General features: G+C 57.0%; 52 protein-coding genes (1 of these 52 running past the window's edge). 40 read left to right on the forward strand and 12 right to left on the reverse strand.

The window, feature by feature from the left end; genetic code table 11:
* Positions 1 to 518: 518 nt before the first annotated feature.
* Entirely contained in the window at positions 519 to 1781 is a 1263-nt protein-coding gene (locus BW958_RS12805; RefSeq protein WP_076576147.1) for a valine--pyruvate transaminase, read from the forward strand.
* A gap of 48 nt (positions 1782 to 1829) precedes the next feature.
* Here BW958_RS12805 and BW958_RS12810 read toward each other — a convergent pair whose 3' ends face one another.
* Positions 1830 to 2273 carry an Hsp20 family protein gene (locus BW958_RS12810; protein WP_076576148.1) on the reverse strand — a complete coding sequence of 148 codons (444 nt, stop codon included), beginning with the start codon at positions 2271 to 2273 and terminating at the stop codon, positions 1830 to 1832.
* An 80-nt stretch (positions 2274 to 2353) separates the two neighbouring features.
* Positions 2354 to 2767, reverse strand: coding sequence for an Hsp20 family protein (locus tag BW958_RS12815; protein ID WP_076576149.1), 414 nt, complete (start codon positions 2765 to 2767; stop codon positions 2354 to 2356).
* Between the two features lie 241 nt (positions 2768 to 3008).
* Between BW958_RS12815 and BW958_RS12820 the strand changes: the two genes are divergently transcribed.
* Both BW958_RS12820 and BW958_RS12825 read left to right on the forward strand, forming a co-directional pair.
* On the forward strand, positions 3009 to 3779 hold the full coding sequence (locus BW958_RS12820) for an MBL fold metallo-hydrolase (protein ID WP_076576150.1): 771 nt from the start codon (positions 3009 to 3011) through the stop codon (positions 3777 to 3779).
* A 65-nt stretch (positions 3780 to 3844) separates the two neighbouring features.
* On the forward strand, positions 3845 to 4813 hold the full coding sequence (locus BW958_RS12825; RefSeq protein WP_076576151.1) for a GlxA family transcriptional regulator: 969 nt from the start codon (positions 3845 to 3847) through the stop codon (positions 4811 to 4813).
* A 111-nt stretch (positions 4814 to 4924) separates the two neighbouring features.
* Here the strand turns inward: BW958_RS12825 and gyrB are convergent, their stop codons facing one another.
* From gyrB to dnaA, 4 genes are read right to left on the reverse strand one after another with little or no spacing between them, the layout of a single operon-like run.
* Positions 4925 to 7336, reverse strand: coding sequence for a DNA topoisomerase (ATP-hydrolyzing) subunit B (gene gyrB / locus BW958_RS12830; protein WP_076576152.1), 2412 nt, complete (start codon positions 7334 to 7336; stop codon positions 4925 to 4927).
* Positions 7333 to 8433 carry a DNA replication/repair protein RecF gene (recF, locus tag BW958_RS12835; RefSeq protein ID WP_076576153.1) on the reverse strand — a complete coding sequence of 367 codons (1101 nt, stop codon included), beginning with the start codon at positions 8431 to 8433 and terminating at the stop codon, positions 7333 to 7335. Before recF ends, gyrB begins: the two co-directional genes overlap by 4 nt.
* Before the next feature lie 2 nt (positions 8434 to 8435).
* Entirely contained in the window at positions 8436 to 9539 is a 1104-nt protein-coding gene (gene dnaN / locus BW958_RS12840) for a DNA polymerase III subunit beta (RefSeq protein ID WP_076576154.1), read from the reverse strand.
* 15 nt (positions 9540 to 9554) lie between these two features.
* Positions 9555 to 10922 (reverse strand): chromosomal replication initiator protein DnaA, encoded by a 1368-nt coding sequence (gene dnaA, locus BW958_RS12845; protein WP_076576155.1) that lies wholly within the window; start codon positions 10920 to 10922, stop codon positions 9555 to 9557.
* A gap of 295 nt (positions 10923 to 11217) precedes the next feature.
* On the opposite strand from dnaA, the gene BW958_RS12850 reads away from it, so the two are divergent.
* The 10 genes from BW958_RS12850 to BW958_RS12895 all read left to right on the forward strand — a co-directional run bounded on the left by BW958_RS12850 (position 11218) and on the right by BW958_RS12895 (position 19318).
* The gene (locus tag BW958_RS12850; protein ID WP_076576156.1) at positions 11218 to 11973 is read left to right on the forward strand and encodes an amino acid ABC transporter substrate-binding protein; all 756 of its coding nucleotides are present in this window, start codon (positions 11218 to 11220) and stop codon (positions 11971 to 11973) included.
* 3 nt (positions 11974 to 11976) lie between these two features.
* Positions 11977 to 12645 carry an amino acid ABC transporter permease gene (locus BW958_RS12855; RefSeq protein WP_143233084.1) on the forward strand — a complete coding sequence of 223 codons (669 nt, stop codon included), beginning with the start codon at positions 11977 to 11979 and terminating at the stop codon, positions 12643 to 12645.
* Between the two features lie 10 nt (positions 12646 to 12655).
* The gene (locus tag BW958_RS12860) at positions 12656 to 13390 is read left to right on the forward strand and encodes an amino acid ABC transporter ATP-binding protein (protein WP_076576157.1); all 735 of its coding nucleotides are present in this window, start codon (positions 12656 to 12658) and stop codon (positions 13388 to 13390) included.
* Between the two features lie 250 nt (positions 13391 to 13640).
* Positions 13641 to 13775, forward strand: coding sequence for a 50S ribosomal protein L34 (rpmH, locus tag BW958_RS12865; RefSeq protein WP_005351555.1), 135 nt, complete (start codon positions 13641 to 13643; stop codon positions 13773 to 13775).
* Positions 13775 to 14131, forward strand: a complete 357-nt coding sequence (rnpA, locus tag BW958_RS12870) for a ribonuclease P protein component (RefSeq protein WP_076576158.1) — start codon at positions 13775 to 13777, stop codon at positions 14129 to 14131. The genes rpmH and rnpA overlap by 1 nt, the downstream gene beginning before the upstream one ends.
* Complete coding sequence (gene yidD, locus BW958_RS12875; RefSeq protein ID WP_076576159.1) at positions 14098 to 14346, forward strand: membrane protein insertion efficiency factor YidD; 249 nt, start codon at positions 14098 to 14100, stop codon at positions 14344 to 14346. Before rnpA ends, yidD begins: the two co-directional genes overlap by 34 nt.
* A gap of 5 nt (positions 14347 to 14351) precedes the next feature.
* Positions 14352 to 15986 (forward strand): membrane protein insertase YidC, encoded by a 1635-nt coding sequence (yidC, locus tag BW958_RS12880; protein ID WP_076576160.1) that lies wholly within the window; start codon positions 14352 to 14354, stop codon positions 15984 to 15986.
* Positions 15987 to 16065: 79 nt separating this feature from the next.
* Positions 16066 to 17427, forward strand: coding sequence for a tRNA uridine-5-carboxymethylaminomethyl(34) synthesis GTPase MnmE (gene mnmE / locus BW958_RS12885; protein ID WP_076576161.1), 1362 nt, complete (start codon positions 16066 to 16068; stop codon positions 17425 to 17427).
* 317 nt (positions 17428 to 17744) lie between these two features.
* The gene (locus BW958_RS12890) at positions 17745 to 17999 is read left to right on the forward strand and encodes a helix-turn-helix domain-containing protein (RefSeq protein WP_076576162.1); all 255 of its coding nucleotides are present in this window, start codon (positions 17745 to 17747) and stop codon (positions 17997 to 17999) included.
* Positions 17999 to 19318 (forward strand): type II toxin-antitoxin system HipA family toxin, encoded by a 1320-nt coding sequence (locus tag BW958_RS12895; protein ID WP_076576163.1) that lies wholly within the window; start codon positions 17999 to 18001, stop codon positions 19316 to 19318. The genes BW958_RS12890 and BW958_RS12895 overlap by 1 nt, the downstream gene beginning before the upstream one ends.
* An 18-nt stretch (positions 19319 to 19336) precedes the next feature.
* On the opposite strand, the gene BW958_RS20350 is transcribed toward BW958_RS12895, so the two are convergent.
* The gene (locus tag BW958_RS20350) at positions 19337 to 19594 is read right to left on the reverse strand and encodes a hypothetical protein (protein WP_143233085.1); all 258 of its coding nucleotides are present in this window, start codon (positions 19592 to 19594) and stop codon (positions 19337 to 19339) included.
* Between the two features lie 191 nt (positions 19595 to 19785).
* On the opposite strand from BW958_RS20350, the gene BW958_RS12900 reads away from it, so the two are divergent.
* Together BW958_RS12900 and BW958_RS12905 are read left to right on the forward strand one after the other, a co-directional pair.
* Positions 19786 to 21042, forward strand: coding sequence for an L-lactate MFS transporter (locus BW958_RS12900; RefSeq protein ID WP_076576164.1), 1257 nt, complete (start codon positions 19786 to 19788; stop codon positions 21040 to 21042).
* Positions 21043 to 21059: 17 nt separating this feature from the next.
* Entirely contained in the window at positions 21060 to 23009 is a 1950-nt protein-coding gene (locus BW958_RS12905) for an oxidoreductase (RefSeq protein ID WP_076576165.1), read from the forward strand.
* Between the two features lie 52 nt (positions 23010 to 23061).
* Here the strand turns inward: BW958_RS12905 and BW958_RS12910 are convergent, their stop codons facing one another.
* Complete coding sequence (locus BW958_RS12910; RefSeq protein ID WP_076576166.1) at positions 23062 to 24810, reverse strand: sensor domain-containing diguanylate cyclase; 1749 nt, start codon at positions 24808 to 24810, stop codon at positions 23062 to 23064.
* Between the two features lie 247 nt (positions 24811 to 25057).
* Between BW958_RS12910 and BW958_RS12915 the strand changes: the two genes are divergently transcribed.
* Positions 25058 to 27418, forward strand: a complete 2361-nt coding sequence (locus BW958_RS12915; RefSeq protein ID WP_076576167.1) for a beta-glucosidase family protein — start codon at positions 25058 to 25060, stop codon at positions 27416 to 27418.
* Between the two features lie 29 nt (positions 27419 to 27447).
* Here BW958_RS12915 and BW958_RS12920 read toward each other — a convergent pair whose 3' ends face one another.
* Complete coding sequence (locus tag BW958_RS12920; RefSeq protein WP_083687335.1) at positions 27448 to 28449, reverse strand: helix-turn-helix transcriptional regulator; 1002 nt, start codon at positions 28447 to 28449, stop codon at positions 27448 to 27450.
* A 240-nt stretch (positions 28450 to 28689) separates the two neighbouring features.
* Here BW958_RS12920 and mioC point away from each other — a divergent pair, with 240 nt between their 5' ends.
* The 20 genes from mioC (at position 28690) to BW958_RS13020 (ending at position 47385) form a co-directional block, all read left to right on the forward strand.
* Positions 28690 to 29139, forward strand: a complete 450-nt coding sequence (gene mioC, locus BW958_RS12925) for an FMN-binding protein MioC (protein ID WP_076576168.1) — start codon at positions 28690 to 28692, stop codon at positions 29137 to 29139.
* Positions 29140 to 29624: 485 nt separating this feature from the next.
* Positions 29625 to 31514, forward strand: a complete 1890-nt coding sequence (gene mnmG / locus BW958_RS12930) for a tRNA uridine-5-carboxymethylaminomethyl(34) synthesis enzyme MnmG (RefSeq protein WP_076576169.1) — start codon at positions 29625 to 29627, stop codon at positions 31512 to 31514.
* 8 nt (positions 31515 to 31522) lie between these two features.
* Positions 31523 to 32140 carry a 16S rRNA (guanine(527)-N(7))-methyltransferase RsmG gene (rsmG, locus tag BW958_RS12935; protein ID WP_076576170.1) on the forward strand — a complete coding sequence of 206 codons (618 nt, stop codon included), beginning with the start codon at positions 31523 to 31525 and terminating at the stop codon, positions 32138 to 32140.
* A 37-nt stretch (positions 32141 to 32177) separates the two neighbouring features.
* On the forward strand, positions 32178 to 32981 hold the full coding sequence (locus BW958_RS12940; protein WP_076576171.1) for a ParA family protein: 804 nt from the start codon (positions 32178 to 32180) through the stop codon (positions 32979 to 32981).
* Positions 32978 to 33889: a ParB/RepB/Spo0J family partition protein gene (locus BW958_RS12945; RefSeq protein ID WP_076576172.1), complete on the forward strand. Its 912-nt coding sequence runs from the start codon at positions 32978 to 32980 to the stop codon at positions 33887 to 33889. The genes BW958_RS12940 and BW958_RS12945 overlap by 4 nt, the downstream gene beginning before the upstream one ends.
* A 208-nt stretch (positions 33890 to 34097) precedes the next feature.
* Positions 34098 to 34490: an ATP synthase subunit I gene (locus BW958_RS12950; protein WP_076576173.1), complete on the forward strand. Its 393-nt coding sequence runs from the start codon at positions 34098 to 34100 to the stop codon at positions 34488 to 34490.
* 8 nt (positions 34491 to 34498) lie between these two features.
* Complete coding sequence (gene atpB, locus BW958_RS12955; protein WP_076576174.1) at positions 34499 to 35287, forward strand: F0F1 ATP synthase subunit A; 789 nt, start codon at positions 34499 to 34501, stop codon at positions 35285 to 35287.
* 60 nt (positions 35288 to 35347) lie between these two features.
* Positions 35348 to 35590, forward strand: coding sequence for a F0F1 ATP synthase subunit C (gene atpE / locus BW958_RS12960; RefSeq protein ID WP_076576175.1), 243 nt, complete (start codon positions 35348 to 35350; stop codon positions 35588 to 35590).
* Positions 35591 to 35644: 54 nt separating this feature from the next.
* Positions 35645 to 36115 carry a F0F1 ATP synthase subunit B gene (gene atpF, locus BW958_RS12965; protein WP_076576176.1) on the forward strand — a complete coding sequence of 157 codons (471 nt, stop codon included), beginning with the start codon at positions 35645 to 35647 and terminating at the stop codon, positions 36113 to 36115.
* Between the two features lie 13 nt (positions 36116 to 36128).
* The gene (gene atpH / locus BW958_RS12970; protein WP_076576177.1) at positions 36129 to 36662 is read left to right on the forward strand and encodes a F0F1 ATP synthase subunit delta; all 534 of its coding nucleotides are present in this window, start codon (positions 36129 to 36131) and stop codon (positions 36660 to 36662) included.
* Positions 36663 to 36677: 15 nt separating this feature from the next.
* Positions 36678 to 38219 carry a F0F1 ATP synthase subunit alpha gene (gene atpA / locus BW958_RS12975; RefSeq protein WP_076576178.1) on the forward strand — a complete coding sequence of 514 codons (1542 nt, stop codon included), beginning with the start codon at positions 36678 to 36680 and terminating at the stop codon, positions 38217 to 38219.
* 43 nt (positions 38220 to 38262) lie between these two features.
* On the forward strand, positions 38263 to 39129 hold the full coding sequence (gene atpG / locus BW958_RS12980; RefSeq protein ID WP_076576179.1) for a F0F1 ATP synthase subunit gamma: 867 nt from the start codon (positions 38263 to 38265) through the stop codon (positions 39127 to 39129).
* A 34-nt stretch (positions 39130 to 39163) separates the two neighbouring features.
* A complete protein-coding gene (gene atpD / locus BW958_RS12985; RefSeq protein ID WP_076576180.1) occupies positions 39164 to 40552 on the forward strand; it encodes a F0F1 ATP synthase subunit beta in 1389 nt (462 codons plus the stop codon).
* 18 nt (positions 40553 to 40570) lie between these two features.
* Positions 40571 to 40996: a F0F1 ATP synthase subunit epsilon gene (locus tag BW958_RS12990; RefSeq protein ID WP_076576181.1), complete on the forward strand. Its 426-nt coding sequence runs from the start codon at positions 40571 to 40573 to the stop codon at positions 40994 to 40996.
* A gap of 94 nt (positions 40997 to 41090) precedes the next feature.
* Positions 41091 to 42449: a bifunctional UDP-N-acetylglucosamine diphosphorylase/glucosamine-1-phosphate N-acetyltransferase GlmU gene (gene glmU, locus BW958_RS12995; RefSeq protein ID WP_076576182.1), complete on the forward strand. Its 1359-nt coding sequence runs from the start codon at positions 41091 to 41093 to the stop codon at positions 42447 to 42449.
* A gap of 98 nt (positions 42450 to 42547) precedes the next feature.
* Complete coding sequence (locus BW958_RS13000) at positions 42548 to 43450, forward strand: LysR family transcriptional regulator (protein ID WP_076576183.1); 903 nt, start codon at positions 42548 to 42550, stop codon at positions 43448 to 43450.
* A gap of 90 nt (positions 43451 to 43540) precedes the next feature.
* The gene (fepB, locus tag BW958_RS13005) at positions 43541 to 44536 is read left to right on the forward strand and encodes a Fe2+-enterobactin ABC transporter substrate-binding protein (RefSeq protein WP_076576184.1); all 996 of its coding nucleotides are present in this window, start codon (positions 43541 to 43543) and stop codon (positions 44534 to 44536) included.
* Between the two features lies 1 nt (position 44537).
* Entirely contained in the window at positions 44538 to 45542 is a 1005-nt protein-coding gene (locus BW958_RS13010; RefSeq protein ID WP_218641770.1) for an iron chelate uptake ABC transporter family permease subunit, read from the forward strand.
* Positions 45539 to 46558, forward strand: a complete 1020-nt coding sequence (locus BW958_RS13015) for a FecCD family ABC transporter permease (protein ID WP_076576185.1) — start codon at positions 45539 to 45541, stop codon at positions 46556 to 46558. The genes BW958_RS13010 and BW958_RS13015 overlap by 4 nt, the downstream gene beginning before the upstream one ends.
* Positions 46555 to 47385, forward strand: a complete 831-nt coding sequence (locus BW958_RS13020) for an ABC transporter ATP-binding protein (RefSeq protein WP_076576186.1) — start codon at positions 46555 to 46557, stop codon at positions 47383 to 47385. Before BW958_RS13015 ends, BW958_RS13020 begins: the two co-directional genes overlap by 4 nt.
* On the opposite strand, the gene fes is transcribed toward BW958_RS13020, so the two are convergent.
* On the reverse strand, positions 47378 to 48643 hold the full coding sequence (fes, locus tag BW958_RS13025) for an enterochelin esterase (protein WP_076576187.1): 1266 nt from the start codon (positions 48641 to 48643) through the stop codon (positions 47378 to 47380). The genes BW958_RS13020 and fes overlap by 8 nt on opposite strands.
* A gap of 129 nt (positions 48644 to 48772) precedes the next feature.
* Here fes and BW958_RS13030 point away from each other — a divergent pair, with 129 nt between their 5' ends.
* Together BW958_RS13030 and BW958_RS13035 are read left to right on the forward strand one after the other, a co-directional pair.
* On the forward strand, positions 48773 to 50968 hold the full coding sequence (locus BW958_RS13030; protein WP_179078856.1) for a TonB-dependent siderophore receptor: 2196 nt from the start codon (positions 48773 to 48775) through the stop codon (positions 50966 to 50968).
* Between the two features lie 125 nt (positions 50969 to 51093).
* The gene (locus BW958_RS13035; RefSeq protein ID WP_218641771.1) at positions 51094 to 51459 is read left to right on the forward strand and encodes a DnaJ family domain-containing protein; all 366 of its coding nucleotides are present in this window, start codon (positions 51094 to 51096) and stop codon (positions 51457 to 51459) included.
* 19 nt (positions 51460 to 51478) lie between these two features.
* Here the strand turns inward: BW958_RS13035 and BW958_RS13040 are convergent, their stop codons facing one another.
* Entirely contained in the window at positions 51479 to 52561 is a 1083-nt protein-coding gene (locus BW958_RS13040; protein ID WP_076576188.1) for an ATP-binding protein, read from the reverse strand.
* A complete protein-coding gene (locus tag BW958_RS13045; RefSeq protein WP_076576189.1) occupies positions 52558 to 53286 on the reverse strand; it encodes a response regulator in 729 nt (242 codons plus the stop codon). The genes BW958_RS13040 and BW958_RS13045 overlap by 4 nt, the downstream gene beginning before the upstream one ends.
* Positions 53287 to 53450: 164 nt before the next feature.
* On the opposite strand from BW958_RS13045, the gene BW958_RS13050 reads away from it, so the two are divergent.
* The gene (locus BW958_RS13050; protein ID WP_076576190.1) at positions 53451 to 54602 is read left to right on the forward strand and encodes an efflux RND transporter periplasmic adaptor subunit; all 1152 of its coding nucleotides are present in this window, start codon (positions 53451 to 53453) and stop codon (positions 54600 to 54602) included.
* Positions 54603 to 54618: 16 nt separating this feature from the next.
* Positions 54619 to 57671, forward strand: the 5' portion of a protein-coding gene (locus BW958_RS13055; protein WP_076576191.1) for a multidrug efflux RND transporter permease subunit. Its footprint extends 73 nt past the window's final position; 3053 of the gene's 3126 nt are visible here — the first part of the coding sequence; it begins with the start codon at positions 54619 to 54621; its stop codon lies off the right edge, out of view.

Here is a 57671-nt window from a genome sequence, read left to right on the forward strand (position 1 = left end):
CAGACATTGAAAATCAAAAATTGTTTTTGATGCTTCAATCCTGCGAGTGCCCACACAGATTGCTTGATTCAATTTGTTAAAGAACGTTGCCTTGTTGGCTGAGGCTGCGCATCTTACGCTCCTCGCTTGGAAAGTCAAGCGCCGTAGCGGCTTTTCTTTCCCCGGAAAGTGACAGCGACTGTCGTCTTCCCGTGACCATCCGGCGCCATCCGCCGTGCTGGTGAGGGCGCATTATAAGGATCGGAGCCGGCGTGGCAAGTAGAAAACCACTAAAAAATACCGGTTTGATAGCATTTGGCCAAACCACCAACAATGACACAGCTTTTGCACAGAGTTACCCACAGAGAGAACAACAAAGTCATTCTGGACCGACTCAAATTTCCTCTGCTTTCCAATAGTGTTTGCTCGATTGCTTCACGTGGAACACACCCTTTTCTCATCGACACCCGCCCGATTCCTGCGATATGTTGAAGCTCACACACCACAATCATGACAACGATCACACAGGACAGAGCACAATGCAGTTTTCCACCTTCGGCGATAAATTTACTAAGCACGCCGGAATTACCCAGCTGATGGACGATCTTAACCAGGGCCTGACCAATCCAAACACCATTATGCTAGGTGGTGGCAATCCGGCGCCGATTCCCGCCATGCTCGAATGCTTCCAGCAACATGCCCAACGCTTGCTGGAAAGTGGTGAGCTAGTCAAAGCGATGGCCAACTATGATGGCCCACAGGGTAAGGATCATTTCACCAAAGCGCTGGCTGCGTTGCTACAGCGTGAACTGGGTTGGAATATAACCTCGCGCAATATCGCCCTGACCAATGGCAGTCAAAACGCCTTCTTCTATCTCTTTAATCTGCTGGCCGGTGAATTTGAAGATGGCCGTAAGAAAAAAGTGCTGTTTCCTCTGGCGCCGGAATATATTGGTTATGCCGATTCCGCACTGTCTGAAGATCACTTTGTTGCCTATAAGCCGACCATTGAAAAGCTGCCCGACGGCCAATTCAAATATCATGTCGATTTCGACAGTTTGGAGGTGGGTGAAGACATCGGCGTCATTTGTGTTTCTCGTCCGACCAACCCGACCGGTAATGTGCTGACTGATGATGAGATAGAGCAGCTCGATAAGATTGCCCGCGAGAAGGGCATCCCCTTGCTTATCGATAATGCCTATGGCGTCCCCTTCCCCGGCATTATTTTTAGCGATGTGAAGCCGTTCTGGAATGACAATACCATTCTTTGTATGAGCCTCTCTAAGCTGGGTCTACCTGGCACTCGTTGCGGTATCGTGATTGCCGCCGAGCCGATCATCCAGGCGATAACCAACCTTAGCGGTATTATCAGTCTGGCACCTGGTAGCCTTGGCCCCGCGATGACAATCCCAATGATTGAGAGTGGCGAGATAATTGAGCTCAGTGAAACGGTGATTAAGCCCTTCTATAAAGAGAAGGCTGAGCTGGCGGTAAAACTGCTGCGTGAAGCGATTCCCGACCCGCGCTTTCACATTCACAAACCGGAAGGTGCCTTGTTCCTTTGGCTCTGGTTTGAAGATCTGCCAATTCACTGTGCAGACCTTTACCAACGTCTTAAAGAGAAGAATCTGCTGATTGTGCCGGGCCACTATTTCTTCCCGGGCATTGATGATCCCAACTGGCGTCATAGCCAAGAGTGCATCCGTCTCAACTACTCACAGAGTGAAACACTGGTACGCCGAGGCATCGCCATTCTGGCTGATGAGATCAATACGCTCTACGCCACCATGCCACAGAGCTAAAACGACAGAGGCCTGCGACTGCAGGCCTCATTGTTTATAGGCATGGGTTTATTCCGCTGTGGGCAATGCCAGTGGCTCTGCTTGCCCGATGCCAATTTGACGCGGCTTGAGATGCTCGGGTAACTCACGGGCCAAGTCAATTTGTAACAAGCCGTGCTCAAGTCGAGCGCCTTGAACTTCCACATGCTGGCTCAATTTGAATGAGAGCTCAAAGTCGCGCTCGGTGATCCCCTGATGCAGATAAGTCCGCCCCTGCTCTTGCGAGTGCTTCTTGCCCTGAATCTTCAGGTTACCCTGCTCTGTCTCCAGCAGTAGCTCATCACGCTCAAAGCCAGCGACAGCTAATGTAATGCGGTAACGATCCTGTTCCAGCTTCTCAATGTTATAGGGTGGCCAACCCACGCTCTTTTGTTCGAACAGCCCTTCCAATTCACGGGCCATCCGTTCGAAACCGACGACGTTGGGATATAAAGAAGAAAAGTCGATACGCATGTCTCTATCCTCATTCAAGCAATAGATGGTTTACCGGGCCCGTAGCGCCCAGTGGATTCATAGCGTTAACAGAAGTGGACTCAGCCGTTGATGTCGATGCGACGCGGCTTCATGGCCTCAGGCAACTCACGCACCAATTCGATATGCAGCAAACCATTCTTGAGGTCGGCGCCTTTAACCCGCACGTAATCAGCCAGTTGGAAGCGGCGCTCGAAGCCACGCTCGGCAATACCCTGATACAGATAGTTGCGGTTGGGTTCAGCCTGCTTGTTACCTTTCACAGTCAGCAGGTTTTCCTGAAAACTGATCTCGAGCTCCTCTTGGATAAAGCCGGCCACCGCCATGGTAATCCGGTAATCATGCTCGCCGAGCAACTCGATGTTATAGGGGGGATAACCGCCATTACCGTTGCTCGCGGCTGATTCAATCAGGCTGGCGAGACGGTCAAAACCAATGGCAGAACGATAGAGCGGAGAAAAATCAAAATTACGCATGGAATTACCCTCTAGTGAGCGATAACAGGTTTTTGCCCTCCAAACGGACGGGCGGTAGCGACGGACCCCAACCGGGCATCAACGTCATATTTGCTATATATGGCCGCTCAGATGCGTTTCAAGGGTTCAACCTCACGCAGACCAAAATGGCCCAAACGATATGATAAATGACCTTTGGGCCACTGCTAGATAGTGGCTTTTATCTGGATACTTCTCCTCATCCATTCAGGGAGAAATAACCATGCACATTACCCAAATCCGTAACGCCACATTGCTTGTTGAGTATGCCGGCCAACGTTTCCTAATCGATCCCATGCTGGCGCCCAAGGGTTATCATCCGGGATTTCCTGGCACCCCTAACAGCCATCTGAATAATCCTCTGGTAGATCTGCCGCTACCCGTAGAACAGATTGTTGATGTCGATGCCGTTGTTGTAACCCATATTCATGCTGACCATTGGGACACATTTGCCGAGCAAGCAATCGCCAAAACGCTCCCACTGTTTGTGCAACACGATAGAGATGCCGCAGTCTTGCAAAACGCCGGGTTCGAAGATGTGCGTCCTCTGCTGCAGCGCACGCACTTTGCTGGCATCAGTCTGCACAAAACCGCCGGTCAGCATGGCAGCGACGATGTCATGGCCGTTTTAGGAGAACGCCTGGGTGAAGTCAGTGGTTTGGTGCTATCCCACCCTGATGAGCCAACCCTCTACATTGCTGGCGATACAGTGTGGAATGAGTATGTGGCGGCTGCCCTTGCCCAGTTCCAGCCTGATGTCATCGTATTAAACAGTGGGGATGCACAGGCGATCGGATTAGGGTCCATCATCATGAATAAGGAGGATGTCGCACAGGTATATGCGGCTGCCCCGCAGGCTACTGTGATTGCCAGCCATATGGAGGCGGTGAACCACGCCGTGTTATCCCGCTTGGAACTACGTAACTATCTGGCCGAGCAGAATATGCTGGATCGCGTACTCATTCCTGCCGATGGAGAAGTCATGCAGTTCTGAGTTAGGACAACCAGCCCTCAGATCTCATATGATGATGTTGACCTTCTGACAGGATGACCTGAACCATGTCGCTGCCACATGTGGCTGTGGTTGCTCTGCGTAACTTCAGCCCATTTCACTTTTCGATACCTTGCCTGATTTTTGGCAACATACTCCCCGGGCAGCCCCTGTTCCAGCTCACTCTTTGCGCCGGTGAGCAGCCCCCGCTGACGTCGGCGCAAGGGTTCAGTATTAGCACCGATTGTGGACTGGACGTGCTGCAGCAAGCTGACATTATTGTGCTGCCTTTCTGGCGCACTCCCGCTGAGCAACCGCCCCAAGCCTTGTTGGACGCGCTGATTGCCGCGCACCAGCGCGGTGCGCGTCTGGTTGGGCTCTGTCTTGGTACCTATCTGCTGGCTCATGCCGGACTACTTGATGGCCGTAGAGCCGCGACCCACTGGGAGAGTGAGCAGGACTTCAAACAGCGTTTTCCTGCCGTACACCTCGACACCAACGCACTCTATGTCGAGGATGGCCAACTGCTTACCTCTGCCGGTACCGCAGCGGGTATTGATTGCTGTCTTCACCTGGTCAGAGAGCTTCACGGCAGCCAGATCGCCAACCGGGTGGCACGTCGGCTGGTCGTTGCCCCACACAGGGAAGGTGGACAAGCCCAGTTTATCGAGCAGCCCATCCCCACCTCGACCCGCGATAAACAGATGAATCAGTTGCTCGATTATCTGCGCCTGCACCTTTGCGACAGCCATAGCATCGACAGCCTGGCAGATCGCGTTCTGATGAGCCGGCGTACCTTTACTCGACGTTTTCAACAGGCAACCGGCATGTCTGTTGGCGAGTGGCTGCAGATAGAGAGATTACGCCATAGCCAAGCGTTGCTTGAGACAAGCCAGCACAGTATCGAGCGCATTGCCGAGCTGACTGGGTTTGGTTCTGCCACCTCGTTACGCCAACACTTTCGCGCACGCTTTAATCTTGCGCCTAGCGAGTGGCGCCGTGCGTTTCGCGGTAACACTAAACCTACTCAACGATAAGAAATGATGTCACTCCCTGAGTCATGTTTCACGTGGAACACGACGACCTGAAAACAAAAAGCCGCTCACATAAGGAGCGGCTTCAATTCGTAGCTGTAACTGTTCGCCTGATTAGACGTCGAGGTTTGCCACACGCAGCGCGTTGGTTTCAATAAACTCGCGACGCGGCTCAACTGCATCACCCATCAGGGTGGAGAAGAGCTGGTCAGCACCGACCGCATCTTCGATGGTGACTTGCAGCATGCGACGGGTTTCCGGATCCATGGTGGTTTCCCACAACTGTTCCGGGTTCATCTCACCCAGTCCTTTGTAACGCTGGATGTAGATGCCGCGCTTACCTTCATTCATCAACCACTCGACCGCTTCCACGAAGCTGCTGACCGGCTTGACCTTGTCACCGCGCTTCACGAAACCACCCTCCTCAATCAGGTTGGCGATCTCCTTGCCCAGCGCGACCAGTTGCTTGTACTCCGGCGACTGCAGGAAGTCATGGCTGAGCGGATATTCACGCTCAATGCCGTGCTGACGCACTTGAGCAACCGGAATAAACAGGCTGCGCTCTGGGTCCTGACGGGCCACCAGGTTGTATTGGATACCGTTAGTACCTTCGTTGAGAACGGTGTTAACCGCCGCGCACCAAGCATTGAGTGCCACTTCATCAGCGAGCAGGTCATCAGTCAAGGCCGGGTGGTAGATCAGCTGATTCAGTACCGCTTCCGGAGCACGACGAGACATGCGACCAATCAGCGCAATAACACTGCGATACTGGTTAACCAGACGTTCGAGCGATTCACCACCGATCGCCGGTGCCGACTCGTTAACATGCAAAGTCGCTTCGTCCAGCGCCATGGTGGTCTGGTACTGCAGCAGCGCATCTTCATCCTTCAGATACTGCTCTTGCTTACCCTTCTTGACCTTGTAGAGCGGCGGCTGAGCAATGTAGACGTAACCACGCTCGATGATTTCCGGCATCTGACGATAGAAGAAGGTCAGCAGCAGGGTACGAATGTGAGCACCATCGACGTCCGCATCGGTCATGATGATGACGTTGTGGTAACGCATCTTGTCCGGGTTGTATTCGTCGCGACCGATACCGCAACCGAGCGCGGTGATCAGGGTGCCCACTTCCTGGGAAGAGAGCATCTTGTCAAAGCGGGCCTTCTCGACGTTCAGAATCTTACCCTTGAGCGGCAGAATGGCCTGGTTCTTACGGTTACGACCCTGCTTGGCAGAACCGCCCGCAGAGTCACCTTCCACGATGTAGAGTTCGGAGAGCGCCGGGTCTTTTTCCTGGCAATCGGCCAGTTTGCCGGGCAGACCGGCGATATCGAGCGCACCCTTGCGGCGAGTCATTTCACGCGCCTTACGGGCAGCTTCACGGGCACGGGCCGCATCGATGATCTTGTTGACCACGATCTTGGCATCACCCGGGTTTTCCAGCAGGAAGTCTGCCAGCTTGTCAGCCATGGCCTGCTCAACAGCAGTCTTCACTTCGGAAGAGACCAACTTGTCCTTGGTCTGGGAAGAGAACTTGGGATCTGGCACCTTGACCGAGATAACCGCTACCAGACCTTCACGCACGTCATCGCCGCTGGCAGAGGTCTTGGCCTTCTTGCTGTAATCTTCCTTGTCCATATAACTGTTCAGGGTGCGAGTCAGCGCAGCCCGGAAACCGGCAAGGTGAGTACCGCCATCCCGCTGCGGGATGTTGTTGGTAAAGCAATACACCCCTTCCTGATAGCCATCGTTCCACTGCATCGCCACTTCCACGCCGATGCCATCTTGATCGGTGCTGAAGTGGAATACCTTCTGGTGGATCGGAGTTTTGTTCTGGTTCAGGTACTCAACGAATGCCTTGATGCCACCTTCGTAGCAGAAGAGGATCTCGCGACCGTCACGCTCATCTTCCAGACGAATAGCCACGCCGGAGTTGAGGAACGAGAGTTCGCGCAGACGACGAGCCAGAATTTCGTAGTGGAACAGGGTATCACTGAAGATGGTCGGGCTCGGCCAGAAACGCACTTCAGTACCGGTGCTATTGCTGTCACCGATCTGTTTGAGCGGCGCTTGCGGTTCACCCAGACCATAGTATTGCTCATAGACATGACCCTGACGGCGGATGGTCAGCTTGAGCTTGTCCGACAGCGCATTCACTACTGACACACCCACACCGTGCAGGCCACCCGACACCTTGTAGGAGTTGTCATCGAACTTACCGCCGGCGTGCAGCACAGTCATGATGACTTCAGCAGCAGAGCGTCCCTCTTCCGGGTGGATGTCCACCGGAATACCACGACCGTTGTCGCGCACAGAGACGGAGCCGTCGGAATGAATCTTTACCAGGATCTCGGTGCAATAGCCGGCCAGAGCTTCATCGATAGAGTTATCGACCACCTCGAACACCATGTGGTGCAGGCCCGAGCCATCATCAGTGTCGCCGATATACATCCCCGGGCGCTTGCGGACCGCATCCAGGCCCTTCAGTACCTTGATACTCGAGGAGTCGTAAGTGTTCTCACTCATAGCTTGCTCTCTGCCTTCTTGGGTTCGGAGATCTTGCCTTGTTCCACGTGGAACAACCTGCATTCACTGGCATCCATCATGTCCGCCAGTTGCTCGATGTCGATGGCGGTGACAAACACCTGGGAGGCGCACTCCCTCAGCCGCGCAGCCAGCAGGCGGCGCTTCTCGACATCCAGTTCCGAGGCAAAATCATCAATTAAAAAAATGCAGCCACGACCACTCTGCTCTCTGAGAAACAGTCCCTGGGCCAGCCGCATGGCACATACCAGCAACTTGAGCTGACCGCGAGAGAGAATATCCTGAGCAGGCACACCGTTGGCCTTGAGGCGAACATCTGCCTTCTGGGGCCCGACACCGGTGTAACCCAGCGTCCGATCCCGTTCAAATCCAGCCACCAACAGCTGATCCAGTGGCGTATCTTTCTCCCAGCCACGGTAAAAACCGAGACTGATATCAAACTCGGGCAGGAAATCTGCCGTCATATCCCGGATCAATGGCGAGATGGTCTGACAATAGTGACCACGCATGATCGACAGTTCTTCGCCAAGCCGGGACAACTCCTGATCCCAGAATGCCAGCTGGCGATAATCACTTGCCGTGCGTAGCAGTGCATTGCGCTGTTTGATCAGCCGCCGCACCTTGCCCCACACCCCTAAAAAACCAGGCTCGTTATGGAACAATCCCCAGTCGAGCCAGGCCCGACGTGGTTGCGGTCCACCGGTCAGCAGATCAAATCCATCCGGGTGGATAAGCTGCACCGGCAGCAACTCGGCCAATTCAGCCAACGCTTTAGCCGGTACGCCATCGATCTTCAGCTGCGTCTCACCGCCCTTGTCTTTCGACAAACCCACTGGAATCGAGCGACCGTCGTGCTCCATTCTGGCAAACAGGGTAAAAGCCTTCTCACCCTGTCGAATGACACGGCCCGTGAGATGAGTACGAAAGGAACGACCCAATCCCAGATAGTGGATGGCTTCCAGCACGCTGGTCTTGCCACTGCCATTACGCCCGACCAGAACGTTGAGCCCGGGCGACAGCTCCAGGCTCGCCTGCTCGATATTGCGAAACTGGCTAACCTGTAACTTGTGCAGGGTCACGACTAGATCCGCATCGGCATGACCACGTATTGGGCATCCTGGCTTTCCAGGTCCTCGATGATGGCGCTGCTGATGGAATCGCTCAGACTGATCCGAATCTGCTCGCATTTTAGCGTATTCAGCACGTCGAGCACATAAGAGACGTTGAATCCGATCTCAAGCTCACTGGAGCCATACTGCACATCCAGCAACTCTTCGGCCTCTTCCTGCTCCGGGTTGTTGGCGGTGATGCGCAGCAGGTTCTCTTGCAGGTTCAACCGTACACCACGGAACTTCTCATTGGAGAGAATCGCGGCGCGGGCAAACGCTTGGCGCAGATCTTCACGACCTGAAACCAGCATCTTGTCGCTGCCACGCGGGATAACTCTGCGCCAGTCAGGAAAGCGGCCATCGACCAGCTTGGAGGTATAGATAAAGCCATCGAGCACGGCGCGCAGATTGCTGCGGCCAATCTGCAGGCGCACCGGTTTGTCTTCAGCTTCCAGCAGACGAACCAATTCCAGCACGCCCTTACGCGGCAGAATAACCTGATGATCGGGCAGCGCATCTTGCACCACTTCTCGGCGGCAGGTGGCCAGGCGGTGACCGTCGGTCGCCACGGTACGCAGACCCAACCCCTCGGTCTCGAATAGCATGCCGTTGAGGTAGTAACGCACATCCTGGCTGGCCATGGAGAACTGGGTGGCTTCGATCAGACGCTTAAGCTCAATCTGGCTGATGTCGAACTCCAGCACCGATTCCCAATCTTCGATATTGGGATATTCGCTGGCGGGCAGAGTGGAAAGATTGAAGCGGGAACGACCGGAACGCAGGATCAGGCGATCCCCGTCGGTATTGAGATGAATGTCGGCGCCATCAGGCAGACCGCGACAAATATCCAGCAACTTGCGCGCCGGAACCGTGGTGCGCCCCTCCTGACAGGCACCCACCAAGGGCACCTGACCGATCATCTCAACCTCTAAATCCGTACCCGTCATAGATAGTAAGCCATTACTTACATCCAGCAGGACGTTACCGAGAATGGGCAGGGTCGGCCGGCCACCAAGGGCTCCGGACACCAGTTGCAGGGGACGTAGCAGGGCTTCGCGGCTAATCTCGAGCTGCATCTGTGTTCTCCGTTATCAGGACGAAAGGGTGCGGATCAGGTTGGAGTAGTCTTCCTTGATATCGTGACTCTCCTCGCGCAGTTGCTCGATCTTGCGGCACGCGTGCAACACAGTAGTGTGGTCACGCCCACCGAAGGCATCACCGATCTCGGGCAAACTGTGGTTGGTCAGCTCCTTGGCCAGGGCCATCGCCAGCTGACGCGGACGGGCGACCGAACGGGAACGGCGCTTGGAGAGCAGATCCGCCACCTTAATCTTGTAATACTCGGCCACCGTCTTCTGAATATTGTCGATGGTGACCAGCTTTTCCTGCAGTGCCAGCAGGTCGCGCAGCGCTTCGCGCACGAAATCAATGTTGATGGCACGGCCGGTGAAATTGGCATTGGCGATGACGCGGTTGAGCGCCCCTTCCAGCTCCCGCACGTTGGAGCGCAGGCGCTTGGCGATGAAGAAGGCGACTTCATCGGGCAGATGCATTTTGTTCTCTTCCGCCTTGCGCATCAGGATCGCCACCCGGGTTTCCAGCTCGGGCGGCTCGATCGCTACGGTCAGGCCCCAGCCGAAGCGGGATTTGAGACGATCTTCCACCCCGTCGATCTCTTTGGGATAGCGATCCGAAGTGAGAATGATCTGCTGATTACCTTCAAGCAGAGCATTGAAGGTGTGGAAGAACTCCTCCTGGGAGCGCTCCTTGTTGGCGAAGAACTGGATGTCATCGATAAGCAGTGCATCGACGCTGCGGTAGTAGCGCTTGAACTCTTCGATGGCATTGTTCTGCAACGCCTTCACCATGTCCTGCACAAAACGCTCGGAGTGCATGTAGATGACCTTGGCATCTTGCTTGCGCTCTTTAATGGCGTTGCCAACGGCGTGCAGCAGGTGGGTTTTACCCAGACCAGTGCCGCCATACAGAAACAGGGGGTTATAGGCTCCGCCCGGGTTATCGGCCACCTGGCGAGCAGCTGCGCGCGCCAGTTGGTTCGACTTACCCTCGACGAAATTGTCGAAGGTGTAATTGACGTTGGTATTGCTCTTATGGTTCGGTTCCGGCTTGGGTTCGGGCTTGTTATCCCAACTTTTCTGTAGGTTATGCACAGGCGCGGCTTCACGTACCGGAGCACGTGCTACCACGGGGTGGGCACGGTTGCCGATATCGAAGCGCAGGGAGGGACCTTCGTTTCCATAAAGGTCCTTTATGATACCGTTGACACGGATCAGATACTTGTCGCGAACCCAGTCCAAAACGAACCGGTTGGGGGCATAGAGGGTCAGCGTATCATCGCTCAACTCCGCTTGTAGCGGCCGGATCCACATGCTGAATTCAGCCGAAGGCAACTCATCCTGCAATCGGTTGAGGCATTGCTGCCATAGCGAAGCCGTCACTCTACACTCCCGTCAATCTGTTGAACCAAAGACCGGCCATTTTACGTTTTAAGGGGTCTGATCTCCAGTGATCAGAGTCCGGATCCGGCAAATAAGATCCTTGACTTTGAAGGATCTCTTGCGACGGATCCTGATTCATCCCCAAAGTTACCCACAGGCTGGCTTGCCATGCCATTGCGTCAGCAGATGGTTATTTTTAATAGCTATAAGTTATTTATTAGCGGTTTTTTATTTCATTAATATGCTCATCAGTTTTAAAAACAAAAAACGACAACGAAAGACAACACAGAGAGGTATGACCATGTCGATGAAGCTGATGACCGGTGCCGCTATCCTGCTGGCCGCCCTGTCCACCAACGTAAGTGCCGAAACCATCAAGGTAGGCATGTCCGGCAAATATTTCCCGTTTACCTTCGTCAAACAAGACAAGCTGCAAGGCTTTGAAATTGATCTCTGGAACGAGATTGGCAAGCGCACCGGCGACAAGGTCGAGTTCGTTACCGCCAGCTTCTCCGGTCTGTTTGGCATGCTGGAAACCGGCAAGATCGACACCATTTCCAACCAAATCACCATCACCGACGAACGCAAGGCCAAGTACAACTTCTCCCAGCCTTACGTTTACGACGGTGCCCAGATCGTGGTTCGCAAGGGTAACGACACCATTCACAGCCTCTCTGACCTGGCTGGCAAGAAGGTAGCGGTCAACCTCGGCTCCAATTTCGAAGAGCTGCTGCGCAAGAACGATCCCGAGAAGAAGATCGACATCCGTACCTATGACTCTGCCTTCGAGCAGGATGTTGCCCTTGGCCGAATCGATGCGTTCGTGATGGATCGCGTCTCCACTGCCCAGCTCATCAAAGAATCCAAGCTGCCGCTGCAACAAGCTGGCAAGCCGTTCGAAACCATCGAAAACGCCCTGCCCTTCCTGAAGAAACCGGAGAAGGAAGCACTGCTGAAGAAGGTTGATGGCGCCCTGACCGCCATGCGTGGCGATGGCACCCTGCGCAAGATCTCCGAAAAGTGGTTCGACGCCGACATCACCAGCAAGTAATTCATGATGGAGTTTGACGTCGACTACACCTTGGGGCTGTTTCCCATCCTGCTCAAATACTTGGGCACCACGATGGAGATGGCCCTGTGGGGATTCGCGTTCGCACTCGTACTGTCGCTGATCCTGGCGATAGTACGGGTGTTTCGCATTCCCGTGATCCACTGGCTGGCCATGCTCTATATCTCCTTCTTCCGAGGGACACCGCTGCTGGTCCAGCTGTTTCTGCTCTATTACGGTCTGCCGCAGATATTCCCGATTTTTGTCGGGCTTGATGCTTTCTCGGCTGCCGTGGTGGGCCTCACCTTACACTTTGCAGCCTACATGGCCGAGTCGATCCGCGCCGCGATTCTGGGGATTCATAAAAGCCAGATGGAAGCGGCCCTCAGTATCGGCATGAGCCGACTGCAAGCGATGCAGCGCATCATCCTGCCGCAAGCGGCACGGATTGCCTCACCCTCCCTGATGAACTACTTCATCGACATGATCAAAAGCACCTCGCTCGCCTTTACCTTTGGCGTGGCGGAGCTGATGGGCAAAGCCCAGATGGAGGCCTCCTCCTCGTTCCGCTTCTTCGAGAGCTTTATGGCGGTGGCGCTGATCTACTGGGTGGTGGTGATTATCTTTACCCGGCTCCAGCATCTGCTGGAACTGCGCCTGAGCCGCGCCTATTAAGGAGGTCGTGATGATAAAACTGAGCGGCCTGCGCAAGGCCTATGACGGCAAAATGGTGCTAGATGGCATCGATCTTGAGGTAAAACAGGGCGAAATTGTGGTGATCATCGGTCCTTCCGGTACCGGGAAATCCACTCTGTTGCGCTGCCTCAATCTGCTGGATACCCCCGACGCGGGCCAGCTGACGATCGACGGTCTGGAGTTAAACCTGGCAGCAACCAGCGAGCGGCAAGCCATCGAACTGCGCAAGCGAGCCTCGTTTGTGTTCCAGAACTATGCCTTGTTTGCCAACAAGACGGCACTCGACAACATCGCTGAGGGGCTGGTCACCGTATGGAAACAACCCAAGGCCGAGGCGCGTGCCACGGCGCTGGGCATCCTGCGCGATATCGGCCTGGAAGAGAAACAGGATGCCTACCCGTCCTCCCTCTCTGGCGGACAGCAGCAGCGGGTGGGGATCGGGAGAGCCATGGCGGCTCACTCCAAGGTCATCCTGTTTGACGAACCGACCTCGGCGCTCGATCCGGAGTGGGTGGACGAAGTGCTCGGTCTGATGAAACAGCTGGCGCAACGGCACCAAACCATGCTGGTGGTGACCCACGAGATCGAATTTGCCCGCGAAGTGGCAGATCGGGTGATCTTCATGGAAGGCGGCCGCATCGTGGAACAGGGGCCACCGAGCGAGATCCTGGTTGACCCGAAGGATCCGCGCACCCGCACCTTTTTGCGCAAAGTATTGCGATAGACTCTGTGTTTGGCGGCGAAAGCCGCCTTTTTTCGCACAGGATCCTTGTACCTGGGCAAGCAGGCAGTATAATTCTTTGCCCACGATCCGTCGGATCATCCCCCTTTCGGGATCAGGGATGACTCGGCAGATTGACTAAAAGCCGAACTCTGTTTAGAATTCGGCCTCTTTTGCTAGTCGTCACACGCTCTTAGCTGGCGCGTCGGCTAAGTGTGACAATCAACACTGTACAGTTAGACGGTAAAAAAACATGAAACGTACTTTCCAACCCTCCAACCTGAAGCGCAAGCGCACTCATGGTTTCCGTGCCCGTATGGCCACCGCCAACGGTCGCAAGGTTCTGGCCGCTCGTCGTGCCAAGGGTCGTGCTCGCCTGGTAGTTTAATGCCAACGCACACCTTTCCCCGGGAGTTACGTCTGTTAACTCCCGAACATTTCAAGCGTGTTTTCGCAGAGCCTGTCCGGGCCGCTTCTCCGCAATTAACCCTCCTCGCTGTACCCAATTCGCTCACCCATCCCAGACTCGGTCTTGCCGTGCCCAAGAAAGCCCTCAAGCGTGCTGTCTGGCGTAATCGCCTCAAACGGGTTGTGCGTGAAAGTTTCCGTCTCAAGCAACATCAACTGCCGGCTATCGACATTGTCGTGATTGCCAAGGGCGGTGTCCGTGAGATGGACAACGAGGAACTGTTCAAGTTACTGGAAAAGCTATGGCGAACTCTGTCACGCCGTTGCAATGGGTAGCCATCAAGCTGATACGCCTGTATCAACTGGCGATCAGCCCCCTGTTGGGACCCCGTTGTCGCTTTACACCGACTTGTTCGCAATATGCAATAGAAGCCATCCGACTTCACGGTTTGATAATTGGCGTTTGGTTAGGCAGTAAACGTCTATTAAAATGCCACCCTTTATCCGAGGGTGGTTATGACCCGGTTCCGCAACCCAAGCGAAGAAACTGACAACTATGGAATCTCAACGCAATCTACTCCTGATCGGTTTGCTGTTCGTGAGCTTCTTGCTCTGGCAACAGTGGCAGGCTGACAAAGCCCCGAAGCCGGCTCCCGTAGCGGCTGCTCAAACCGAGCATTTCGTCCCCGCAGGTCAGTCCGCTGACGTACCGCAGCTTGCCGAACAATCCGACGCAGCCCGTAAACTGGTGACTGTATCGACTGACGTGCTGCGCCTGACCCTGGACACCCAGGGCGGTGACATCGTCAAGGCCGAACTGCTGGCCCACGCGCTGGAACAAGGCAAGGATCAGCCCTTCGTCCTGCTGGAAACCGGTCCTCATCTCTATGTAGCTCAAAGCGGTCTGATTGGTCGTGATGGTCCGGATACCCGTCCGGAAGGCCGTCCGACCTATAACGTTGACCAAACCAGCTACACCTTGGCTGATGGTCAGGACAGCATCACGGTGCCGATGTCCTGGACCAACGACAAGGGCGTAACCTTTACCAAGGAATTTGTGCTCAAGCGTGGTGACTATGCTGTTGGCGTCGGCTACAAGGTCGACAACAAGGGCACCGAGCCGCTGCAAGTGCAGTTCTACGGTCAGCTGAAGCAGACCATTGCCACTCCGGATGGTCAGAAGAGCCATGCCATGGTGGCCAGTGCCTACCGCGGTGGTGCTTTCTCGGCGTCTGACACCCGTTACAAGAAGTACACCTTCGACGAAATGAAGGAAACCAACCTGGATAAGACTACCCAGGGTGGTTGGGTTGCCATGCTGCAACACTACTTCGTGACAGCTTGGGCGCCCCAGGCTGACCAAAGCAACGCCTTCTACAGCCGTGTTGTGGATGGCAGCCAACAAGCCATCATTGGTTACAAGGCTCCGGTCACCGAGATCGCTGCGGGTAGCCAGGCTGAAGTGAGTGGCAAGCTGTGGATCGGTCCGAAGCTGCAAGACCAGATGGCCAAGGTGGCTAACCACCTCGACCTGACCGTCGACTACGGCTGGCTGTGGTTCATCGCCCAACCGCTGCACTGGCTGCTGACCATGTTCCACGGTCTGGTGCTGAACTGGGGTCTGGCTATCATCATGCTGACCCTGCTGGTGCGCGGCATCATGTTCCCGCTGACCAAGGCCCAGTACACCTCCATGGCCAAGATGCGCATGCTGCAGCCCAAACTGGCCGCCCTGCGTGAGCGCTTCGGCGACGACCGCCAGAAGATGTCTCAAGGCATGATGGAGCTCTACAAGAAGGAGAAGGTCAACCCGCTCGGCGGCTGCCTGCCCATCCTGATTCAGATGCCGATCTTCATCGCTCTCTACTGGGCGCTGATGGAATCTGTTGAGCTGCGTCACGCACCGTTTGCCCTGTGGATCCACGACCTGTCGGTCAAGGACCCCTTCTTCGTGCTGCCGCTGCTGATGGGTGCCTCCATGTGGTTCCTGCAGAGAATGAGCCCGACCACCATTACTGACCCGATGCAACAAAAGGTGATGAACTTTATGCCGATCATCTTCACCTTCATGTTCCTCTGGTTCCCGGCTGGTCTGACTCTCTACTGGTTGGTGAGCAACGTTGTCTCCATTACCCAGCAGACCATCATCTATCGTCAGCTGGAGAAAAAGGGCCTGCATACTCGCAAGTAAGCCGGTTTCTCTGATAAAAGGCGGCCTGTTGGCCGCCTTTTTTATTACAATGAGCCGCATCTAGGCGGAGACAGGTTTCATGACGACTGACACTATCGTGGCCCAGGCCACTCCCCCCGGACGCGGCGGCGTTGGCATTCTGCGCGTCTCCGGCCCACTGGCCGAGCGGGTTGCCGAACTGGTTCTTGGCAAACAGCCGCGGGTTCGCTACGCCGAATACCTGCCATTTCGTGATGGCGAAGGCGCTGTGCTCGATCAGGGCATAGCCCTGCTGTTCAAAGCCCCTAACAGCTTCACTGGCGAAGACGTGCTGGAGTTACAGGGCCACGGTGGCCCGGTCATTCTCGACATGCTGATGCGCCGCATCCTGCAGATTGATGGAGTGCGCCCCGCCCGTCCCGGCGAGTTCAGCGAGCGTGCGTTTCTCAATGACAAGCTGGATCTGGCCCAGGCCGAAGCCATCGCCGATCTGATTGAAGCCTCCAGCGAGCAGGCGGCCCGCAGCGCCATGCACTCCCTGCAGGGCGAGTTTTCGAACCGTATCCAGCATCTGGTCGAGAGCCTGATCCGGCTACGCATCTATGTAGAAGCGGCGATCGATTTTCCGGACGAAGAGATCGATTTTCTCTCCGACGGCAAGGTAGCTGGCGATCTTTACGCCATCATGGACAACCTTGAGAGTGTGCGCTCACAAGCCAAACAGGGTGCCCTGCTGCGCGAAGGGATGAAGGTGGTGATTGCCGGGCGCCCCAACGCCGGAAAATCGAGCCTGCTCAATGCCCTGGCAGGCCGCGAATCGGCCATTGTGACCGAAATTGCCGGCACTACCCGTGACGTGCTGCGCGAACATATCCATATCGATGGCATGCCGCTACACATCATCGACACCGCTGGTCTGCGTGAGACCGAAGATCAGGTCGAGCGTATCGGTATCGAACGTGCCTGGACTGAGATTGAGCAGGCCGACCGGGTGCTCTTTATGGTCGATGGCACCACCACAGCAGCGGTCGACCCGCGCGAGATCTGGCCTGATTTTGTCGATCGTCTACCCGCTCATATCGGCCTCACCGTGGTGCGCAACAAAGCGGACCTGACTGGTGAGGGATTGGAGCCGAGCGATGAGCAGGGGCATCCTGTTTATCGTATCTCGGCCAAGACCGGCCTCGGGCTTGATGCCCTACGTGAGCATCTCAAAGCCATCATGGGCTTTCAGAGCAATACCGAAGGTGGCTTTATGGCCCGCCGCCGCCATCTCGATGCCCTCGAGCGCGCCGCCGAGCGTCTGCTGGTGGCCAAGGAGCAACTGGAAGTGTTTGTCGCCGGCGAGCTGGTGGCCGAAGAGCTACGTCTGGCCCAAGAGTCCTTGTCGGAAATCACCGGCGAGTTCAGTTCCGACGATCTACTGGGACGCATCTTCTCCAGCTTCTGCATCGGCAAGTAAGGTGGCGAAAAATCAGCAATAAAAAGCAGCCGGAAAGAACATATGACATTGTAAGTAATGGACTTTGTTTTTTACTGGCTGTTCTTTCCCGAGCTTTTTTCGTGAATATTTACCCCAACATTTCCCCAACGTGACTAAGCGGGGATTCTTATGCAGAGCACAACCCACGTTTGCCGTTCTCTTACCCGCTATAGGGAATAAATGTTAAATACCTCCTATGACGTGTAAATGATACTTACCCTCTATAACAGGTAAATATTGATATACCGGTCATAGCGTGTAAATTGGATGAAGGCACGCTACCAGGTTGTCGAATCATGAAAGTAACCAGCGCCAAGCAGCTGAGCGCCTGTATCAAGGATGCCAGGCTTTCTCAGAAGCTCTCTCAAGGCAAAGTGGCCGAGAAAGTGGGGATTAGGCAAGACACAGTCTCCAGCTTCGAGCTCAATCCTGAGTCCACCAAGCTGGATACCCTGTTCAAGATCCTCGCGGCACTCGAATTGTCACTGGATATCAAACCCCGCAATGAGTCATCCGATAGCCCTGCGTCAGGCTGGAAGGAGGAGTGGTAATGGCCAATCTGGCTGTCTACATGAACGGCTATCGGGTAGGCACATTCACCAAAACGACCAGCGGCGCCCATCAATTTCAGTACCATGAGTCATGGCTAGCACAACCGGGCAGCCGTCCGATCTCACTCTCCATGCCATTACGCCATCAGGCCTATCGGGGCGATGAAGCCTATAACTTCTTCGACAACCTGCTGCCAGACAATCTGGAGGTGAGGAACAGGGTTGTTGCGCGCTATCAGGCGGTATCAACCCAGCCCTTCGATCTGCTCAGTTACATTGGTCAGGATAGCGTAGGGGCATTACAGCTAGTTACCGAAGGGCACGATGTTCCAGATATCCGGCGAATCGACTACAAGCCACTTTCCGATAACGATCTCGAGCAGATCCTGACCAGCTACAAATCAGGAATCCCTTTGGGGATGGTCAGGGAGCAACAGGAGTTCCGGATCTCCATCGCCGGGGCGCAAGAAAAGACTGCGCTGCTCTATCTCGATGACCGTTGGTACTTGCCACTCAACGCAACGCCGACAACCCACATTATCAAACTCCCTATCGGCAAGATTGAAAGTCACTCCTACTCGATAGACCTCTCCCAAAGCGTAGAAAACGAATATCTCTGCACTCTGATAGCCAAGGAGTTTGGTCTGCCCGTCCCTCACTGCTTCATGATGCAGGTTGGCCAGGTCAAAGCACTGGCTGTGGAACGCTTCGACAGACGTTACGCTGCCGATCGCAGTTGGATCATGCGCCTTCCCCAAGAAGATTTCTGTCAGGTATTGAATGTTCCGTCAGCACGGAAATACGAGAGCCATGGAGGACCGGGGATCACTGACATCATGAAAACCTTGCTGGGCTCTGCGACACCAGAACAGGATCGCTACCTGTTCATGAAATCTCAGGTTCTGTTCTGGCTGCTGGCGGCCACCGATGGCCATGCAAAGAACTTCTCGGTCTTTATTGAACCGGAAGGGCGTTTTCGCCTGACCCCCTTTTACGACATCCTATCTGTCTATCCAGTGTTTGGTGGCCGGGGCCTCAACCGAAGAGACGCCAAGATCGCAATGGGCCTGGCAAGCAGCAAGGGGAAGAAGTACGCCATTGAGCAGATATTCCCGCGCCATTTTTTCCAAACGGCGAAAGCGGTGGGATTTGAGCGTTCTGCTATGGAAGAGATCCTGACAGAACTGGCCAACGCCGTTGATGATGTTATTGAACGCGTTACCCGGCAATTGCCAGCAGACTTCCCCGATGCCATCAGCAGCGCCATTCTAGAGGGCCTAAAAGCCCGCTCAGCAAGGCTGACAATGGGATGGGATTAAAGACTACACGCAAATCCTTTATGGTCTCGAACGGCCATCTTTTTCTCTTGGCTGCATTTCTCTTTCTTTCCCGCCATCCAATCCGGTGACCGATCTGCGCAAACCCAGAAAGCGGTCACGGTTAATCGCCTCTACAAAAATCCGAATGATTCCCTTTTTACCACCTACATTGGGCTTTTCTTTATCAGATAACCCTTTATAGGCATTTATGTCGTTTTTTTCTGGGAAAGTCTTTGAAACTATCGCATACGGCAGCGAACAACCTCGGATAACCAATGATTTGCAAGCACCGTCACACCGAGCACAGATACATCAGCTAATCCGATAAATCCCATCAAGATATCGCGCTTTTCAGGCGGAAATCACCACAACTACCATACGGGCATTTTGGCACCCGCCCCCTTTGCGCCCCCTGCGGCAAGCGATGGTCGCCCTCAAAGAATGACAATTAACCTGTAGAGCGAAAAATGGACTACTCACGTAAACGCTGGCTGATCCTGCTAGCAAGTTGCTTTATCAACTTATGTATCGGTTCGATGTATGCCTGGAGTGTGTTTTCAGCACCGATGGCTGCTTATCTCAGCGAACTGAACGGGATCACACTGACCCCGGCCGATCTCTCAATCGTGTTTGTGGTGGCCAACTCCATCGGCCCCATCACCATGATCAGTGGAGGACGCATTAATGACACCTTTGGCCCGCGCTTTGTCATTTTGGCCGGTGGCCTGATGTTCGGCGGTGGCATGCTGCTGTGTGGCTTTGCCTCGTCCCTGACCGAAGTGATCCTGGCTTACGGCATCCTCACCGGTCTCGGTTTGGGCATGGTGTATGGCGCCACCATCAGTACCTCGATCAAGTTCTTCCCGGACAAGCGTGGGTTGGTAGGCGGGCTGACCACGGCACTGTTTGGTATCAGCTCGGTCATTCTGCCGCCGCTGGCGGCGATGATCATCAGCGACATGGGCGTGATTGCTGCCTTCAAGATCATCGGCGGCGCCTTCGTCCTGATTGTCTGTGGCAGCGCATTTCTTATCGAAAAGTGTCCGGCGGGATTCCAACCCGCAGGCTGGACACCACCGGCAGGCGCCGCAGCACGCAACAGTGTGGACAAGGATTGGCGCCAGATGCTGCGCACCCCGGTGTTCTATGTGCTGATTAGCCTGCTCATGTGCGGTGCAGTGGCCGGATTGATGTGCATTGCACTGGCCTCCCCGCTGGCCCAGCGCATGATTGGAATGTCCACCATTGCCGCAACCGGCGTGGTCTCGACACTGGCCCTGTTCAACGTACTTGGCCGCATCTTCGCCGGACTGATTTCAGATCGCATCGGTCGCATCAATACCCTGGCTCTGGCCTGCCTGCTGTCAATCGCCGGCCTCTCGCTGCTCTATCGCGCCGAACTGGGTGATGTGCAGACCTTCTATGTCGGCATCTCGATTGTCGGCATCAGCTTCGGCGCCTTCATGGGCGTGTTCCCCGGATTTACCGCCGACCAGTTCGGAGCCCGTAACAACAGCGTCAACTTCGGCATCATGTTTTCCGGCTTCGCCGTGGCCGGTTACGTCGGCCCGACCCTGATGATGACCGTGTTCCGCCATACCGGCAGCTTCAAAGGCGCCTTCTTGCTCGGTATCGGCTTCAGCCTAGCCGGTCTGGTTCTCACTTTCCTCTATCGGCTGTTCGCCCGTCGCGCCTCGGTGCAACCGGCACTGGCCACCAAATAATGCAGAGATCTTGTTGTATGCAAAGAAAATATCCAAACCTGTGCCGACCGATCCAGATTGGTAACGTGCATTTTCGTAACCGCATGTTCAGTGCCCCGATGGGTGGCACTGACATCACCGCCGACTGCACCATCGGTCCGGCTTCGACCGCGTTTTATGAGTACCGTGCCAAAGGCGGCGCCGGCAGCGTTACAGTCAGTGAACTGGTGGTGCATCCGGAAACGGAAGGCTCGCACATGTATCATCTGGACCTGCAGACTCCGGGTTCACTGGCCAGTTTTACCTACACCGCCGACGCCATCCGCCGTCACGGCGCGATTGCCAGCGTCGAGCTGTCGCACTCCGGCCAATATGCCGGTACCTATCTGACCGACAAGAACAAGAAAGAGGGCCTGTGTCAGTGGGGCCCGAGTGACTGTGTTCGGCCCGATGGTCGCCAGGTGCGCGCCCTGGATGAAGCGCAGATCCGCGATATTGTCGCCGCCTATGGCGAGAAGGCCGCACTGGCCAAGCGCGCCGGATTCGAGATGGTGATGCTGCATGGTGGCCACGGCTGGTTGATCAACCAGTTCCTGTCGCCCTATTTCAACAAGCGTACCGACCGCTACGGCGGCCCGTTGGAGAACCGGGTGCGCTTTGCACAAGAGGTGCTCGACAGCATCCGTGCTGCCGTCGGCCCGGGCTTCCCGATTGAATTTCGTATGAGCGGCTCCGAGCTGTTCGACGGTGGCTATGACCTGCAGGAAGGGATCGAGATCGCCAAGCTGCTGGAGAGCCGCATCGATCTGCTGCACGTCTCGGCCGGTACCTATCAACGCGGCTTTGGTGTAACCCATCCGTCGATGTTCCTGCCGCACGGCAGCAACGTCTATCTGGCCGCCGCCATCAAGCCGCACGTCAAGGTGCCGGTGGCTACCATCGGTGGTCTCAATGATCCGCAGATGATGGAAGAGATTATCGCTTCCGGTCAGGCCGACGTGGTGGAGATGGCCCGAGCCCTGCTTGCTGACCCGGAGCTGCCCAAGAAGGTTGCCATCAACCGTGACGACCTGATCGTGCGCTGCCTGCGCTGCTACACCTGTATGGCCGAGCGCGCCCAGACCGCGACCCGCCGCTGCACCGTCAACCCGATCATTGGCCGCGAACTGGACGGCATGGAAGTGTTGCCGGCCGCACGCAAGAAGAAAGTGCTGGTGGTCGGTGGTGGCCCCGGTGGTCTGCAAGCCGCGCTGTCTGCCGCACGTCGTGGTCATCAGGTGATCTTGTGCGAACAGCATGGCGAAGTGGGCGGTATCTTGATCGGTGAACAGGCGATCCCGTTCAAGCTCGAGATGTACCAGCTCGGTGTCACCCTAGGCAAACTGTGTGAGGAAGCCGGGGTCGAGATCCGCCTCAACACCCGTGTCGATCGTGCCTATGCCGAAGAGATTGGTGCCGATGTGGTGATCATTGCGGTTGGTTCCGAGCCGTTCGTTCCGCCCATCCCAGGTCTGGACGATCCGCGCGTGGTGCAGGTCAACGACTACCATCACCGTCAGGAAGAGATCGGCAACGAAGTGGTCATTCTGGGTGGCGGTCTGGCCGGTAGTGAACTGGCCGTCCACTTTGCCCGTCAGCAACGCACGGTACATCTGGTTGAGATGAATGGTGAGCTGGCACCTGATGCTAACGTACGCCACCGTCCACAACTGCTGGCCGAGATCGACAAGCAGGGCATTCAGGTTCACTGCCAGCACAAGGCGGTCGAAGTCGGTAGCGACGGCGTCTGGTGTGTAGACGCAAACGGCCAGCGCGTGCTGATCCCGGGTCAAAGCGTGGTCTGTGCTCTTGGTCAGCGTTCGCGCCGCGCCGTGGTTGAAGAGCTGCTGGATGCGGCACCGCTGGTCTCCCAGATTGGTGACTGCGTCAAGGTTTCCACCATCACCACCGCAGTCTACCAAGGCCATCACGCGGCACTGGATATCTAGTTTTCGTTCTGTCCTTGCTCTTTTATCCGGCACCAACAGGTGCCGGTTTTTTTTAACCAACCTCAACCCGGTTACGACCGGCTTGTTTAGCCCGATAGAGCGCCCGGTCGGCATACTGCAGCAGTTCATAGACATCAACCATACTGCCATGCCACTGTGCCACCCCGAACGAGCTGGTAATGCCAGGCAGTGACGGCTGCTCAGCCTGAACCTCAAGCACACTGCGGATCCGCTCGGCCAGCGCCACCGCCTCCGTCTCGCGGGTCTGTGGCAGCAAAATGATGAACTCTTCACCACCATAGCGGGCAAACAGATCGTTGACGCGTAGTTCTTTCTGCACCAAGGTGGTAAATCTCACCAAGACCTCATCCCCCACCTGATGGCCGAACCTGTCGTTGACCTGTTTGAAGTGATCGATGTCGAGCATGATGAGCGACATGGGTGTGCCATAACGAAAACTGAGAGCCCACTCCTCATGAAGCCTGGCCATCAAGGCGCGACGATTCAAAATACCAGTCAACTCATCGCGTGAGGCGAGATAGGTCAGCTCATCATTGGCAGCGTACAGCTGCTCGGTCACGCGCGAGATAAAGCGCATCAAGCGTTTGATACGATTGAGATTACGGGAAGTATTAACGGTGGATATCGCAGACCCAGGCTCACGTTGCCCACTCACTGCCGGTAACTCACTCAAGGCAACGGTGACAATGGTGGCATTGAGCACATCATCCCCGACATAGGTCGAATCAATCTCACCCAAGGTAAAGAAGCCAACCACCGGCGCCACATGCTGATAGGGTGAAAGCTCGGCGTTGGCATCTTCCATCAGAAAATAGAGACGGCAGCAGCAGGAGAAGGCCAGCACCGCCTCAGGCTGAAAGTCATGAACCCGATCGCAGGCATAGGAAAGATCACTGAAAATAGAGTCCACATCACCATAGCCCAACTGGAGTTGATCTCCCTCCTGCAGTGGCGCCAGCAACATCAGATGATGGTCATCGGTAGCGGCCACCGGCGCCCGGGCAATTAGTTTTCCGTCGCGGTGCACCATCAGAGGAAAATCGACCGCCTGATCGAAAAACTCGTCACGCTCTACTCCAACAAAATGGTGGTATACCTCGTAAGCCGGTTTTCCGTTGAGCGACACCAACTCGCAACCATCCATACCGGTGACAGTCATCATCTCCCCGAAGGGTTGCCAGCCAAGATAACTGTTGGTACTGATCCGCAGGGCCGAGCCATAAAATGCCACCACCGCCACACCCACTGACAAGGTTTGACCGTTGAGAAAAACACAGGTCGAGGCGGGCTGCAGGTGACTGCCAGCCAGAGCGCCAAATACCGGTATGTCGTCCAGAGTGGAAGTCAGTTCACGTAGCAGGTTGCCACAGTCAATAAGCACCGGTGTGGCCAGCAACAGAACACCTTGCAGATAGAGGTGTTCACTGAGTAATTGCGCGGCAATCCGTCGGCCCACCTCTCGCTCTTCACCTGCAGCAACGCTGTGGATAGAGGCCAATAGATTAGCTTCACGCAATATCAGGATCGACAGCGTGGTGTCGGCGTCCAGAAACGCACCGGGACACATGACCCCCATCGCCGAACAGCCGACCACCGGCACATTCGGCAGCCAGTGCTGTACCTGCTGGTGGATGGCAACAATCCACGCCTTTTCATTGCGGGTGGTATAGAGCTGCACCAGCACTCTGGCCGGCTCCAGATCAGGATATTGCTGACTTAGCGTCTGCAGCTGTTCATCCAACTGTGCCAAGGAGGCCACATTCAGAACAATTTGCTCCATACATGCCTCAAGTATGAACAAGACCCGCCGGGACCTGTATCAAATGGAGAGCGGACTCTGAGTATAGTCACCATGCAGGCTCCTTTCGGCACAACGCGCGTCCTATTTCCGCCGCTGTAGCTGTTATCGGTATCACACTTCTCTTTGGCTGCACCCCAGAGCACAACCGCTGCACCCAGAGGGTAAACGGGAACAGTCCGGTCACTGGTAGGCTGCGGATCATTTGCACAATATGAGACGCAGAACCATGCACACCATCCCCGCCATGACCACTGTCGCGCTTGGCATCACTCTGGCACTGGCCGGCTGCAACCAGGCCCCGGCAGACGCGACCAACCACAACGCTCCCGCCCCCCGCCAGCAGGCTGATGCGCTGGTGGCCAAGTTGACGCTGGATGAAAAGCTGAGTCTGCTCTCCGGTCCCGGTTACGGGCCGGGTGCAGCTCCCATCAATCTCAAGCATGACGTAGCCGGTGTGGCTGGCTACATCAACGGAGTACATCGGCCGCAGGATGGCATTGATATTCCGACCATCAAGCTGGCCGACGGTCCGGCAGGTCTTCGCATCAACGCCAGCCGCGATAACGACCCAGCCAGCTACTACGCCACGGCCTGGCCGATTGGATCCTTGCTGGCCTCGAGCTGGGATGTGGATCTGGTGCGTCAGGTCGGCACAGCCATTGGCGAAGAGATGCAGCAGTATGGCGTCGATCTGTTGCTGGCTCCTGGCATGAACATCCAGCGCAACCCGCTCAACGGGCGCAATTTTGAGTACTACTCGGAAGATCCGCTAGTTACCGGCAAGATGGGCGCCGCCATGGTCAGCGGCGTACAGAGTCAGGGCGTGGGCGCCACTATCAAGCACTTCTTTGGCAACAACTCCGAGACCAATCGCCACGACATCGACGATCTGGGCGAAGCGCGCACCTTCCGCGAGATCTACCTGCGCGGATTCCAAATTGCCATCGACGACGCCCATCCCTGGGCCATCATGACCTCCTACAACAAGGTCAACGGCACTTATGTCAACGAGCGACGCGATGCGTTGCAGCAGATCCTACGCGATGAGTGGCACTTCGACGGGCTGGTCATGTCCGACTGGTTTGCCGGTGATGTAAAAACCGCGCCACAGCGCCAGGTGATGGCCGGACAGGATTTGATTGAACCAGGAAACGCCAAACCCCTGTTACAAGAGGCGCTGAAGCGGGGTGAACTCAGCGAAGCACAGATAAACGAAGCGGCCAGCCGCATTCTGGCGAAGGTCATCAAGAGCCCCTCCTATCGCCGGCAAACACCAAACAATCAACCCGATCTGACAGCCCATGCCCGCCTCTCGCGTCTGGCCGGCGCCGAAAGCATGGTGCTGCTGCGTAACGAGCGCAATGCCTTGCCGCTGGCCAGCAACAGCCGCGTCGCCAGCTTTGGCGTCAACCAGATCAACACCTACAAGGGCGGCACCGGCAGCGGAGACGTCAATGCCGCCAAGACGGTCAATATTGCGGACGGACTGGCCGGACGCTTCCATGTCAATCAGGAACTGCAGCGCTACTATCGGGCCTTCTATGCCAGCCACAAGGTATTCCATGAAGGTAAATTTGGTGCTCGTGGCCACTACACCTGTGAAGAGGCTGCGCTCGATGCCACCCTCGAGAGCTTGATTAGCAGCGCCGCCCAGCAGCAGGAAGTGGCGGTGATCAGCATCGGCCGGCAGGCTGGTGAAGGGGCGGATCGCACCGACAGCAAGGGCGACTACCGCCTGAACGACGCCGAAATGCAGCTGATCGAGAGGGTATCGGCAGCCTTCCACAGCGCAGGCAAGAAGGTGGTGGTCGTGCTCAACGTCAATGGCGTCATCGACACCAGCTGGAGCAACAAGGTCGATGGTGTGGTACTGGCCTACATGGCCGGTCAGGAGACAGGCAATGCGTTGGCTGATGTGCTCTCCGGCGCGATCAACCCGAGCGGCAAGCTGACACAAACCTTCCCGACCAACTATGCCAGCGTCCCCTCATCGACCACCTTCCCCGGGCGGGACGAAAACGGTGACGGCAAACCTGACCGGATTGATTACAACGAAGGGATCTATGTGGGATATCGCTACTACAGCACCTTTGGCAAAGCGGTGGCCTATCCGTTCGGCTTTGGCCTCTCCTACACCCGCTTTGACTACGGTGAACCGCGCGTGGTCAGCAACCGTCTGGATGAGCAGGGCAACCTGATCCTGTCAGCCACCATCACCAACAGTGGCCAGGTTTCCGGCCGTGAAGCCGCGCAGGTCTATATTGCTGCGCCGCAAGGAACCCTGAGCAAACCCGCCATCGAGCTCAAGGCCTTTGCCAAAACAGCGCTGTTGGCCCCCGGCAGCGCTGAACAGCTGACCTTCACCATTCCGGCCAGCCTGCTTGCCAGCTTTGCACCACAGCGCAACGCCTGGATTATCGAGCCGGGCAGCTACCGTGCTTATATTGCTCCTTCATCCGACATCCACGGCATCACGCCGGTGACGTTTACGGTAGCCAAGGAGCTGGTGGTCAGCCACACCACACCGGGCGCACTGGCATTGCCAGCTGGCGTGGCGGCAAAGGCCGTCACCACACTGACCCCTTGATGCGGGTGCCAGCCAAGCTGGCACTGTCATTACTGCCGCAGGCGATAAGCCTGCGGCGTTTCACCGGCATGCCGCTTGAAAAAGCGGCTAAAGGCACTTTGCGAAGAAAATCCGATCTGCTCGGCGATCTCTTGCAACGTGCCACTGCCGCCCGACAGCAAACTGCGCGCCTGCATCAACCTGGCCTGTGTCAGCAATTGGCTAAAACTCCCCCCCTCCTCCTGCAACCGGCGATTCAGTGTCCAGCGGCTCATATTGAGCGTTGCACAAACCTGCACCAGCAGGTGTTCATCACCCTGGCCACTGGCCAGCAAACCGCTAATCAGTTGCAGAACGCAGTCAGTCAGGGTGGTGCGACCCGGCAGATCGGTGAATTGCCGCTGCAGGAGTGTGCGTTGCAATGGATAAAGACGGGCATTGAAACACTCCGAGCGAGTATCAAGCAGGCGATTGCTGATGGTCAGCGTACTGGCCGATTGATCCCAGCGGCAGTGGCCGGCAAAGATCCCGGCCAAAACGCCATGGGGATCGCCAGATGCACCGATCAAATCAAGACTGACCGTAGCATCCGCCACATAGGCGCTTAAGATCCTGTAGAGCATGACAAAATTGGGCAGGGCTTGGGTCGATCCAAGCCGGGAAGCACCGAGGTTGAGATATTCAAAACGGGTCTGATGACTGCCCACCGAGACCCGAATATCGTCGCAACTGCCGATCACCGCGCGATAGGCCACAAAGGTTTCAAGGCCGGCGCGGGCCGTTTGCTGATTGAGACAGTGACTGACCAGCGCGGGAAAACGCTGATAAAAGGCGGTCAGATCGTAAGATGCCAAGGCCTGATTGTGCTGCTCAAGGTAGGGGCGCAGCAGTTCCAGCAGACGATAGTGCTGCCGCGCCGCCAGACGCCCATCAGGATTAGCCAGTTCGAGCGCCGATAAACCGCACTGACGCATGATCCTATCGCTATCGGCGCCCAGTCGCCGGCACCCTTCCAGCATGCTCTTGCTGACCTGAATGGAAACACTGCGCATGGCCCCTCCCGATGGCGTGGCACTCTCCAGCGGCCATTGTAATGAGCCAAAAGGCCGGATCGCAGTAACTGAATGTAATTACCGGATGGTGTTAACAGAGAATGATCACGAAAGTGGCTGATGGTCTCTTTGGATCGAACCGGATCCCTTATCCCCACCCTTTATCCATATTTATCCACACCACTTGGCGCTAGAATCCTGAACACTGCCATTTACCCTACCAGGACTCAGGAACCCTTCATGGCTCATATCCATCTTGTTATTGGCTCCATGCTCGGCGCCGCCGAATACGTCGCAGAACATGTTTCTGCCCTGCTGCAGCAAGCCGGCCACGACACCACTGAACACAATCCAGCCCGTCTCGATGAGGTGCTCAGTGATTCGCAAGGTATCGTGCTGGTTGTGACTTCCACCCACGGCGCTGGCGACGTTCCCGACAATTTGCAGCCGTTTTACCGGGATCTTGCCGCCAGAAAGCCGGATCTGGCCGGTCGCCACTATGGTGTGATTGCGCTGGGTGACACTAACTACGACACCTTTTGCTGTGCCGGCAAAGCGCTGGATCAGCTGTTTGCCGATTGCGGAGCCAGCCGGATCGGGGATCGCCTCGAGATTGACGTGACCCAACACGAGATCCCGGAAGACGCCGCCGAGCAGTGGATCCACGACTGGATACCCCTGATCGGATGATCAGTAGTTGTGGATCGCTCATGTCGGGCGATCCACTGTCCACGTAGTTATCAACAGATCGCCTTGTGATCACTTTTCCGTCGGTTACCCACATTCATGCGCACAGCTGTGCATAACATTAGATCTAACCTCTTAAAAACCTATAGTTATCCTATTAACAATCTCTGGCGCAGTCTGGGTCTGTGCATAAATAGCCTGGTTGTCCCCCGGTTCCCAGCCACCGGATCCAAGCTTTTCCACAGCTGAAGATCGCACTTAACGTAATGATCTTTTTGATCAAAAAGTGCTTATCAACAGATCGGGCGGATCCTAATAAAAGATCCAATAAAAGATCGATCTCAAGATCCTTAAGATCTATAAGCCCTCGCGTGGATCTATATTGGATGAGCTGCAACCATTCCCCTGCCCGGTGTAAACAGATAGAATGTTCCGCCTTTTAACCAGGCCAACAGCGATCTTCTGTCGTTCAGATCAAGGTGATCCAGATGCAATACCACGAACAATTTGATGTGATCGTCGTCGGTGGCGGTCACGCCGGCACCGAAGCGGCCGCAGCAGCAGCGCGCATGGGCATGAATACCCTGCTGCTGACCCACAATGTCGATACTCTGGGGCACATGTCGTGCAACCCGGCGATCGGCGGGATTGGCAAAGGACACCTGGTCAAGGAGATCGACGCGCTCGGTGGGATCATGGCGCGTGCCATCGATCTTGGCGGGATCCAGTTCCGCACACTCAACTCCTCCAAAGGGCCGGCCGTTCGTGCCACCCGTGCTCAGGCCGATCGCCTGCTCTACAAGGCAGCCGTGCGCCAGATGCTGGAGAACCAGCCCAATCTGAAGATCTTCCAGCAAGCCTGTGACGATCTCATCATGGATGGCGATCGCGTCGCTGGCGTAGTGACTCAGACCGGGATCCGTTTTACCGCCAAGGCGGTGGTGCTCACCGTTGGCACCTTCCTCAACGGCCTAATCCATATTGGCCTGGAAAATTACCGTGGCGGCCGCGCCGGCGATCCTCCGTCGATCGCCCTGGCCCAGCGTCTGCGCGAACTGCCGCTGCATATCGAGCGTCTCAAGACCGGTACACCGCCGCGTATTGATGCCCGTAGCGTTGACTTCTCGGTGATGCAGGCACAGCCGGGTGACACGCCGACGCCGGTGTTCTCCTTCATCGGAGACGCCAGCCAGCATCCGCGCCAGATCAGCTGCTTTGTGACTCACACCAATGAGCAGACCCATGACGTGATCCGGGCCAATCTGGATCGCAGCCCCATGTATGCCGGTGTGATCGAAGGGATCGGTCCCCGTTACTGCCCTTCCATCGAAGACAAGATCATGCGTTTTGCCGACAAAACGTCGCATCAGATCTTCGTCGAGCCCGAAGGGCTGACTACCCACGAACTCTATCCGAATGGCATCTCCACCAGTCTGCCGTTCGATGTGCAGGTGCAGATCGTTCGCTCGATCCGCGGCTTCGAGAATGCCCATATCACCCGCCCCGGTTATGCGATCGAATATGACTTCTTCGATCCGCGCGATCTCAAAGCCAACATGGAGAGCAAGTACGTTCCGAACCTGTTCTTCGCCGGCCAGATCAACGGCACTACCGGCTATGAAGAGGCCGGTGCCCAAGGCTTGCTGGCGGGTCTGAACGCCGCGCTGCGTGCTCAGGGCAAGGATCCGTGGCATCCGCGCCGGGATCAGGCCTACATGGGCGTGATGATGGACGATCTGTCGACCCTGGGGACCCGCGAACCGTATCGCATGTTCACCAGCCGCGCCGAATACCGTCTGTTGCTGCGTGAAGACAACGCCGATCTGCGGCTCACTGCCGCTGGCCGTGAGCTGGGTCTGGTGGACGACGAGCGCTGGAGCAAATTCAACGCGAAGCTGGAACTGATTGAGCAGGAGCGTCAGCGCCTGCGCAGCAGCTGGATCCACACCCAACATGCCTCGCTGCCGGCCATCAACGAGCTGGTCAAGACGCCGCTGACCCGCGAACATTCGCTGGAAGAGCTGATCCGCCGTCCTGAAGTGACCTATGAGGCACTGATGGCGATTGAGGGCGTTGGTCCGGGCTTGGATCATCCCCAGGCTGCCGAGCAGGTAGAGATCCAGATCAAGTACGCGGGTTATATCGAGCGTCAGAGTGAAGAGGTGGAGAAGCAGCTGCGCAACGAAAACACCTTGCTGCCGCTGGATCTCGACTATCGCGACGTAAATGGTCTCTCCAACGAGGTGGTGGCCAAGCTCAACACCGCCAAGCCGCAAACCATCGGTCAGGCATCGCGGATCTCCGGGATTACACCTGCGGCCATCTCGATCTTGCTGGTTCACCTGAAAAAACACGGTCTGCTGCGTCGTAGCGCCTGAGGAACGTCATGCTGGAACAATTGAACAGCCTGCTGGCGCAGGCGGGGATGGAACTTCCTGAAGCTCAGAAGCGCCAGCTGGTACAGCTCGTTGAGTTGCTGCACAAGTGGAACAAGGCTTACAATCTGACCTCGGTGCGTGAGCCGCAGGCCATGCTGGTCAAGCACATCATGGATAGCTTGGTGATTAGCCCATATCTCAAGGGCGAGCGTTTCATCGATGTGGGAACCGGACCGGGCCTGCCGGGACTCCCGCTGGCCATCATCAACCCGGACAAACAGTTCGTGCTGCTCGATAGCCTCGGCAAGCGGATCCGCTTTATCCGTCAGGTGATCCTCGAGTTGGGATTGACCAACGTGACGCCGGTACAGTCACGGGTTGAAGATTATCAACCGGAACAAGGGTTTGACGGTGTGCTCAGCCGTGCATTTGCCTCGCTGGAGGACATGCTTGGCTGGTGCCGTCACCTGCCCGCCACCGGCGGCCGCTTCCTGGCGCTTAAGGGGATCTACCCCGCCGAGGAGGTGGCCAATCTGCCGGCCGGCTTTGCCCTGCTGGACTCCCATACCCTGGTGGTACCGGAGCTGGAAGGGGAACGCCATCTGCTGGAGTTGACTATCACCTAGCCCGATTAGCGGGCTTCAAAACGAGTTAGGGGAAAGCGTGGGAAAAGTCATCGCCGTTGCCAACCAGAAGGGTGGAGTGGGAAAAACCACCACCTGTGTCAATCTGGCCGCCTCCATGGCCGCCACCAAACGCAAGGTGCTGGTGATTGATCTGGACCCGCAAGGCAATGCCACCATGGGCAGTGGTGTCGACAAGTACGATGTCGAGCGCACGGCCTATGAGCTGCTGATCGAAGAAACACCGATCGGCGATGTGATCATCCCCCAGACCAGCGGCGGCTATCACCTGATTGCCGCCAACTCCGATGTCACTGCGGCCGAAATTCGCCTGATGGAGTTTTTTGCCCGTGAAGTCCGTCTGCGTCACGCGCTGGCGCCGGTTCGCGACAAGTACGATTACATCTTCATCGACTGCCCCCCGTCGCTCAACATGCTGACGGTCAATGCCATGGCTGCGGCCGATTCGGTGCTGGTGCCGATGCAGTGCGAGTACTATGCCCTCGAAGGACTCACCGCGCTGGTGGACACCATCAGCAAGCTGGCTGCCGTGGTCAATCCCGATCTGCACATCGAAGGGGTGCTGCGCACCATGTATGACCACCGCAACCGGCTGGCCAATGATGTGTCCGATCAGCTAAAGCAGCATTTTGGTGACCGGGTGTATCGCACCATCATTCCACGTAACGTGCGGTTGGCCGAGGCGCCGAGTTTCGGTGCGCCCGCCATGCACTACGACAAATCCTCGGTGGGAGCCAAGGCCTATCTGGCGCTAGCAGGCGAGATCCTGCGCCGTCAGGAGCAGGTGCAACCGGCTGCCACCGCCGAACGAGAATCCCTATGACCCCGAAGAAACGTGGACTCGGCAAGGGCCTGGATGCTCTGCTGAGCACCAGTACGGCTGCCCGGCAAAAGCAGGTACAGAGCGATCTGCGCACCGAGCAGGCGATGCAGCCATCGTCCCAGCAGGGTGAGCTGCGCAAGCTCCCCGTCGAGTGGTTGTGTTCTGGCAAATACCAGCCGCGTAAGGATATGTCCCAAGAGGCTCTGGAAGAGCTGGCCAGCTCGATCCGGGCGCAAGGAGTTATCCAGCCGATCGTGGTGCGTACCATTGCCGAGAACCGCTTCGAGATCATCGCCGGTGAGCGGCGCTGGCGAGCTTCCCAACTGGCTCGTCTGGAAGTGGTCCCCTGTCTGGTCAAGGACGTGCCCGATGATGCGGCGGTCGCCATCGCGCTGATTGAAAACATTCAGCGTGAGGATCTCAATGCCATCGAAGAAGCCGTCGCTTTGCAAAGGTTACTCAGCGAGTTTGAACTCACTCACCAGCAGGTGGCCGATGCTGTAGGCAAATCGCGGGCAACCGTCACCAACCTGCTGCGCCTCAATCAGCTCAATGACGACGTGAAGCGCTTGGTTGAGCATGGCGATCTCGACATGGGCCATGCCCGTGCCCTGTTGGCGGTTGAGGGTGAGGCTCAATCTGAGCTGGCTCGCAGCGTGGTGCAAAAGGGCATGACTGTGCGGGAAACCGAGCGACTCGTGCAAAAGAGTCTGGAGCCCGCAAAAGAGAAGGTTTCTGTCGAGCGCGACCCGCAACTTGGCTATCTTGAGCGCAAGCTGGCTGATGTGGTGGGGAATCACGTCCAGATCCAGCCGGGTAAAAAAGATAGCGGTAAGTTAGTGATAAGTTACGGAAGTTTTGCGGAGCTGGACGACATTTTGAGCCGTTTTGGCATATCAGAATCGTGATTCTTGCGCTTTTTGTAGTAATAAAACATACATTCCTTTGCAACTGAAAGAACTCTGAATTGTGGTCTAATGCCGCAAAAAATAAGGCTTTCTGGCTGGTTGCATTAGCCTATTGCACGGGTATAATTTAACCGGCTTTAATGGCTGTAATTACGGAGTGTTCAAATTCCGTTTTTTTACAGTTATGTAATATTCGGGAGCAGTTGGATTGAAGCATAGACGAGTATTGAGTGGGTTGTGGCTTGTCTCTATCGTCTTGTTATTTCAACTGGTTCTGATCCTTGTCATCGCGTCTGTCTGGTCATTTCTGGATGGTGAGATGGCAGGGCGCTCGGCCCTTTTCGGAGGGGGAGCGTTTTGGGTTCCACAGTGCCTGTTCAGTCTCTGGGTGATGCGCCGCAAGGTGGATAAACACAGTGCTGGCCTGGTGTTGCGGGACTTTTATGGTGGGGCAGGGATTAAGCTCATAACAACAACAGGACTCTTTGCCCTGATGTTCGGCTGTCGAGTGGAGCTGGCTTTTGCTCCGTTCTTCGGTGCTTATCTCCTCGCTCTTGTTGTACAGTGGATAACTTCGTTCACTCTTAACAACCACTACTAGGAAACCTCATGGCTGCAACCGGAGAAGTCCTGACCGCTCAGGAGTATATCGCTCACCATTTGCAACATGCGCATCTGGGTACTGGGTTCTGGACGTTAAATATCGACTCCATGGTATTTTCCGTCGGTCTCGGCGTTTTCTTTCTCTGGCTGTTCCGCAGTGTTGCTGTCAAAGCAACCAGCGGCGTGCCAGGCAAGCTGCAGTGCTTCATCGAGATTCTGGTCGAATTTGTAGGCAGTAACGTCAAGGATATCTTCCACGGTCGTAACCCGGTCATCGCACCGCTGGCTCTGACTGTGTTCGTCTGGATTTTCCTGATGAACTTCATGGACTTGATCCCTGTCGATTTCCTGCCGCACATCGCTCAGATGATTGGTGGTCAAGAGCAGCACCTGCGTGTGGTTCCCTCTGCTGACGTTAACATCACCATGTCCATGGCTTTGGGCGTGTTCTTCTTGATTCTGTATTACAGCATCAAGGTCAAGGGTGTGAGCGGATTTGTGAAAGAGCTGACTATGCAGCCTTTCAACCATCCGGCTTTCATTCCGGTTAACCTCATCCTGGAAACTGTAACGCTGGTCTCCAAACCTGTCTCTCTGGGTCTGCGTCTTTTCGGCAACATGTATGCTGGCGAATTGATCTTCATCCTGATTGCTGGTTTGCTGCCCTGGTGGTCTCAGTGGATTTTGTCCGTGCCTTGGGCAATCTTCCACATTCTGATCATCACCCTGCAGGCGTTTATCTTCATGGTTCTGACCATCGTCTATTTGTCGATGGCGCAGCAAGACCATCACTGATGACGTAACTTTTTTGTCCCGTAAACCTCACTAGTTAAAAAACAATAGTTGGAGATCCTCATGGAAAACTTGAACATGGACCTGCTGTACATCGCCGCTGCTTTCATGATGGGCCTGGCCGCAATCGGCGCAGCCATCGGCATCGGTATCCTGGGTGGCAAATTCCTGGAAGGTGCCGCTCGTCAGCCGGATCTGATCCCTGTTCTGCGTACCCAATTCTTCATCGTTATGGGTCTGGTTGACGCGATCCCGATGATTGCTGTTGGTCTGGGTCTGTACGTGATGTTTGCGGTGGCTGGTTAAGACGGAACCAACCCGAACCAACTGCCCATTAACTAACTTAAGAGGAAATCGGCTGTGAATATCAACGCCACCCTCCTCGGCCAAGCGATCGCTTTTTTCCTGTTTGTCGTCTTCTGCATGAAGTATGTATGGCCGCCCATCATGGCTGCCATCGAGACACGTCAGAAAGCCATTGCTGACGGACTCTCTTCCGCCGAACGCGCCAAGAAGGATTTGGAACTGGCTCAGGCCAATGTTTCCGATCGTTTGAAGGATGCCAAGCTGCAAGCTGCTGAAATCATTGAACAGGCCAACAAACGTAAGGCCCAGATCATTGACGAGGCAACCACGGCTGCTCAATCCGAGCGGGATAAGATTCTGGCTCAAGGCCGTGCTGAACTTGAAGCTGAACGTCATCGTGCCAAAGAAGAGCTGCGCAAGCAGGTTGCTGCCCTGGCCGTTGCCGGCGCAGAGAAGATCCTGGAGCGTCATATCGACCAGGCTGCCAACAGCGACATCGTCGACAAGCTGGTAGCCGAACTGTAACAGGAATGGGGCTATGTCTGAACTGACTACCATTGCTCGCCCCTACGCCAAGGCTGCTTTCGAGTTTGCCGTTGAGCACCGGGCGGTTGATCAGTGGCTGGAAATGCTGCAATTCGCCGCCGCCGTTGCCGAGAACAAGACCATTGCGTCCCTCATTAGCAGCTCCATGGCTGCCGACGAGCTGGCAAAGGTGTTTATCGGTGTGTGTGGTGAGCAACTCAGCGAGCACGGTCAGAACCTGATGCGGGTGATGGCCGAGAACGGTCGCCTGGGGGTATTGCCGGCGGTTGTTGCCGAATTCCAACTGATGAAGGCCGAGCAGGAAAAATCTGTGGTGGCCGAGGTGGTTTCGGCAGTGGAGCTGAGCACTCAGCAGAAGGCCAACCTGCAGGCTTCTCTGGAAAAACGTCTCGCGCGCAACGTGAAGCTGAATTGCAGCATTGATGCGTCCTTGATGGCCGGAATGCTCATCAGGGCCGGCGACCTGGTTATCGACGGAACACTCCGCGGTAAGCTGGGCCGTATGGCTGACGCGCTGCAATCTTGATTGGGGTATAAGAGCATGCAACTGAATTCCACTGAAATCGCCGAGCTGATCAAGCAGCGTATTGCGCAGTTTGAAGTCAAGAGCGAGGCGCACAACGAAGGTACTATCGTTTCCGTAAGCGACGGTATCATTCGTATTCACGGCCTAGCCAACGCCATGCAAGGTGAAATGATCGAGCTGCCGGGCAACCGCTACGCTCTGGCATTGAACCTCGAGCGTGACTCCGTCGGTGCCGTAGTCATGGGTCCCTACGCCGATCTGGCGGAAGGGATGAAGGTCAAGGGTACGGGTCGTATCCTGGAAGTGCCGGTCGGGCGCGGTCTGCTGGGCCGGGTGGTCAACACCCTGGGTCAACCGATCGACGGTAAAGGTCCGCTTGAGCACGATGGCTTCTCTCCGGTAGAAGTTATCGCTCCGGGCGTTATCGAGCGTAAGTCTGTTGACCAGCCTGTCCAGACTGGTCTGAAAGCCATCGACGCCATGATCCCTATCGGTCGTGGCCAGCGTGAGCTGATCATCGGTGACCGTCAGGTGGGTAAGACCGCCATCGCCATCGACACCATCATCAACCAGAAAGATTCCGGCATTAAGTGCGTCTACGTTGCGATTGGCCAAAAGGCCTCCACCATCGCCAACGTGGTGCGCAAGCTGGAAGAGCACGGTGCACTCGCCAACACTGTCGTCGTCGTTGCTTCTGCTTCTGAAGCCGCCGCCCTGCAGTACCTGGCTCCGTACTCCGGTTGCTCCATGGGTGAATACTTCCGTGACCGCGGTGAAGACGCTCTGATCATTTACGACGACCTCTCCAAGCAGGCCGTTGCTTATCGTCAGATCTCCCTGCTGCTGCGCCGTCCGCCTGGACGTGAAGCCTACCCGGGTGACGTATTCTATCTGCACTCCCGTCTGCTCGAGCGTGCTGCTCGCGTGAACGCCGAGTACGTTGAAAAGTACACCAACGGTGCCGTGAAGGGCCAGACCGGTTCTCTGACCGCTCTGCCGATCATCGAAACCCAAGCCGGTGACGTTTCCGCGTTCGTTCCGACCAACGTGATCTCTATCACCGACGGCCAGATCTTCCTGACCACTCAACTGTTCAACTCCGGTATTCGTCCGGCGGTTGACCCGGGTATCTCCGTATCCCGTGTGGGTGGTGCGGCTCAGACCAAGATCATCAAGAAGCTGTCCGGTGGTATCCGTACCGCGCTGGCTCAGTATCGCGAACTCGCTGCGTTCGCCCAGTTCTCTTCCGACCTGGACGATGCGACTCGCAAACAGCTGAACCACGGCCAGAAAGTAACCGAGCTGATGAAGCAGAAGCAGTATGCCCCGATGAGCGTTGCTCACCAGGCTCTGGTACTGTTCGCCGCTGAAAAGGGTTATCTCAACGATGTTGAGCTGAACCGTATCGGTGACTTCGAAGCCGCTCTGCTCTCTTACGCCAATACCCAGCATGGCGACCTGATGGCTGCACTTAATGCCAAGGCCGACTACAACGACGAGATCGTTGGCAAGCTGACTGCGTTGCTGGATAACTTTAAGGCAACCCAGACCTGGTAAGCGTGTGTGGCAGCCCTGGGCTGCCACCTGAGGGAGAGAAGAGATGGCCGGCGCAAAAGAGATACGTACCAAGATCGGGAGTGTGAAGAACACTCAGAAGATCACCAGCGCTATGGAAATGGTGGCAGCGAGCAAAATGCGCCGTGCGCAGGAACGCATGTCTGCCAGCCGTCCCTACGCTGAAACCATGCGCAAGGTGATCGGCCACATCGCTCAGGGGAACTTGGAATACAAGCACCCCTACCTCATTGAACGTGAGGTCAAGCGTGTGGGCTACATCGTCATCTCCACCGACCGTGGCCTGTGTGGTGGTCTGAACATTAACCTGTTCAAGGCTGCCCTCAACGACATGAAGCAATGGAACCAGCAAGGCGCCAAGGTTGATCTGGCCCTGATTGGTAGCAAGGCATCCGGCTTCTTCCAGAAGTTTGGTGCCAAGGTCATTGCCCAAGTCTCTGGCCTCGGGGATGCCCCGAGCGTCAATGATCTGATCGGTTCCGTGAAGGTCATGCTGCAGGCTTACGACAACGGTGAGATTGACCGTCTGTACCTGGTTTACAACAAGTTTGTGAACACCATGGTGCAACAGCCCAAGGTCGATCAATTGCTGCCTTTGCCGATTACTGAAGACAGCAAACTCGCCAAGAAGCACCACTGGGATTACCTCTATGAGCCTGATCCCAAGAAACTGCTGAACGATCTGCTGGTTCGCTACGTCGAATCTCAGGTCTATCAGGGTGTGGTAGAAAACCTGGCAAGTGAACAGGCAGCCCGAATGGTTGCCATGAAAGCCGCGACTGACAACGCCGGCAACCTGATTAACGATCTGCAACTGGTATACAACAAGGCCCGTCAGGCCAGTATTACCCAGGAGCTTACAGAGATCGTGTCCGGTGCTGCTGCGGTGTAAGGCAAGGGTTACCTAAAGGTTTAGAGGATTTGACATGAGTAACGGTTTCATCGTCCAAATCATCGGCGCTGTGGTGGACATCGAGTTCCCGCAGAATGCCGTGCCCCAAGTGTACGATGCACTAAAAATCGTCGGTGAAGGTCAAGGCCAGGGTCTGGTGCTGGAAGTTCAGCAACAAATCGGTGGCGGTGTCGTTCGCTGCATCTCCATGGGCTCCTCCGACGGTCTGCGTCGGGGTCTGGAAGTAGTTAACACCGGCAACCCGATCATGGTTCCGGTCGGTACTGCAACCCTGGGCCGTATCATGAACGTACTGGGCGAGCCGGTTGACGAAGCCGGTCCGATCGGTGAAGAAGATCGTTGGGCCATCCACCGCGAAGCCCCGAGCTACGAAGAGCAATCCGGTTCTACCGAACTGCTGGAAACTGGCATCAAGGTTATCGACCTGGTTTGCCCGTTTGCCAAGGGTGGTAAGGTCGGTCTGTTCGGTGGTGCCGGTGTAGGCAAGACCGTAAACATGATGGAGCTGATCCGTAACATCGCGATCGAGCACTCCGGCTATTCCGTGTTTACCGGTGTGGGTGAGCGTACTCGTGAGGGTAACGACTTCTACCACGAAATGAAGGAGTCCAACGTACTGGACAAGGTTTCCCTGGTGTACGGTCAAATGAACGAACCGCCTGGAAACCGTCTGCGTGTGGCTCTGACCGGTCTGACCATGGCTGAGAAGTTCCGTGACGAAGGTCGTGACGTACTGTTGTTCGTGGACAACATCTACCGTTATACCCTGGCCGGTACTGAAGTATCCGCACTGCTGGGCCGTATGCCCTCCGCAGTAGGTTACCAGCCGACTCTGGCCGAGGAGATGGGTGTGCTGCAGGAGCGTATTACCTCCACCCGCACTGGCTCCATCACCTCGGTACAGGCCGTTTACGTTCCTGCGGATGACTTGACCGACCCGTCCCCGGCGACCACCTTCGCCCACTTGGACGCTACCGTCGTTCTGTCCCGTCAGATCGCCGCTCTGGGTATCTACCCGGCTGTGGACCCGCTGGACTCCACCTCCCGTCAGCTTGATCCGCTGGTGGTTGGTAAGGAGCACTACGAGACCGCACGTGGCGTTCAGACCGTTCTGCAGCGTTACAAGGAACTGAAGGACATCATCGCCATCCTCGGTATGGATGAACTGTCAGAAGAAGACAAACTGACCGTATCCCGTGCCCGTAAGATCGAGCGTTTCCTGTCCCAGCCCTTCTTCGTGGCCGAAGTGTTTACCGGTTCTCCCGGCAAGTATGTCCCGCTGAAGGAAACCATTCGTGGCTTCCAGGGCATCCTCAAGGGCGAGTATGACGATCTGCCTGAGCAGGCGTTCTACATGGTTGGCGGTATCGACGAAGTCGTCGAGAAGTCGAAGAAACTGTAAGCCTCGACAGGAGGGCCCATGGCTGAGATATCCTTTCACCTGGATGTGGTGAGCGCCGAAGGCAAGCTGTTCAACGGTCGCGTCCAGATGGTCCAGGTATCAGGCTCCGAAGGTGAGCTGGGTATCCACCACGGTCACGCTCCCCTGCTGACCTCCATCAAGCCGGGCCTGGTCCGCTTGGTGAAACAAGGCGGCGGTGAAGAGGTGATGTACATCTCCGGCGGTATGCTGGAAGTACAACCCGAAACCGTGACTGTGCTGGCGGACACCGCCATTCGTGCAAACGACCTGGATGAGGCTAAAGCCCTCGAAGCCAAGCGTTCAGCCGAAGAGCGGATCAACAGCTCCCATGGTGATATCGATTACGCCCAGGCGTCGGCCGAACTGGCTAAGGCGCTGGCCCAACTGCGGGTCATCGATATCGTCAAAAAGAATTACCGCTAATCGCGGTGCCGCAAAAAGCGACCTTCGGGTCGCTTTTTTTTATCCCCTTCGATAGACTCCGCCGAGTATTTCCACACCACTGCAAGGTCGAATCATGTCCCTCAACGTCGTCATCCTGGCCGCGGGCAAAGGTACCCGCATGCGCTCTCCCCTGCCCAAGGTTTTGCATCCGGTCGCGGGCAAGGCGATGGTCTCCCATGTCATCGATACCGCCCGTCAGGTGGGTGCCGGCAAGGTACATCTGGTCTATGGCCACGGTGGGGAGCTGCTCAAGGAGCGTATCAGCGCGCCGGATCTCAACTGGGTGCTGCAAGCGCAGCAACTGGGGACCGGTCACGCAGTGGCGCAGGCCATCCCGTTCTGGAACGATGACGATGACGTGCTGGTGCTCTACGGCGACACGCCGCTGATCCAACCTGAAACCCTGCAGCGGCTGTTGGCGGCCAAGGCAGCTGACGGCATGGCGCTGCTGACCGTAGTACTGGATAACCCGACGGGTTATGGCCGCATTCTGCGTGACAACGGCCAGGTGATCGGCATCGTTGAGCAGAAGGATGCCACCCCCGAGCAACTGGCGGTTCGTGAAGTAAATACCGGCGTGCTGGTGGCTGGCGGCGCTCAGCTGCGCAGCTGGTTGTCGCGTCTGGACAATAAAAATGCCCAGGGCGAATTTTATCTCACCGACGTTATTGCCATGGCGCATGGCGATGGTTGCCCGATTGCAGCCGTGCATCCCGATCAGGCCGCTGAGGTGGAAGGCGCCAACAATCGGGTTCAGCTGGCGCAGCTGGAGCGCAGCTACCAGATGATGCAGGCCGAAAAGCTGATGATTGCCGGTGTCAGCATGATGGACCCGGCCCGCTTCGACCTGCGCGGTGAGCTGAGCGTGGGTGAAGAGGTGGTGATCGACGTCAACGTCATCATCGAAGGCAAGGTCACGCTGGGCAACCGTGTGCGCATCGGTGCCGGTGTGGTGCTGAAAAATTGCACTATCGGGGATGACAGCGAGGTGCAGCCTTACTCGGTGATCGAAGGCGCCACCCTGGCCGAACAGTGCTCGGTGGGCCCGTTTGCCCGCCTGCGTCCGGGCGCTTCGCTGGCCCGTGAAGCGCATGTTGGCAACTTCGTGGAGATGAAGAAGGCCCACCTTGGTGAAGGCTCCAAGTGTGGTCACCTCACCTATCTGGGTGATGCCGAGATCGGCGCCCGGGTCAACATTGGTGCCGGTACCATCACCTGCAACTACGACGGCGCCAACAAGTTCCAGACCATCATCGAAGACGACGTGTTCGTCGGCTCCGATACCCAGCTGGTGGCCCCGGTTACCATCGGCAAGGGTGCCACGCTCGGCGCTGGCTCGACCATCACTCGCAATGTGGGCGAAAACGAGCTGGTGATTACCCGCGTACCGCAGCGTCACATCCAGAACTGGGTTCGCCCGGTGAAGAAGTGATACTCGATCAGCTGAACATGACGGCGCCGCAAGGCGCCGTTGTCGTATTGGAGCCCGGACATGGCTAGACTGGCACAAACTGACCGGGAGCGGATGTCATGACCGATCTTCGAAAACTCGATCTCAATTTGCTCAAAGCTTTTGCGGCGCTGCTGGATGAGGGCAGCGTCACCCGGGCGGCTGCCCGCCTCTCGCTCACCCAGCCAGCGGTGAGCGGCATGCTGGCCAGATTGCGCGAGTATTTTGACGATCCCCTGTTTGTGCGTACCTCCCACGGCATCGTGCCGACGGTGCGCGCCAGCGAGCTGGCGCCCCTGCTCAAGCGGATACTGGCCGATATTGAGGTGATGCTGCAACCCAGCCACTTCGAGCCGGCATCGGCCAAAATGAGCTGGGCTGTGGCGGCAACCGATTATGCGCTGCAGGCTGTGCTGGTGCCGTTCCTGCAGGCGCTGCGCCAGCAGGCGCCTGGCATACGGGTCATCGCCCGTCCCATCGACGATCACTCGGTATCTCGTCAACTGGAGCAAGGAACGCTGGATCTGGCACTGATGACGCCGGAGACCACCCCGGCTGATCTCAGACTGCGCAATCTCTATCAGGAGGAGTACGTCTGCGTGTTGCGTGCAGAGCACCCGGTTGCGGCTGCCGGTCAGCTGACGCTGGATGCCTTCTGCGAGCTGGACCATGCTCTGGTCTCCTACAGCGGCGGTGGTTTGCGTGGTGCAACCGACAGTGCACTGGAGGCGCTCGGCCGCTCGCGCCGGGTGGCGCTGTCGGTGCCAAGCTTTCTGGTGCTGGTGGAAGTGCTGCGCAGCAGCGATCTGGTGGCCATGGTGCCGCGCCGCCTGCTGCGTGACATGACCGGATTGACGGTGGTTCAAGCGCCCATAACGGTGCCCGGCTTTACCAAGTCGATGGCCTGGCATGAGCGAACCCACAGCGACCCAGCCCAGCACTGGTTGCGTAATCTGATGCTCGCCACCAGCTCGGGCGGCTGAGGCGATAGCAGCCCCTTTGAGGTATAAGAGATTGATAATACTTATCAGTTAGATTAATGTGGCTGCCACCCTCTGTTGTCAGCCACCACCATGAGACTTGCCGTCCTGCTCTTTTCGCTGCTCGCACTGCTGACGGGCTGCGATCAATCCTCTTCTGCCGATACGGCTGCCAGTACCACGCCGACCGCCAAGGTGGGTGGCTGGCCCCGATCTTTCCAAACCAGCAAGGGTGAGGTAACCCTGTTGGCTCCACCGCAGCGGATTGTCTCCACCAGCGTGACCCTGACCGGTTCGCTGCTGGCGATCAGTGCGCCGGTCGTGGCGTCAGCATCGGTGCGCCAGACCGGTGGCGTGACCGATGAGAATGGCTTCTTTACCCAGTGGGGGGCGGAGGCCGTCAACCACGGCGTCAAACCTCTTTATCGCGGTGAAGTGAATGTGGATGCGGTGTTGGCGATGCAGCCGGATCTGATCCTGGTGTCGGCCACTGGTGGGGATTCGGCGCTCAAGGCCTGGGATCAGCTCAGCGCCATCGCACCGGTGCTGGTGGTCAACTATGACGACAAGAGCTGGCAGGATCTCTCCCGCCTGCTCGGCAGCATGACCGGACATGAGCAAGATGCCGAGCACATCATTGCGGCCTTCGACAGTAAAGTGGCTAGCATGCAGGCCAAGGTCACTCTGCCTGTCGAGCCGGTCACCGCCATGGTCTATTACGAAGATGGTTCCGGAGCTAATGTCTGGACTCCTGAATCGGCCCAAGGCCAGCTGTTGACCCGGCTTGGTCTTAAACTTGCCCACCTGCCGCAAGAGCTGACCAAGCAGACGGTGGCGCTGGGTCGGCGCGATATCATTCCGGTCTCCGGCGAGCGCTTCTCACAGGCATTGAACGGTGGCAGCCTGCTGCTGTTTAACGCTGATCAACGTACCGCCGATGAGGTGCTGGCCAATCCGCTGCTCACCAACCTGCCAGCGATTCGTGAACGCAAAGTCTATCCGCTGGGCATTGATACCTTCCGTCTCGATTACTACAGCGCTTCCCATCTGGTGGAGCGTATGAGCGGATTATTCGCCAAGCAGGGGTAACGTGACGGTGTCGGGTCTGCAACAAAACCGGGTACCACTCTGCTGGATAGCCGGTTGCTTTGTATTGGCTGCGGTATTGCTGCTGAGTTTGCTGTTGGGGCCGCGTCCGATCGCGCCTTCTGCCATTGTCGATATTTTGCTGGGCCACCAGCATGAGGATGCGGCGCTGATCCTGCACGGCCGCCTACCGCGTACTGTGCTGGCACTACTGGTGGGGATTGCGTTGGGCCTGAGCGGCATCGTGATGCAGGCGATGACCCGTAATCCCTTGGCCGATCCGGGGATTCTCGGCATCAACGCTGGCGCGGGATTTGCCGTGGTGCTGGTGGTGGCCCTGTTCAACCTGACCGGGCTGGTGGCGATCATGTCAGCGGCTCTGCTCGGCACTTTTATCACCTCGATTCTGGTGTTTCTGCTGGGGCGACTCAGCAGCATCAGTGCGCATCCGGCCCACTTTGTGTTGGCTGGCGTGGCGATCAATGCGGTGCTGGGTGGGATTGCCTCGGCCATCACGCTGCTCAACCCTGCCGCGTTTGAACGCATCCGTTTTTGGAATGCCGGCTCGGTCGAGATCCTCGATCTGATGCCGGTGCTCTCGGCTGCCCCCCTGTTTGCCATTGGCATGGTACTGGCTCTGCTATTGGCCACGCCGCTCAATGCGCTGGTGCTGGGTCAGCAGACGGCATCGGCGCTCGGGGTGGATAGCCGGCGCGTTTTGCCGCTGGCACTGCTGGCGCTCACCCTGCTGGTGGGTTGTAGCACGGCGCTGGCCGGTCCGATTGGTTTTGTCGGTTTGATGATTCCCCATCTGGCACGCTGGCTGGTTGGGCAGGAGCACCGGCTGATGATGGCGTTTACCTGTCTCCTGTCGCCGACCTTGCTGATCAGCGCCGATATCCTCGGCCGTTTTCTGCTTACCAATGGCTTGCGGGTATCGGTGGTCACGGCAGTGATCGGTGCACCGGTGATGATCTGGCTGGTGCGCCGGCAGGAGCGGCGCGGATGATGGCGGCCCTATCCTGGTCGCGGCCCAAACCCGAGCCGCGCGCCATCACCTTGTTGGTGCTGCTGAGCCTGTCAGCGGTTGCTCTGCTCTGGCTGGCTCTTTCGCTCGGCGCTCTGTCTGTTACGGCCACTGACATCTGGCTGGCTCTGCAGGGACGCGGCACGCCGATGCTGCATACCGTGATTGTTCAGTGGCGCTTGCCACGGGCACTGATGGCGCTGTTGTGCGGTTTGGCACTTGGTATCAGCGGTGCCGTGTTTCAATCCCTGCTGCGCAATCCCATGGGCAGCCCGGATGTGATTGGTTTTAACACCGGTGCCTATACCGGCGCGCTGGTGACGGTGATCCTGTTGAAAGGGAGCGATCTGGCGATGGCTGCCGGCTCGCTGGTGGGCGGTTGTCTCACCGCGCTGGTTATCTTCGCGTTGGCCTGGCAGCAGGGCATCAGCCGGTTGCGACTGATTATCGTGGGGATTGCGGTGAGTGCCATGCTGACGGCACTCAATATCTGGCTGCTGATGAGCTCGACGCAGGAATCGGCGCTGACCGCCGCCCTGTGGAGTGCCGGCTCGCTCAATGGCATCACCTGGTCAAAAGCCTGGCCGGTGATGATCCCCTGCCTGTTGCTGGCGGCGCTCTGTTGCAGCGGTCAGCGCCCGTTGCGCCAACTTGAGCTTGGCGATGATCTGGCCCACGCCAGCGGCGTGGCGGTGCAGAAAACCCGGTTGTTGCTGATGTTGGCCGGTGTGGCTCTGGCGGCGATTGCTACTGCCATGACCGGGCCTATCCCCTTCGTTGCTCTGGCTGCGCCGCAAATTGCCCAGCGTTTGGGGCGCTCGCCCTCACCCAGCCTGATCAGTGCCGGATTAACCGGCGCCGTCTTGCTGGTCAGTGCCGATCTGGTGGCCCAGCATGCGCTGGACGGCATCCAGCTACCGGTTGGTGTGGTGACCACCAGCCTGGGTGGCCTCTATCTTCTTGTACTGCTGCTGGATGGAAACCGGAACCGCTCATGACTCACTCTGACTCGCCCCATCAGCCAGAACCGTCTGCCTTGATGACAGGGCATGATTTGACCATAGGTTATCGCGATCACCCGGTTTCGCAGGGGCTGGATGTCGCGATTCCTCGTGGCGGTTTCACGGCCATCATCGGGCCCAACGGCTGTGGCAAGTCGACCTTGCTGCGCACCCTGTGCCGCCTGATTGAGCCTGGCGCGGGCGAAGTGCTGCTCGATGGTAAGACGCTGGCCAGTTTTGCCGGACGCGAGCTGGCTAAACGGGTCGGACTATTGTCGCAAACCGCGATCGCCCCGGAGGGGATTCGGGTGCGCGATCTGGTGGCTCGCGGCCGCTATCCCCATCAGAACTGGCTGCAGCAATGGAGCCTGCAGGATGAGCAGGCAGTTGCCAGCGCCATGCGCATGACCGGGATCGAATCGCTGGCGGCGCGCGGGGTGGATCAGCTCTCTGGCGGACAGCGCCAGCGGGTATGGATTGCCATGGTGCTGGCGCAGGAGACGCCGCTGATCCTGCTCGATGAGCCGACCACCTATCTCGATATCACCCATCAGATTGAGCTGCTGGAGCTGTTCCATGCCCTCAATCAGCAGACCGGACGAACTCTGGTGGCGGTACTGCATGACATCAACCAGGCCTGTCGCTACGCCTCACACCTGATTGCCATGCGCGATGGGCGGATTGTGGCAACCGGTGCTCCCGGTAAGATCGTCACGGCCACCCTGATGCGCGATGTGTTCGATCTGGCCTGTGATGTGATGGAGGACCCGGTGACCGGGACCCCCCTGATCGTACCACACCGGGTGACGGTCACTATCAGCTGAGCAACCAGCGCAGGCCGTCGATCAAGCCGCCGCGCCAGCAGAGGCGATCGTGGCCGCCTTCAAAAGAGCGAAACAGCACATCGTGATCGCCACTGGCCAGCACCTGACTCATGGTCTCCGACAGGTCAATCATCTCCCCTTCGCGCGTACCGGCTTCGAGCCACACCTTGAGTGGCGGCGTGATAGTACGTTGGCGCAGCTCACTGGTGAGCCAGCCCCCGCAACCGGGACGACGGCCATGGATCGGATCACTGGTAAACAGGCTGCGATCTGGCCACCAGAACGAGCCGGACTGGCTCAGGACGCATCCAAAACGCTCTGGCCAGTGGCTGGCTGCATAGAGGGCTGCGAGCCCGCCGTAACTCTGTCCGGCCACCAGCGTGCGGGCCGGATCATCACTAAACTGCCAGCGGGCGGCCAGCAGCGGCAACAACTCTGCCTGTATGGCCTGCCAGTAGGTGGGGTTGCAAGGTAGCTCTTGCCCTCGGGTCTCACTGTCGATCTCGTCGATCAACACATACAGCGCTGCTGGCAACCGTCCTTGCGAAGTCTGCTCGGCCAGTGTCGCAAACACCGGCATACCGGTGGCCCAGAAGCGGCCATCAAGCAGCAGCACCAGCGGCAGGGATTCATGGCTTACGCCACTCTGATAGACCCAGATATCGCGCCGGTTGTGCAGTTGTTCGCTGTGCCACTCAAGCTTAATCACATCCTGCGGCTGGCTGATTTCACCCCGATCGACCGTTTCCCAGCCTGGCTGGAGAGGGGCATCTGGCATATGCAGTGCCGACAGTTGCCCGCCCCACATGCTGCGCTGCGCCAGTTTTGGATTAAGCGGGTCGGCAATTGCACCCTCCATCAACCGTATCCACCATGCCCGGTGCTGCTCGGGATCGTAAGGCGTTGGAGCTTGTTGCTCTTGCTGCGCCGGGATCAGCTGATAGGAGCCACGCCAGTGCGATGGCACTCGCACTTGCCAGAACCAGACATCAGTACCCGCAAGGCGCTGCATGCTGGTGGGGGACGGGCTGTGGTGATCGGTAACCGAATTGATATCCATATAGACCCGAACGGTAGCGGAGCGAGTCTCGTCACCCTGCGGGTCACGCCATAGAAACAGCAGATCACACTCTTTTTCAGTACCCGACAGATGGAGCGGTGTTCCGCGCATGGCAACCTGTTGCCACCAGGCTTCACTTCCCGGCGCCCCGGTCAGACCGGTTTCACCCAGCACACTTATCACTTCCTGAACCTGCATGATTAAATTGTTCTCTCGTGCAATTGATAACCATTATCGATCTCATTATTATCCATGAGCCCTGTCGGGATGAAGGGCTTTTTAGTTCAGAGAGATAACCACACAGAAAACAATAAACAGGAAGATCACATGCCAATCTCTTCTCAGGCTTGCAACAAGAGTTCGTTATGCATTGGTAAACGTCCGGTCAGCGGCAAGCTGCTGCGCTCGACACTGGGGTGGATGATTCCGGCGCTGCTGTGCAGTCCGGTCTGGGCGGCCGGCACCACCGTCAGCAACGACACCGTGGTGGTGACCGATACAGCCGAACAACAGGCGGCCACCAGCCGCACCGTCAGCACCACCTCCACCAAGACGACCACCCCACTGTCGAAAACACCTCAGTCGGTCTCGGTGGTCACCAGCGAAGATATCGAAGAGAAAGGCGTCACCTCGGTCGCTGACTCTCTGGCCTACTCCAGCGGTGTGGTCACCAACTATCGCGGTACCTCCAACCGGAATGATGAAGTGCTGGTGCGTGGCATGAGTGGCTATGTGCCGCAGTATCTGGACGGTATCAGCTTTGGCTCTAGCTCGAGCGGTGTAAACCTCTCCCCGCAAGTTGACCCCTGGTTGCTCGAGAAGGTTGAGCTGATCCATGGCCCCTCCTCGGTACTCTATGGTCAATCTGCGCCGGGCGGGCTGCTCAGCCTGACCAGCAAGCGTCCGACGGCAACCCCGCTGCATGAGATTGAGCTGGGTTATGGCACCGACAACCAGCGCATGGCAGCCTTTGACTTTGGTGGCCAGCTCGACAAAAACGGCAAGGTGCTGTTCCGTCTTACCGGTGTGACTCGTGCTCGTGATGGCCAAGAGAAGTATGTCGAAGAGGAGCGCTACGCGATTGCGCCGTCGCTGACTTTCCTGCCCAATGACAGCACCAGCCTGACGGTGTTGGCCAGCATTCAGAAAGATCCCAAGGCAGGCTATCGTAACTTCCTGCCGGCCGAAGGCACCGTACTCTCCAACGCCAATGGCTCGATTCCGACCGACCTGTTTGTCAGCGACCCAGATTGGGAAGAGGCTAACCGTGAACAAAAATCGATCGGCTACCTGTTCGAGCACAAGGTTAATGACCAGCTGACCCTGCGCCAAAATATGCGGGTGGCAGATATCAGCCAGGTGACCAAGACCATCATCTATGACAGCTGGACCGACTCCACTCAAGCGGTCATGAGCCGCTGGGCCCAGAAGTTTGACGATGAAGTGCAAAGCATGGGTCTGGATAACCAGGCGCAGTACACCTTTGCCACTGGTACAGTGCAGCACACCCTGCTCGGCGGTGTTGATTACAAGCACTACATCTATGACAACCGGACCTGGTCCGATAAGAACCTGGACGGGGATCTCGATTTTGACTGGACTCACCCGTCCTACAGCCTGAGTGCCTCTGACATCGATCCGGTGGCTACCACTGACGAGACTCAGCACCGCACCCAGATCGGGACCTATCTGCAGGATCAGCTCGAGTGGAATCGTTGGAACCTGGTGCTCTCCGGTCGTTATGACCGCGCCAAGATGCGCGTGGATGATCATCTGTACGACAGCCGAATCGAAAATACCGCCAATAAGATGACCGGGCGGGCCGGAGTGATGTACACCTTCGACAACGGCATCGCGCCTTACGCCAGCTATAACACCTCGTTCGAGCCGATCACCTCCACCGATGCCAACGGCAAGATGCTCAAGCCCACCACGGCCCGTCAGGCTGAAGTGGGGATGAAGTACGCGCCCAAGGATCGTGACCTGATGGCCAGCGTCGCGCTGTTTGATCTGCATCAGCTGGATGTGGCCAGCTACGACTCCAAGACTGGCGGTTATGTTCAGACCGGGGAAGTGGGCTCGAAAGGGGTTGAGCTGGAATCGCGTCTGGGCCTGACCGATGCGCTCAAAGTAACCGCCAGCTACACCTTCACCGATGCTGAAACGCTCAAGTCTGAGACTGCCTCGGAAGTGGGTAAGCGTCCCTACTGGATTCCGGAGCATATGGCCTCGCTGTGGACCAGCTACCGCTTCGACATGGGTCTGACCACCGGTGCGGGTGTTCGCTACATGGGGACGACCTTCAACCGTGCCAACGACGTCAAGGTCCCGGCCTACAACCTGGTTGATATGGCGCTGTCCTACGATCTGGGCAGAGCCAGTGCCAGCCTCAAGGGGGCCACGGCCAAGCTGACCGTGAGCAACGTACTTGATCATGAGTACGTCTCCTCCTGCGCCAACAACTGGGCCTGCTTCTACGGCTCTGGCCGCAGTGCCATGGCCTCGGTTAACTACAGCTGGTAAGACATTCTCCGCCGCAAAGAGGGGTTGCTACGGCAACCCCTCTGCATTTTCAGCCGCGTCGGGAGTGCATCAGGTACGGCTACCGTGGCACACTCTTTTCTCGGGTTTGTGATGGGAGAGAGACCGTGAGTTTCCTGTTTGACCGGATGGCCGAAGAGCGCATCCAGGCTGCCATCAGAAAGGGTGAGCTGGATAATCTTCCGGGCTGCGGCGCCCCGCTGGAATTTGAGGATGACAGCATGGTGCCGGCCGAGCTGCGCCTTGGTTATCGCATCCTGAAAAACGCCGGTTATCTTCCCCCCGAACTGGATGCCCGCAATCAGGCGCTCAACCTGTGCCAACTATTGGCCCACTGCAAAGCGGATAGCGAGCTGTTGCACGATACCCGTCAGCAGCTACGCCAGCTGGAGCTCAAGTTACGTATCAAGGGAATGGATACCCGGTTTATCCATCGTTATTTGCAAGCGTATCCACAGCGGAATGAGTCATAGAACTCGGTGAATTTGCCAGTCACTGCGTATTTTCAGCTCTGCCTGAAGCTGGCCAGGAGAGGATAAAGGTTGTTCCACCACACCCGGAGGGTTGGCACCTTGCCTGGCCGCCATGGGCTTCGATGATCGCTTTAACGACAGCGAGCCCCAGTCCGCTGCCACCGCTTTTTCGGGAGCGGGACGGTTCACCTCGGCGAAACGCCTCGAAAATGTAGGTCGCTGCTTCCTCCGCAATACCCGGGCCTTCATCTTCCACGCTTAAGGTAATGAGTGCCCCTGAGCTGAACAAACGCACGGTCAACACGCCGGGTTCGGCATGTTGCCGTGCATTCTCCAGTAGTGCCATTAGGGCTTGCCGTATTCGTAGCGCGTCGCAATAGACCTGCAGTGTCGGATCCAGCTCCTGCCTGAGCGTAAAGCCTTTCGCGGTCAGCGTTGCCGTGAAGGCCTCGATCACGCTACTGATCTCTTCGGCTAATGGGACCTCAACGAGCTGTAATTCTAAGTGGCCGCTGTCAGTGAGACTCAACACGCGTAAATCTTCAATCAAACCATTGAGGCCTTCAATCTGGCGTAACAATCCGTCAAAAATCTCGCTGCTGGGGGTGAATACCCCTTCTGCCAAGCCCTGCAAACGACCTCGCAAAATGGTGACTGGCGTTCGTAGCTCGTGGGCGATGGCGGCATTCCAAAACTCGCGCTCTCGGGTCATATCTTGCAGGCGTTCGGCCATGGTGTTGAAATCGCGCACCAGTTGCGCCGTCTCTCCCATGGCTTGTTGGTCCATGATTGCGCGCGAGTCGAGGTTGCCTTGCGCTACTTCACGCAGGCTGTGTGCGACCGAGTTCAGGGGGGTAAGAATTCGGCGTGATAGCCGGATGGCGACCAACAAAGCCATAGCCAGTGCGACGATGACGGTACAACCGATCCAGATCATCTCAACCCGTGAGGGGATCCAGGTCTCTGAAATACTGTTGGGAATGTAGGTGACCGCAATGGCGTAGAACACATAGGAGCCAAACACAGCGAGGAAGATGATGCCCAGCGTCATTACGGCCAGAGAGCGAATGATCTGCCCGCGCAAACCCGGAGTCGGTTTCATGCATCGCCACCAAAGCGATAGCCAACCCCCCAGACGCTGACTGGTACTCCTTGGATGCCGAGCACCTCAAGCTTTTTGCGTAGTTTGCTGATATGGCTGTCTACTGTACGTTCCAGGGTATCGCCTTCAGGCAGGCAGTTAACCAGCAGGTCTGCACGACTGAACACCCGTTTGGGTGCCCTCATGAGGCAGGCCAACAGCTTGAATTCGGTCAGCGTCAGGTCCAGAGGATGCTGCTGGCCATCGCGGTAGATGCTGGCCTCATGGCTGTCCAAATCGATCTGGAACTGGCCGACACGCAGCATCTGGGCTGTTGCAGGGGGGGTGGCGCGGGTTCGACGCAACACAGCTTGGACTCGCGCTACCACTTCAGCGGGGTTGAAAGGCTTGACGACGTAGTCATCCGCGCCCAACCGCAGCCCCATCAGCTTGTCGATGTCTTGATCAAGTGCCGTCAGCATGATGACCGGAGTGTCACTTTTCGCGCGGATTTCACTGAGCACTTGCCAGCCATCAAGCTGCGGCATCAGCACGTCGAGTAGCAGCAGGTCGGGTTTCAGGGCGTGGTGCATCGCCAACGCCTGCTGACCATCGATAGCATGTTGAGCTCTTATCCCGCTGCGTTGCAGATAGGCAATCAGGATATCGGCGATCTCGACTTCATCCTCTGCAATTAATACCAGCGCAGAAGTCACAGGGCTCACACGTGCAGGGAGAGAGGACATGGTCTGACTCTAAGACGAGAGTACTGAATTTTATCACTCGCTCCACACTTTCTCCACACAGCCTCGAATCATTCGCAATAGCTGCTTGCCATAATTTCGCCAAGATTCCCTCGTCGTTGATAACGCGCTGTCAGGGGGAAAGTGTTCAGCGAGGTGAGTAGGTTATGTTTATCAAGCAGCGGCATCTGGGCCTTTTATTCGCAGGGTTTGCCGTGATGGGGTTGGTTGGTTGTGATGTCGCATCAGAAGCGCAAGAGCCGCCAGCTCCGGTCCAAGTCTCGGTAGTAACCCTCAAAACAGAAGATCTGTTGGTGACCGAGGATCTGCCTGGCCGAGTTGCTGCTCTGCGTAACGCCGAGATTCGTGCGCAGATTGGCGGCATTGTGCAACGCCGCCTGTTTGAACAAGGGGCCGAGATCAAGGCCGGTTCTGTGCTGTTTCAGATTAACCCGGCCCCCTTCAAGGCTGATGTTGATAGTGCAGCAGCCTCCTTGCAGCGGGCTGAGGCTGTGTTTGTGCGAGCACGCATTCAGGTTGAGCGACTGACGCGCTTGATGCGATCGGAGGCGGTAAGTCGCCAGATGTATGACGATGCTGTTTCCCAGCGTGATCAAGCCGCTGCCGATGTGGCCCAAGCCAAGGCAGCCTTGGCGCGCAGCAAGCTGAATCTCGAATTTGCCAGCGTTGAGGCGCCGATATCGGGACGTATCGATCAAACACTGGTGAGCGAGGGAGTGCTGGTTTCGCCAACCGATGCTGCGCCCATGGCCAAGATTCTGCAAATCGACAAAGTCTATGTTGATGTGCGCCTGCCGGCTGCAGCATTGGATGCGTTGCGTCAGTTAGCTGACGCTACATCCGCGTCGTTGGCCGTCGAGATCCTCGGCAGTGATGGCAAGCCGCTTGGTATGCAGGGCCGTATTCTGTTTTCCGGCATTGAAGTGGATGCCGGAACCGGTGACGTATTGCTGCGCATTCTGGTCGATAACCCGCAGCGTCGTCTTCTGCCTGGCCTCTATGTTCAGGCGCGGATTCCTCGTGCGCATTACTCCGAATCGTTGAATGTGCCGCAACAGGCGGTCATCCGCACCGTGGGACAGGCCAGTGTGTGGGTGGTCGATGCTCAGGGTCAGGCACAACCTGTGGCCATCGAACTTGGTGAGCTGGTTGCCCGTCAATACCGGGTCGTGTCCGGGCTCAAGGCCGGACAACAGGTCGTTATTGAGGGGATCGAACGCCTGAGCCCGGGAACGCAGGTCGCCACGCATCCCTGGCAACCAGCTGCCAGCTCATTGATCAGCACCGATAAGCACTGAGTTCGGAGAGTTTGTCATGCCACAATTTTTCATAAATCGCCCGGTATTTGCCTGGGTGATCGCCCTGTTTATTGTGCTGGCCGGGCTTATCGCTATCCCTCAGCTACCAGTCTCCCGCTATCCGTCAGTAGCTCCGGTATCGGTCTCTCTCTATGCCACCTATCCGGGAGCGACACCACAGACACTCAATGATTCCGTGGTCAGCCTGGTCGAGCGCGAGCTGGCGGGGGTCAAGAATCTGCTCTATTTCGAATCCTCGGTCGATGCGTCGGGCAGCGCGCAGATCACCGCCACCTTCAAGCCGGGCACGGATGCAGAGCTGGCTCAGGTTGATGTGCAAAACCGTATCAAATCCGTCGAACCTCGCCTGCCGCAAGCCGTGCGGCAAAACGGTTTGCAGGTGGAGTCTGCCAACTCGGGATTCTTGATGATGGTCGGCATGACCTCGCCCAATGGCCAGTTTGATGAGGTGGCGCTAAACGACTACATGGCACGCAACATCGTTCAGGAGTTGCGCCAGATTGATGGTGTGGGGCGGGTACAGCTGTTTGGTGCCGAGCAGGCCATGCGTATCTGGGTCGATCCGAACAAGTTGGCTGCCTATGGCCTGACAATGAGCGAGGTGGCTCAGGCTATCGAGCAGCAGAATGCGCAGATAGCGCCCGGCCGGATCGGTGATGAGCCAACGCAACCGGGTCAGCGCCTTACTGTGCCCTTGACCATTCAGGGGCAACTGACTACGCCGGAGGAGTTTGCGGCGGTCGTTCTGCGAGCGGGTAGCGATGGCGCGAAAGTCGTGATCGGTGATGTGGCACGGGTGGAGCTGGGTTCACAGTCCTATGCGTTTTCTAACCGTCAGAATGGTGTTGCGGCAACGAGTGCGGCCATTCAGCTCTCGCCCGGCGCCAACGCGGTGCGCACCGCATCGGCTGTCCGTGAGCGGCTGGCCGAGCTGGCTCCGACCATACCGGCGGGGATGGCCTATTCGATCCCGTTTGATACCGCCCCGTTCGTCAAAGTCTCTATCGAGAAGGTCATTCACACCCTGCTCGAAGCAATGGTTCTGGTGTTTCTGGTGATGTACCTGTTTTTACAGAACCTGCGCTACACCCTGATCCCGGCGATTGTGGCGCCGATTGCACTGCTTGGCACCTTTACAGTGATGCTGCTGGCCGGTTTTTCAATTAACTCCCTGACCATGTTCGGGATGGTGTTGGCCATCGGTATCATCGTGGATGACGCCATTGTGGTGGTGGAGAACGTGGAGAGGCTCATGGTGACTCAGGGGCTGTCGCCGCGAGAGGCGACTTCACGGGCCATGCGGGAAATTACTGGCGCGGTGATCGGTATTACTCTGGTGCTGACTGCCGTATTTATCCCCATGGCGTTCGCAAGTGGCTCGGTAGGCATCATTTATCAACAATTCACCCTGTCGATGGCCGTATCGATCCTGTTCTCGGCCTTCCTCGCCCTGACCTTGACCCCGGCACTGTGCTCGACCCTGCTGCGGCCGGTTCTCAACCATCATCCGAAGGGTGGATTTTTTAGCGCATTCAACCGTCGCTTCGAGCAGCTGACCGTCAGCTACAGTGGACGCGTCGCCCGTCTGGCGACGCGCTGCGGGCGAATGATGGCAACCTTTGCTGCGATTTGTGCAGTGCTGCTGGTCGCGACCTGGCAGTTGCCTTCGTCCTTCCTGCCCGAAGAAGACCAGGGCTATTTCATGACCTCTATTCAGCTACCTACAGGGGCTACCAGTGAGCGCACGCTGGATGTGGTCAAAGCCTTTGAATCCCATGTGGCGTCACGCCCGGTGCTGGAAACCAATCTGGTGGTACAAGGCTTCAGTTTCTCCGGCTCCGGCCCCAATGCGGCCATGGCGTTTACCATGCTAAAAGATTGGGACCAACGTCATGGGGCTAGCACCAAAGAAGAGGCCGAGCTGGCGCAGCAAGCGATGGCAAACAGTGTCGAAGGCACTGTGATGAGCTTGATGCCACCCGCTATCGACGATCTCGGCACGACCTCCGGGTTTACTCTTTACCTGCAGGATCGCGGCAACCGGGGTGAGGCAGCTCTGTTGGCGGCGCAGGCGCAATTGCTGGCGTTAGCAGCCAAGAGCGAGGTGGTTAGCGATGTTTATCCGGATGGCCAGCCGCCTGGCGAAAGTATTCGGCTGGAGATCAATCGTCCCAAAGCCGAGGCTATGGGGCTCTCTTTTGCTACCGTGAGCAGTACCCTCTCGGCGGCGATGGGATCGCAGTACATCAACGATTTTCCCAACTCCGGCCGCATGCAGCAGGTGATTATGCAAGCTGACGCTCCGGCCCGTATGCAATTGGATGATGTGCTGGGACTGCGGGTGCGCAATGCTAATGGTGGCATGGTACCGCTGCGCGAAGTGGTCACCCCGGTATGGAGTGAATCTGCCCAGCAGATGATGCGCTTTCAAGGTATGCCCGCAGTAAGGATTGCCGGCAGCGCTGCGCCGGGTGTCTCCAGTGGCGCGGCGATGGCTGAGATGGAACACCTGGCCGCGCAATTGCCACAAGGTTTCGCTATTGCCTGGGTAGGGCAGTCGTTGCAAGAGCGTCAATCGGCGGCGCAGGCCCCGCTACTCATGCTGCTGTCAGCGCTGGTGGTCTTTCTGGTTCTGGCTGCACTCTATGAGAGCTGGTCAATTCCGCTGTCTGTCATGCTGGTGGTGCCACTGGGGTTGCTTGGGGCCGTAGCGGCCGTGATGTTGCGCGGCATGCCCAATGATCTGTTTTTTAAGGTCGGGATGATTACCATCATTGGCTTGTCGGCAAAGAACGCCATCCTGATCGTCGAGTTTGCCCGTCAGTTACATGCTGAGGGACGCACCTTGCTGGATGCCGCCGTCACCGCTGCACGCCTGCGCTTGCGCCCAATCCTGATGACCTCGCTTGCCTTTACTCTGGGTGTGGCTCCTTTGATGTTGGCGACGGGCGCCAGTGCAGAAACGCAGCATGCTATCGGCACCGGGGTCTTCGGCGGAATGATGAGCGGCACCCTGCTGGCGGTGTTCTTTGTGCCGGTCTTTTTTGT

This window comes from Aeromonas sp. RU39B, from assembly GCF_900156095.1.
GTDB lineage: Bacteria > Pseudomonadota > Gammaproteobacteria > Enterobacterales > Aeromonadaceae > Aeromonas.

Bases quoted from the DNA above. Each gene is read 5' to 3' on its own strand.
- BW958_RS12805 (WP_076576147.1), top strand. From the start codon at position 519: ATGCAGTTTTCCACCTTCGGCGATAAATTTACTAAGCACGCCGGAATT.
- BW958_RS12810 (WP_076576148.1), bottom strand. From the start codon at position 2,273: ATGCGTATCGACTTTTCTTCTTTATATCCCAACGTCGTCGGTTTCGAA.
- BW958_RS12815 (WP_076576149.1), bottom strand. From the start codon at position 2,767: ATGCGTAATTTTGATTTTTCTCCGCTCTATCGTTCTGCCATTGGTTTT.
- BW958_RS12820 (WP_076576150.1), top strand. From the start codon at position 3,009: ATGCACATTACCCAAATCCGTAACGCCACATTGCTTGTTGAGTATGCC.
- BW958_RS12825 (WP_076576151.1), top strand. From the start codon at position 3,845: ATGTCGCTGCCACATGTGGCTGTGGTTGCTCTGCGTAACTTCAGCCCA.
- gyrB (WP_076576152.1), bottom strand. From the start codon at position 7,336: ATGAGTGAGAACACTTACGACTCCTCGAGTATCAAGGTACTGAAGGGC.
- dnaN (WP_076576154.1), bottom strand. From the start codon at position 9,539: ATGCAGCTCGAGATTAGCCGCGAAGCCCTGCTACGTCCCCTGCAACTG.
- BW958_RS12850 (WP_076576156.1), top strand. From the start codon at position 11,218: ATGACCATGTCGATGAAGCTGATGACCGGTGCCGCTATCCTGCTGGCC.
- BW958_RS12855 (WP_143233084.1), top strand. From the start codon at position 11,977: ATGATGGAGTTTGACGTCGACTACACCTTGGGGCTGTTTCCCATCCTG.
- BW958_RS12860 (WP_076576157.1), top strand. From the start codon at position 12,656: ATGATAAAACTGAGCGGCCTGCGCAAGGCCTATGACGGCAAAATGGTG.
- rpmH (WP_005351555.1), top strand. From the start codon at position 13,641: ATGAAACGTACTTTCCAACCCTCCAACCTGAAGCGCAAGCGCACTCAT.
- rnpA (WP_076576158.1), top strand. From the start codon at position 13,775: ATGCCAACGCACACCTTTCCCCGGGAGTTACGTCTGTTAACTCCCGAA.
- yidD (WP_076576159.1), top strand. From the start codon at position 14,098: ATGGCGAACTCTGTCACGCCGTTGCAATGGGTAGCCATCAAGCTGATA.
- yidC (WP_076576160.1), top strand. From the start codon at position 14,352: ATGGAATCTCAACGCAATCTACTCCTGATCGGTTTGCTGTTCGTGAGC.
- mnmE (WP_076576161.1), top strand. From the start codon at position 16,066: ATGACGACTGACACTATCGTGGCCCAGGCCACTCCCCCCGGACGCGGC.
- BW958_RS12890 (WP_076576162.1), top strand. From the start codon at position 17,745: ATGAAAGTAACCAGCGCCAAGCAGCTGAGCGCCTGTATCAAGGATGCC.
- BW958_RS12895 (WP_076576163.1), top strand. From the start codon at position 17,999: ATGGCCAATCTGGCTGTCTACATGAACGGCTATCGGGTAGGCACATTC.
- BW958_RS12900 (WP_076576164.1), top strand. From the start codon at position 19,786: ATGGACTACTCACGTAAACGCTGGCTGATCCTGCTAGCAAGTTGCTTT.
- BW958_RS12905 (WP_076576165.1), top strand. From the start codon at position 21,060: ATGCAAAGAAAATATCCAAACCTGTGCCGACCGATCCAGATTGGTAAC.
- BW958_RS12910 (WP_076576166.1), bottom strand. From the start codon at position 24,810: ATGGAGCAAATTGTTCTGAATGTGGCCTCCTTGGCACAGTTGGATGAA.
- BW958_RS12915 (WP_076576167.1), top strand. From the start codon at position 25,058: ATGCACACCATCCCCGCCATGACCACTGTCGCGCTTGGCATCACTCTG.
- BW958_RS12920 (WP_083687335.1), bottom strand. From the start codon at position 28,449: ATGCGCAGTGTTTCCATTCAGGTCAGCAAGAGCATGCTGGAAGGGTGC.
- mioC (WP_076576168.1), top strand. From the start codon at position 28,690: ATGGCTCATATCCATCTTGTTATTGGCTCCATGCTCGGCGCCGCCGAA.
- mnmG (WP_076576169.1), top strand. From the start codon at position 29,625: ATGCAATACCACGAACAATTTGATGTGATCGTCGTCGGTGGCGGTCAC.
- rsmG (WP_076576170.1), top strand. From the start codon at position 31,523: ATGCTGGAACAATTGAACAGCCTGCTGGCGCAGGCGGGGATGGAACTT.
- BW958_RS12945 (WP_076576172.1), top strand. From the start codon at position 32,978: ATGACCCCGAAGAAACGTGGACTCGGCAAGGGCCTGGATGCTCTGCTG.
- atpB (WP_076576174.1), top strand. From the start codon at position 34,499: ATGGCTGCAACCGGAGAAGTCCTGACCGCTCAGGAGTATATCGCTCAC.
- atpE (WP_076576175.1), top strand. From the start codon at position 35,348: ATGGAAAACTTGAACATGGACCTGCTGTACATCGCCGCTGCTTTCATG.
- atpH (WP_076576177.1), top strand. From the start codon at position 36,129: ATGTCTGAACTGACTACCATTGCTCGCCCCTACGCCAAGGCTGCTTTC.
- atpA (WP_076576178.1), top strand. From the start codon at position 36,678: ATGCAACTGAATTCCACTGAAATCGCCGAGCTGATCAAGCAGCGTATT.
- atpG (WP_076576179.1), top strand. From the start codon at position 38,263: ATGGCCGGCGCAAAAGAGATACGTACCAAGATCGGGAGTGTGAAGAAC.
- atpD (WP_076576180.1), top strand. From the start codon at position 39,164: ATGAGTAACGGTTTCATCGTCCAAATCATCGGCGCTGTGGTGGACATC.
- BW958_RS12990 (WP_076576181.1), top strand. From the start codon at position 40,571: ATGGCTGAGATATCCTTTCACCTGGATGTGGTGAGCGCCGAAGGCAAG.
- glmU (WP_076576182.1), top strand. From the start codon at position 41,091: ATGTCCCTCAACGTCGTCATCCTGGCCGCGGGCAAAGGTACCCGCATG.
- BW958_RS13000 (WP_076576183.1), top strand. From the start codon at position 42,548: ATGACCGATCTTCGAAAACTCGATCTCAATTTGCTCAAAGCTTTTGCG.
- fepB (WP_076576184.1), top strand. From the start codon at position 43,541: ATGAGACTTGCCGTCCTGCTCTTTTCGCTGCTCGCACTGCTGACGGGC.
- BW958_RS13015 (WP_076576185.1), top strand. From the start codon at position 45,539: ATGATGGCGGCCCTATCCTGGTCGCGGCCCAAACCCGAGCCGCGCGCC.
- BW958_RS13020 (WP_076576186.1), top strand. From the start codon at position 46,555: ATGACTCACTCTGACTCGCCCCATCAGCCAGAACCGTCTGCCTTGATG.
- fes (WP_076576187.1), bottom strand. From the start codon at position 48,643: ATGCAGGTTCAGGAAGTGATAAGTGTGCTGGGTGAAACCGGTCTGACC.
- BW958_RS13030 (WP_179078856.1), top strand. From the start codon at position 48,773: ATGCCAATCTCTTCTCAGGCTTGCAACAAGAGTTCGTTATGCATTGGT.
- BW958_RS13040 (WP_076576188.1), bottom strand. From the start codon at position 52,561: ATGAAACCGACTCCGGGTTTGCGCGGGCAGATCATTCGCTCTCTGGCC.
- BW958_RS13045 (WP_076576189.1), bottom strand. From the start codon at position 53,286: ATGTCCTCTCTCCCTGCACGTGTGAGCCCTGTGACTTCTGCGCTGGTA.
- BW958_RS13050 (WP_076576190.1), top strand. From the start codon at position 53,451: ATGTTTATCAAGCAGCGGCATCTGGGCCTTTTATTCGCAGGGTTTGCC.